This window comes from Paenibacillus beijingensis, from assembly GCF_000961095.1.
GTDB classification, from domain to species: domain Bacteria; phylum Bacillota; class Bacilli; order Paenibacillales; family Paenibacillaceae; genus Paenibacillus_O; species Paenibacillus_O beijingensis.
On sequence record NZ_CP011058.1, the window covers coordinates 2,375,001 to 2,432,671 of the forward strand.

General features: G+C 54.8%; 49 protein-coding genes, 3 tRNA genes, 2 rRNA genes, 1 pseudogene and 1 riboswitch (2 of these 56 cut by a window edge). Of the genes and pseudogenes, 38 read left to right on the top strand and 17 right to left on the bottom strand.

The annotated features are described in order from the left end of the window. From VN24_RS10685 to VN24_RS10735, 12 genes are all read left to right on the top strand, one after another. Window positions 1-2,092, top strand: a 23S ribosomal RNA gene (locus VN24_RS10685); it begins 840 nt to the left of the window's first position. Window positions 2,093-2,208: 116 nt separating this feature from the next. Further along, a 5S ribosomal RNA gene (gene rrf / locus VN24_RS10690) occupies window positions 2,209-2,325 on the top strand. A 151-nt stretch (window positions 2,326-2,476) separates the two neighbouring features. Beyond that, the gene (locus tag VN24_RS10695) at window positions 2,477-3,745 is read left to right on the top strand and encodes a putative glycoside hydrolase (protein ID WP_052702891.1); all 1,269 of its coding nucleotides are present in this window, start codon (window positions 2,477-2,479) and stop codon (window positions 3,743-3,745) included. Window positions 3,746-3,807: 62 nt separating this feature from the next. After that, window positions 3,808-5,265, top strand: coding sequence for an IMP dehydrogenase (gene guaB, locus VN24_RS10700; protein WP_045670403.1), 1,458 nt, complete (start codon window positions 3,808-3,810; stop codon window positions 5,263-5,265). Window positions 5,266-5,405: 140 nt separating this feature from the next. Next, a complete protein-coding gene (locus tag VN24_RS10705; protein ID WP_420798613.1) occupies window positions 5,406-6,698 on the top strand; it encodes a D-alanyl-D-alanine carboxypeptidase family protein in 1,293 nt (430 codons plus the stop codon). Between the two features lie 109 nt (window positions 6,699-6,807). Then, a complete protein-coding gene (pdxS, locus tag VN24_RS10710) occupies window positions 6,808-7,689 on the top strand; it encodes a pyridoxal 5'-phosphate synthase lyase subunit PdxS (RefSeq protein WP_045670404.1) in 882 nt (293 codons plus the stop codon). Window positions 7,690-7,752: 63 nt separating this feature from the next. Then, the gene (gene pdxT, locus VN24_RS10715) at window positions 7,753-8,340 is read left to right on the top strand and encodes a pyridoxal 5'-phosphate synthase glutaminase subunit PdxT (RefSeq protein WP_045670405.1); all 588 of its coding nucleotides are present in this window, start codon (window positions 7,753-7,755) and stop codon (window positions 8,338-8,340) included. Between the two features lie 88 nt (window positions 8,341-8,428). After that, window positions 8,429-9,709 carry a serine--tRNA ligase gene (serS, locus tag VN24_RS10720; RefSeq protein WP_045670406.1) on the top strand — a complete coding sequence of 427 codons (1,281 nt, stop codon included), beginning with the start codon at window positions 8,429-8,431 and terminating at the stop codon, window positions 9,707-9,709. 175 nt (window positions 9,710-9,884) lie between these two features. Next, a tRNA-Ser gene (locus VN24_RS10725) sits at window positions 9,885-9,973 on the top strand. Between the two features lie 100 nt (window positions 9,974-10,073). Beyond that, entirely contained in the window at window positions 10,074-10,421 is a 348-nt protein-coding gene (locus tag VN24_RS10730) for a hypothetical protein (protein WP_045670407.1), read from the top strand. An 87-nt stretch (window positions 10,422-10,508) separates the two neighbouring features. Then, the gene (locus tag VN24_RS27825; protein WP_169751045.1) at window positions 10,509-10,685 is read left to right on the top strand and encodes a hypothetical protein; all 177 of its coding nucleotides are present in this window, start codon (window positions 10,509-10,511) and stop codon (window positions 10,683-10,685) included. 88 nt (window positions 10,686-10,773) lie between these two features. Beyond that, entirely contained in the window at window positions 10,774-10,929 is a 156-nt protein-coding gene (locus tag VN24_RS10735) for a small acid-soluble spore protein P (RefSeq protein WP_045670408.1), read from the top strand. Between the two features lie 139 nt (window positions 10,930-11,068). On the opposite strand, the gene VN24_RS10740 is transcribed toward VN24_RS10735, so the two are convergent. After that, a tRNA-Pro gene (locus tag VN24_RS10740) sits at window positions 11,069-11,145 on the bottom strand. Between the two features lie 544 nt (window positions 11,146-11,689). Beyond that, window positions 11,690-11,766, bottom strand: a tRNA-Arg gene (locus tag VN24_RS10745). A gap of 436 nt (window positions 11,767-12,202) precedes the next feature. Between VN24_RS10745 and VN24_RS10750 the strand changes: the two genes are divergently transcribed. Further along, window positions 12,203-12,439 (top strand): aspartyl-phosphate phosphatase Spo0E family protein, encoded by a 237-nt coding sequence (locus VN24_RS10750; protein WP_238590883.1) that lies wholly within the window; start codon window positions 12,203-12,205, stop codon window positions 12,437-12,439. On the opposite strand, the gene tadA is transcribed toward VN24_RS10750, so the two are convergent. Continuing rightward, a complete protein-coding gene (tadA, locus tag VN24_RS10755; RefSeq protein ID WP_082083714.1) occupies window positions 12,404-12,874 on the bottom strand; it encodes a tRNA adenosine(34) deaminase TadA in 471 nt (156 codons plus the stop codon). The genes VN24_RS10750 and tadA overlap by 36 nt on opposite strands. A gap of 453 nt (window positions 12,875-13,327) precedes the next feature. Between tadA and rluF the strand changes: the two genes are divergently transcribed. Continuing rightward, a complete protein-coding gene (gene rluF / locus VN24_RS10760; protein WP_045670409.1) occupies window positions 13,328-14,032 on the top strand; it encodes a 23S rRNA pseudouridine(2604) synthase RluF in 705 nt (234 codons plus the stop codon). Window positions 14,033-14,268: 236 nt separating this feature from the next. Here the strand turns inward: rluF and motB are convergent, their stop codons facing one another. Continuing rightward, on the bottom strand, window positions 14,269-15,099 hold the full coding sequence (motB, locus tag VN24_RS10765) for a flagellar motor protein MotB (protein ID WP_045670410.1): 831 nt from the start codon (window positions 15,097-15,099) through the stop codon (window positions 14,269-14,271). After that, the gene (gene motA, locus VN24_RS10770; protein WP_045673185.1) at window positions 15,083-15,883 is read right to left on the bottom strand and encodes a flagellar motor stator protein MotA; all 801 of its coding nucleotides are present in this window, start codon (window positions 15,881-15,883) and stop codon (window positions 15,083-15,085) included. The genes motB and motA overlap by 17 nt, the downstream gene beginning before the upstream one ends. 216 nt (window positions 15,884-16,099) lie before the next feature. Between motA and VN24_RS10775 the strand changes: the two genes are divergently transcribed. Continuing rightward, entirely contained in the window at window positions 16,100-16,393 is a 294-nt protein-coding gene (locus tag VN24_RS10775) for a hypothetical protein (protein WP_045670411.1), read from the top strand. 116 nt (window positions 16,394-16,509) lie between these two features. On the opposite strand, the gene VN24_RS10780 is transcribed toward VN24_RS10775, so the two are convergent. Continuing rightward, window positions 16,510-17,019, bottom strand: a complete 510-nt coding sequence (locus VN24_RS10780) for a GNAT family N-acetyltransferase (protein WP_045670412.1) — start codon at window positions 17,017-17,019, stop codon at window positions 16,510-16,512. Between the two features lie 161 nt (window positions 17,020-17,180). Here VN24_RS10780 and VN24_RS10785 point away from each other — a divergent pair, with 161 nt between their 5' ends. The 3 genes from VN24_RS10785 (at window position 17,181) to VN24_RS10795 (ending at window position 20,348) form a co-directional block, all read left to right on the top strand. Then, entirely contained in the window at window positions 17,181-18,425 is a 1,245-nt protein-coding gene (locus VN24_RS10785; protein ID WP_045670413.1) for an MFS transporter, read from the top strand. Between the two features lie 93 nt (window positions 18,426-18,518). Continuing rightward, a complete protein-coding gene (locus VN24_RS10790; protein WP_045673186.1) occupies window positions 18,519-19,265 on the top strand; it encodes a DMT family transporter in 747 nt (248 codons plus the stop codon). A gap of 246 nt (window positions 19,266-19,511) precedes the next feature. Next, window positions 19,512-20,348, top strand: a complete 837-nt coding sequence (locus tag VN24_RS10795) for a sulfurtransferase (protein ID WP_045670414.1) — start codon at window positions 19,512-19,514, stop codon at window positions 20,346-20,348. A gap of 338 nt (window positions 20,349-20,686) precedes the next feature. Here the strand turns inward: VN24_RS10795 and VN24_RS10800 are convergent, their stop codons facing one another. Continuing rightward, a complete protein-coding gene (locus VN24_RS10800) occupies window positions 20,687-21,547 on the bottom strand; it encodes an SDR family NAD(P)-dependent oxidoreductase (RefSeq protein ID WP_045670415.1) in 861 nt (286 codons plus the stop codon). A 178-nt stretch (window positions 21,548-21,725) separates the two neighbouring features. On the opposite strand from VN24_RS10800, the gene VN24_RS10805 reads away from it, so the two are divergent. From VN24_RS10805 to VN24_RS28705, 3 genes are all read left to right on the top strand, one after another. After that, the gene (locus VN24_RS10805; protein ID WP_045670416.1) at window positions 21,726-22,229 is read left to right on the top strand and encodes a MerR family transcriptional regulator; all 504 of its coding nucleotides are present in this window, start codon (window positions 21,726-21,728) and stop codon (window positions 22,227-22,229) included. Between the two features lie 1,321 nt (window positions 22,230-23,550). Further along, entirely contained in the window at window positions 23,551-23,859 is a 309-nt protein-coding gene (locus tag VN24_RS26880; RefSeq protein WP_082083715.1) for a helix-turn-helix domain-containing protein, read from the top strand. 26 nt (window positions 23,860-23,885) lie between these two features. Continuing rightward, window positions 23,886-24,245 (top strand): MmyB family transcriptional regulator, encoded by a 360-nt coding sequence (locus VN24_RS28705; RefSeq protein ID WP_420798629.1) that lies wholly within the window; start codon window positions 23,886-23,888, stop codon window positions 24,243-24,245. 82 nt (window positions 24,246-24,327) lie between these two features. On the opposite strand, the gene VN24_RS10815 is transcribed toward VN24_RS28705, so the two are convergent. The 5 genes from VN24_RS10815 to VN24_RS10835 all read right to left on the bottom strand — a co-directional run bounded on the left by VN24_RS10815 (window position 24,328) and on the right by VN24_RS10835 (window position 30,248). Further along, window positions 24,328-25,110, bottom strand: coding sequence for an exodeoxyribonuclease III (locus VN24_RS10815; protein ID WP_045670417.1), 783 nt, complete (start codon window positions 25,108-25,110; stop codon window positions 24,328-24,330). A 290-nt stretch (window positions 25,111-25,400) separates the two neighbouring features. After that, window positions 25,401-25,901, bottom strand: coding sequence for a C40 family peptidase (locus VN24_RS10820; protein ID WP_045670418.1), 501 nt, complete (start codon window positions 25,899-25,901; stop codon window positions 25,401-25,403). A gap of 5 nt (window positions 25,902-25,906) precedes the next feature. Beyond that, window positions 25,907-26,153, bottom strand: a riboswitch (cyclic di-AMP (ydaO/yuaA leader). Between the two features lie 624 nt (window positions 26,154-26,777). After that, window positions 26,778-27,035, bottom strand: a complete 258-nt coding sequence (locus VN24_RS10825; protein ID WP_045670419.1) for a hypothetical protein — start codon at window positions 27,033-27,035, stop codon at window positions 26,778-26,780. A 143-nt stretch (window positions 27,036-27,178) separates the two neighbouring features. Then, complete coding sequence (locus VN24_RS10830) at window positions 27,179-28,009, bottom strand: hypothetical protein (protein WP_045670420.1); 831 nt, start codon at window positions 28,007-28,009, stop codon at window positions 27,179-27,181. Between the two features lie 37 nt (window positions 28,010-28,046). Then, window positions 28,047-30,248: a M1 family metallopeptidase gene (locus tag VN24_RS10835; RefSeq protein WP_045670421.1), complete on the bottom strand. Its 2,202-nt coding sequence runs from the start codon at window positions 30,246-30,248 to the stop codon at window positions 28,047-28,049. Between the two features lie 238 nt (window positions 30,249-30,486). On the opposite strand from VN24_RS10835, the gene VN24_RS10840 reads away from it, so the two are divergent. Then, window positions 30,487-31,008, top strand: coding sequence for a YwhD family protein (locus VN24_RS10840; protein WP_045670422.1), 522 nt, complete (start codon window positions 30,487-30,489; stop codon window positions 31,006-31,008). Between the two features lie 174 nt (window positions 31,009-31,182). Here the strand turns inward: VN24_RS10840 and VN24_RS10845 are convergent, their stop codons facing one another. From VN24_RS10845 to VN24_RS10860, 4 genes are all read right to left on the bottom strand, one after another. Then, complete coding sequence (locus VN24_RS10845; protein ID WP_045673187.1) at window positions 31,183-31,734, bottom strand: GNAT family N-acetyltransferase; 552 nt, start codon at window positions 31,732-31,734, stop codon at window positions 31,183-31,185. Window positions 31,735-32,703: 969 nt separating this feature from the next. After that, the gene (locus VN24_RS10850) at window positions 32,704-34,443 is read right to left on the bottom strand and encodes an ABC1 kinase family protein (RefSeq protein WP_045670423.1); all 1,740 of its coding nucleotides are present in this window, start codon (window positions 34,441-34,443) and stop codon (window positions 32,704-32,706) included. Beyond that, window positions 34,440-34,943: a phasin family protein gene (locus VN24_RS26280; protein ID WP_052702894.1), complete on the bottom strand. Its 504-nt coding sequence runs from the start codon at window positions 34,941-34,943 to the stop codon at window positions 34,440-34,442. Before VN24_RS26280 ends, VN24_RS10850 begins: the two co-directional genes overlap by 4 nt. Window positions 34,944-35,167: 224 nt before the next feature. After that, window positions 35,168-37,288 carry a transglycosylase domain-containing protein gene (locus VN24_RS10860; RefSeq protein ID WP_045670424.1) on the bottom strand — a complete coding sequence of 707 codons (2,121 nt, stop codon included), beginning with the start codon at window positions 37,286-37,288 and terminating at the stop codon, window positions 35,168-35,170. Between the two features lie 373 nt (window positions 37,289-37,661). On the opposite strand from VN24_RS10860, the gene speE reads away from it, so the two are divergent. The 6 genes from speE to argS all read left to right on the top strand — a co-directional run bounded on the left by speE (window position 37,662) and on the right by argS (window position 43,721). After that, window positions 37,662-38,489 carry a polyamine aminopropyltransferase gene (speE, locus tag VN24_RS10865; protein ID WP_045670425.1) on the top strand — a complete coding sequence of 276 codons (828 nt, stop codon included), beginning with the start codon at window positions 37,662-37,664 and terminating at the stop codon, window positions 38,487-38,489. A gap of 31 nt (window positions 38,490-38,520) precedes the next feature. Next, window positions 38,521-39,393, top strand: a complete 873-nt coding sequence (gene speB / locus VN24_RS10870) for an agmatinase (protein ID WP_045670426.1) — start codon at window positions 38,521-38,523, stop codon at window positions 39,391-39,393. Window positions 39,394-40,485: 1,092 nt separating this feature from the next. Continuing rightward, complete coding sequence (locus tag VN24_RS10875) at window positions 40,486-40,737, top strand: DUF7667 family protein (RefSeq protein WP_193790110.1); 252 nt, start codon at window positions 40,486-40,488, stop codon at window positions 40,735-40,737. A gap of 56 nt (window positions 40,738-40,793) precedes the next feature. Beyond that, window positions 40,794-41,315, top strand: coding sequence for a DNA-deoxyinosine glycosylase (locus VN24_RS10880; RefSeq protein WP_045670427.1), 522 nt, complete (start codon window positions 40,794-40,796; stop codon window positions 41,313-41,315). Between the two features lie 301 nt (window positions 41,316-41,616). Continuing rightward, entirely contained in the window at window positions 41,617-42,042 is a 426-nt protein-coding gene (locus VN24_RS10890; RefSeq protein ID WP_045670429.1) for a YwiB family protein, read from the top strand. Next, the gene (gene argS, locus VN24_RS10895; RefSeq protein ID WP_045670430.1) at window positions 42,042-43,721 is read left to right on the top strand and encodes an arginine--tRNA ligase; all 1,680 of its coding nucleotides are present in this window, start codon (window positions 42,042-42,044) and stop codon (window positions 43,719-43,721) included. The genes VN24_RS10890 and argS overlap by 1 nt, the downstream gene beginning before the upstream one ends. A 405-nt stretch (window positions 43,722-44,126) precedes the next feature. On the opposite strand, the gene VN24_RS10900 is transcribed toward argS, so the two are convergent. Continuing rightward, a complete protein-coding gene (locus VN24_RS10900) occupies window positions 44,127-45,035 on the bottom strand; it encodes a S8 family peptidase (RefSeq protein WP_420798630.1) in 909 nt (302 codons plus the stop codon). 523 nt (window positions 45,036-45,558) lie between these two features. On the opposite strand from VN24_RS10900, the gene rpoE reads away from it, so the two are divergent. From rpoE to VN24_RS10955, 10 genes and pseudogenes are all read left to right on the top strand, one after another. Then, a complete protein-coding gene (gene rpoE, locus VN24_RS10905) occupies window positions 45,559-46,119 on the top strand; it encodes a DNA-directed RNA polymerase subunit delta (RefSeq protein WP_045670431.1) in 561 nt (186 codons plus the stop codon). A gap of 327 nt (window positions 46,120-46,446) precedes the next feature. Beyond that, window positions 46,447-48,048, top strand: a complete 1,602-nt coding sequence (locus VN24_RS10910; protein ID WP_045670432.1) for a CTP synthase — start codon at window positions 46,447-46,449, stop codon at window positions 48,046-48,048. Between the two features lie 220 nt (window positions 48,049-48,268). Continuing rightward, complete coding sequence (locus VN24_RS10915) at window positions 48,269-48,667, top strand: response regulator (protein ID WP_045670433.1); 399 nt, start codon at window positions 48,269-48,271, stop codon at window positions 48,665-48,667. 134 nt (window positions 48,668-48,801) lie between these two features. Then, the gene (gene fba / locus VN24_RS10920) at window positions 48,802-49,656 is read left to right on the top strand and encodes a class II fructose-1,6-bisphosphate aldolase (RefSeq protein WP_045670434.1); all 855 of its coding nucleotides are present in this window, start codon (window positions 48,802-48,804) and stop codon (window positions 49,654-49,656) included. Between the two features lie 219 nt (window positions 49,657-49,875). Then, entirely contained in the window at window positions 49,876-51,129 is a 1,254-nt protein-coding gene (locus VN24_RS10925) for a UDP-N-acetylglucosamine 1-carboxyvinyltransferase (protein WP_045670435.1), read from the top strand. A 253-nt stretch (window positions 51,130-51,382) separates the two neighbouring features. Further along, window positions 51,383-52,613, top strand: a pseudogene (gene rho / locus VN24_RS10930) (transcription termination factor Rho); the annotation flags it as partial. A 1,092-nt stretch (window positions 52,614-53,705) separates the two neighbouring features. Further along, complete coding sequence (locus VN24_RS10940) at window positions 53,706-54,971, top strand: radical SAM family protein (protein ID WP_045670436.1); 1,266 nt, start codon at window positions 53,706-53,708, stop codon at window positions 54,969-54,971. A 358-nt stretch (window positions 54,972-55,329) separates the two neighbouring features. Then, window positions 55,330-56,019, top strand: a complete 690-nt coding sequence (locus VN24_RS10945) for a response regulator transcription factor (RefSeq protein ID WP_045670437.1) — start codon at window positions 55,330-55,332, stop codon at window positions 56,017-56,019. After that, window positions 56,012-57,055, top strand: a complete 1,044-nt coding sequence (locus tag VN24_RS10950; RefSeq protein ID WP_045670438.1) for a sensor histidine kinase — start codon at window positions 56,012-56,014, stop codon at window positions 57,053-57,055. The genes VN24_RS10945 and VN24_RS10950 overlap by 8 nt, the downstream gene beginning before the upstream one ends. A 97-nt stretch (window positions 57,056-57,152) precedes the next feature. Beyond that, window positions 57,153-57,671, top strand: the 5' portion of a protein-coding gene (locus VN24_RS10955; RefSeq protein WP_045670439.1) for an ABC transporter ATP-binding protein. Its footprint extends 168 nt past the window's final position; only the first 519 of its 687 coding nucleotides appear in the window; the start codon lies at window positions 57,153-57,155; the stop codon falls past the right edge of the window.

A 57,671-nucleotide genomic window follows, 5' to 3' on the forward strand; every position in this document is an offset into this window, starting at 1 on the left:
AACCCGGAGATAGCTGGTTCTCCCCGAAATAGCTTTAGGGCTAGCCTCGGTTGTATGCGTCGTGGAGGTAGAGCACTGATTGGGTGCGGGGCCCGCCAAGGGTTACCAAGTCCAGTCAAACTCCGAATGCCATAGACGTAAGACCGGGAGTCAGACGGTGAGTGCTAAGATCCATCGTCAAGAGGGAAACAGCCCAGATCATCAGCTAAGGTCCCCAAGTGTGTGTTAAGTGGGAAAGGATGTGGAGTTGCCCAGACAACCAGGATGTTGGCTTAGAAGCAGCCACCATTGAAAGAGTGCGTAATAGCTCACTGGTCGAGTGACTCTGCGCCGAAAATGTAACGGGGCTAAACACACCACCGAAGCTATGGCATGTACCTTTTAGGTACTTGGGTAGGGGAGCGTTGAATGCGGGTTGAAGTCAGACCGGAAGGACTGGTGGACTGCATTCAAGTGAGAATGCCGGTATGAGTAACGAAAAGATGGGTGAGAATCCCATCCGCCGAAAGCCTAAGGGTTCCTGAGGAAGGCTCGTCCTCTCAGGGTAAGTCGGGACCTAAGGCGAGGCCGAAAGGCGTAGTCGAAGGACAACAGGTTGATATTCCTGTACCACCGTAATCCGCTATGAGCGATGGGGTGACGCAGAAGGGTAGTGACGCGAGCTGATGGAATAGCTCGTCCAAGCAGTGAGGCTGGTTGATAGGTAAATCCGTCAACCGTTAAGGCTGGGCTGTGATGGGGAGGGAAAATTACAGTACCGAAGGTCATGTGCTCCGGCTGCCGAGAAAAGCCTCTAGCCAGGAGAAGGTGCCCGTACCGCAAACCGACACAGGTAGGCGAGCAGAGCATGCTAAGGCGCGCGGAGTAACTCTCGTTAAGGAACTCGGCAAAATGACCCCGTAACTTCGGGAGAAGGGGTGCCTCGGTAGGGTGAATAGCCCGAGGGGGCCGCAGTGAAAAGGCCCAAGCGACTGTTTAGCAAAAACACAGGTCTGTGCGAAGCCGTAAGGCGAAGTATACGGGCTGACGCCTGCCCGGTGCTGGAAGGTTAAGGGGAGCGGTTAGGAGCAATCCGAAGCTGTGAACCGAAGCCCCAGTAAACGGCGGCCGTAACTATAACGGTCCTAAGGTAGCGAAATTCCTTGTCAGGTAAATTCTGACCCGCACGAATGGCGTAACGACTTGGGCGCTGTCTCAACGAGAGATCCGGTGAAATTTTAATACCTGTGAAGATGCAGGTTACCCGCGACAAGACGGAAAGACCCCATGGAGCTTTACTGCAGCTTGATATTGGACTTGGGTACGATCTGTACAGGATAGGTGGGAGCCTTAGAAGCCGGAGCGCCAGCTTCGGTGGAGGCGCCGTTGGGATACCACCCTGATCGTACTTGAGTTCTAACCCGCTACCGTGAAACCGGTAGGGGGACCGTGTCAGGCGGGCAGTTTGACTGGGGCGGTCGCCTCCTAAAATGTAACGGAGGCGCCCCAAGGTTCCCTCAGAATGGTTGGAAATCATTCGCAGAGTGCAAAGGCATAAGGGAGCTTGACTGCGAGACCTACAAGTCGAGCAGGGACGAAAGTCGGGCTTAGTGATCCGGTGGTACCGAATGGAAGGGCCATCGCTCAACGGATAAAAGCTACCCTGGGGATAACAGGCTTATCTCCCCCAAGAGTCCACATCGACGGGGAGGTTTGGCACCTCGATGTCGGCTCATCGCATCCTGGGGCTGAAGTAGGTCCCAAGGGTTGGGCTGTTCGCCCATTAAAGCGGTACGCGAGCTGGGTTCAGAACGTCGTGAGACAGTTCGGTCCCTATCTGTCGTGGGCGTAGGAAATTTGAGAGGAGCTGTCCTTAGTACGAGAGGACCGGGATGGACGTACCGCTGGTGTACCAGTTGTTCCGCCAGGAGCACCGCTGGGTAGCCAAGTACGGACGGGATAAGCGCTGAAAGCATCTAAGCGTGAAGCCCCCCTCAAGATGAGATTTCCCAGTATGTAAGACCCCTGGAAGACGACCAGGTTGATAGGTTCGAGGTGGAAGCGCGGCAACGTGTGCAGCTGACGAATACTAATCGGTCGAGGGCTTATCCTAATGGGTTTTCCGAGTGAGGAAAACCGCAAGGCGTATGATTCAGCTAAGGAAACACAAGCAATCTTTCGCATCTAGTTTTCAGGGTGTAAAACCTTAACGTTCCGAAGAGGAACCCGTTTGGTGGCGATGGCGGAAGGGAACCACGCGTACCCATCCCGAACACGACCGTTAAGCCTTCCAGCGCCGATGGTACTTGGACCGCAGGGTCCTGGGAGAGTAGGACGTCGCCAAGCACGAGGAACCCGCTGCATTCGCAGCGGGTTTTTTGTTGTTTTTTATTGCCCGACAACGGTACAATTCGGTAATTTTGGTCGTATATGCTTTACAAACCGGGCCCTTTTTTCGCTCATACTACCTCCATCAAGAAGTAATGGGGTGGAAAGGATGCGGAAAGCGGGAGGACGTTATTGGACCCTGAAAAGTACGATCAGCACCGTGTTGGTTCTAGGAATGGCTTACAGTTATACGGGACCGGCAAGCTTAGACGACAAGCCTTCCGCATCGGCGCTTAATAAGCGCCAGCCCGAAAAGGCGGCCGCAGCTGCCAACACGTCCGGGCCCAACTCTTCGGCTCGGCAATCGGGAACAAAAGCACCTGCAGCCGTAAAAGGGATCTATGTATCCGGATGGACAGCAGGGAGCGGCAGAGCGATGGAAAGATTAATCCGCTTAACGGAGCAAACCGAATTGAACGCGATGGTGATCGACGTCAAGAACGAGTATGGCGAACTGACCTACCCGTCCCGTCTAAATAAGGTTAATCAACTCGGAGCAGATCGGCGGCCGCCGATCCGATACCTAAAGCCGCTGCTTGCGCGATTGCACCGCAATCATATCTATACAATCGGCAGGGTGGTTGTGTTCAAGGACCCGCTGCTCGCCCAGCGGCAGCCGCAATGGGCGCTGCATCGCAAGTCGGGCGGCATATGGAGGGACAATAAAGGGAAAGCGTGGGTCAACCCTTTTCGCAAGGAAGTATTGGATTACAACATTGCGGTAGCTGCGGAAGCGGCAAAGCACGGTTTTGATGAGATTCAATTCGATTATGTCCGGTTTCCGGCGAACACTCCCGAGGCCGAGGCAAGTATCGACTACGGATATTCAGGCTTTAGTTCCAAAGCCGGTGCGATCCGAAATTTTCTTCATCTTGCAAAGTCGCGTCTGCATCAGCAAGGCACAAAGCTGTCGGTCGACGTATTTGGGCTCGTCACGTCCGCGGAGAACGATATGGGTATCGGTCAAACGTGGAAAGAAGTCGCTTGCCAGGCCGATTACATATCTCCGATGACGTATCCGTCGCATTATTCGCAAGGGGTATACGGCATCCCAAACCCGGACCTGTCGCCGTATGCCACGATACGCAGCGCCATGACGGATGCAGTGGGGCGCAACCGGCAATTAGGCTGCAACCGGGGACAACCGGCCGGAATCCGGCCTTGGCTGCAAAGCTTCACGGCGACATGGATACACCCTCATTTAGTCTATGGCAGGAGGGAAGTGCTGCTGCAAATCAAGGCGGCTCATGATGCCGGCGTCGAGGAGTACTTGCTTTGGAATCCGAGGTGCGTATATCCGCTGATGGAAGATAAGCGATGGGAAAATGGTCCAAACGGCGCGCTTTCGGCCCGTCCGCCTAATCTTGACAGCCCCTAACCCCTCTGCTAATATGGCAATAATATATTCGGATAGCTAACATTTTGAGGAGGAACTAACTCGTGTGGGAAACCAAATTCGCTAAAGAAGGACTAACGTTTGATGACGTGCTACTGGTCCCCCGCCGCTCTGAAGTGCTTCCGCGTGAAGTGCATATCGGTACCCAATTAAGCGCCAATGTCAAATTGAACATTCCTTTAATTAGCGCCGGAATGGATACCGTTACGGAAGCCGCCTTGGCCATTGCGCTGGCCCGTGAAGGCGGAATCGGTATTGTTCATAAAAATATGTCAATCGCGCAACAGGCGGAAGAAGTGGACCGCGTGAAACGTTCGGAAAGCGGTGTTATTACGAATCCTTTTTCGCTGACGCCTAACCATCACGTCTATGATGCGGAAGAGCTGATGGGCAAATACCGGATCTCCGGTGTGCCGATTGTGGATGACCAGCAGAAGCTTGTCGGCATCATTACGAACCGGGATCTGCGTTTCGTGCATGATTACTCCATTAAAATCAGCGAAGTGATGACCCATGAGGAGCTGGTGACGGCGCCGGTCGGAACGACGCTTGAAGAAGCCGAAGTGCTGCTGCAAAAGCACAAGATCGAGAAGCTTCCTCTGGTGGACGAGAACAAGACGCTCAAAGGCCTGATCACCATTAAAGATATTGAAAAAGCGATCCAGTTCCCGAACGCCGCGAAGGACAAGCATGGACGTCTACTGTGCGGCGCAGCGGTCGGCGTGGCGAAAGACACGATGGAGCGCGCGGCTGCGCTCGTCGAAGCGGGTGTGGACGTCATCGTGGTCGATTCGGCTCACGGTCATCATATTAATATTCTCGAGACGGTGCGTAAGCTGCGTGCCGCCTATCCGGACCTTACGATTGTGGCGGGCAACGTGGCAACGGCGGAAGCGACGCGCGACTTGATTGAGGCCGGAGCTTCGGTTGTCAAGGTCGGCATCGGTCCCGGATCGATTTGTACGACCCGCGTCATTGCCGGTATCGGCGTGCCGCAGATCACGGCCATTTACGATTGCGCAACGGAAGCCCGCAAGCACAACGTTCCCGTCATCGCCGACGGAGGAATCAAGTATTCCGGCGACATTACGAAAGCGATCGCGGCAGGTGCAAGCGCCATTATGATCGGCAGCCTGTTTGCGGGAACGGAAGAAAGTCCCGGCGAATCTGAAATTTATCAGGGACGCCGCTTTAAAGTATACCGCGGGATGGGCTCTCTCGGTGCGATGAAGGAAGGAAGCAAAGACCGTTACTTCCAGGAAAACGAGAATAAGCTCGTTCCCGAAGGCATCGAAGGCCGCCTGCCTTACAAAGGGCCGCTGGCGGATACCGTTCATCAGCTGATCGGCGGGCTGCGTGCCGGCATGGGATATTGCGGAACGGCGAACATTGAGGAATTGAAAAACGATACATCGTTTATCCGGATCACGGGCGCCGGCTTGCGCGAAAGCCATCCGCACGATGTGCAAATTACGAAAGAAGCTCCGAACTACTCGCTGTAATTTTAACTGCTGCGGGCGCAGCGGAATCAGACAAGCAGGGAGAAGCGATCCAAGCGCTGTTCTCTTCTGCTTGTCTTTTTTTATGCGGCCCCGCTGTGTTACAATATACAACGGACAAACCATGGGGAAAAGGGGAGAATGTGTTGGAGTTGAAGTTGGGCCCGGTCAAGTTGAAGCCGGTTGTCGCAGCATTTCTTGTTGTTTGGTTGACCGTTCTGTCTTTAGGATCTACCGCCGTTATGGCTGCAGATAGCACTTATCCTTCCAATACGCTAGGCCTAAATGTAAAGGCTGCCATTCTGATCGATGCCGATACCGGACAGGTGTTGTATGCCGTAAATGCCGATGAACCGCGGCCGCCGGCAAGCATGACGAAGATGATGACGGAATATATGGTGCTTGAGGCGATTAGTAAGAAAGAAATTACTTGGGATACGCAGGTAACGGTAAGCGAGGAAGCGGCAAGCACGCCGGCGGACGGTTCCCAAGTCTACTTGGCCCAAGGAGACGTTCATACCGTTAAAGAGCTGTATACGGCGATGGCGGTCGCTTCGGCGAATGACGCAACCATAGCGCTGGCTTCGTTTCTTGGAGGCAGCGAGCAGGGCTTTGTGGCCAAAATGAATGAAAAAGCAAAAGAAATGGGACTGAAGACGGCGGTATTTACGAGCGCGACGGGGCTGCTCGACACCACATTGATGTCGGCATCGGACGTTGCCAAGATGGCGAGAATGATTCTTCAACAGCATCCGGAGTTTCTGGACTACTCGAGCATTCCTTCCCAAAAATTCCGCGCGCGCGACACCCATCCGATGATTAATAACGATTGGATGCTGGCGAACAATAAAGGCATTCCGGCATTCAAGCCTTATGTTTACGACGGCGTGGACGGCATGAAGACAGGCTATCTCGGCGCGGCCGGTTACTGTTTTACGGGGACGGTCAAGCAGGGCGATACCCGTCTGATCAGCGTCGTGATGGGAACCCGTTCCAAAGGGGCCCGGTTTACGGAAACGGCGAAACTGTATAATTACGCTTTTCAAAGCCTCGAGAAAAAAACGGCCGTTCAGGCCAAATCTGTCGTAAAGACAGTGGAATCGGTTAAACTATCCAAAGGTGTCTCGACTTCCGTTCCGGTGGTTACCGAGTCCGATATGAGCCTGATGGTCAAGAAGGGCGCTACGCCGGATGTGACGCTTGTCGCAAGCAAGGTTCCGGCAAGCGGAGAATTGGTTGCTCCCGTTAAACAGGGGCAGAAACTTGGCACGGTCACGTACCGGTATAAAGATGCGGAAACCGGAGCGACGATGGATAAAACCGTCAACCTGATCGCGGCCGAAGATGTCGACAAGGCAAGCTGGTGGCGACTGATGTTCCGGGGGATTAAAGATTTTATCGTCAGCTTGTTCAACGGGATTGTCAACCTGTTCTGAAATTGACATTGTTTGGCGTATTTCCTTGTCCTAAAGCATCATCTCATGCTAAAATTTAGCGACAGGTTAATCACGGATAACCACATAGATATTAGGAGGATTTCAACGGATGGAAACTGGAACATCGCGCGTAAAACGAGGTATGGCAGAAATGCAAAAAGGCGGCGTCATCATGGACGTTATGAACGCCGAGCAGGCTAAAATTGCGGAAGCGGCCGGTGCTACGGCTGTTATGGCGCTGGAGCGGGTTCCTTCGGATATTCGTGCAGCGGGCGGCGTAGCCCGTATGGCCGATCCGACGATTGTGGAAGAGGTTATGAAAGTCGTTTCCATTCCGGTCATGGCCAAAGCCCGGATCGGACATTACGTTGAAGCGAAAGTTCTCGAATCTATGGGCGTCGACTACATCGATGAGAGTGAAGTGCTCACCCCTGCGGATGAAGTGTTCCATATTAACAAATTGGAATTCACGGTACCGTTCGTCTGCGGTGCGAAAGATCTCGGCGAGGCGCTTCGCCGCATTCAAGAAGGCGCTTCGATGCTTCGCACGAAGGGCGAGCCGGGTACGGGCAATATCGTGGAAGCCGTTCGTCATATTCGCCTCATTACAGGCCAAATCCGCAAAGTGCAAAACTTGTCCAAGGACGAGCTGTTTGCCGAAGCGAAAAACTTGGGCGTACCGTACGACCTGCTGCTGGGCGTACACGAGAGCGGCAAGCTTCCGGTCGTTAACTTCGCTGCTGGCGGCGTAGCGACGCCTGCTGACGCGGCGCTGATGATGCACCTCGGAGCGGACGGCGTATTTGTCGGCTCGGGTATTTTCAAGTCGGACAGCCCGGAGAAATTTGCCCGTGCCATCGTGGAAGCGACGACCCACTACCAAGACTATAAGCTTATCGCTGAAGTTTCCAAAAATATCGGCACGCCGATGAAAGGCATTGAAATCTCCAAGCTGGCGACGCATGAACGGATGCAGGACCGCGGCTGGTAAGACGGTAACAGGATCGAAAACAACCCAATTGATAATCTGGGTCAGGAAAGAGGCATCATGGTTATGAAAATTGGTGTATTGGCGCTGCAGGGCGCCGTATCCGAGCATATCCGCAGTCTGGAAGCGGCAGGGGCGCAGGCTTCGCCGGTCAAAAGAGTCGAGGAGCTCGAAGAACTCGACGGGCTTGTCATTCCCGGCGGCGAGAGCACGACGATCGGCAAGCTGATGCGCAAGTACGGGTTTATTGACGCGGTGCGCAGCTTCTCCGGGGAGGGCAAGCCGATCTTCGGCACCTGCGCGGGACTGATCGTGCTGGCCGAGCGGATCGAAGGCGAAGAAGAAGCCCATCTGGGCCTGATGGATATGACCGTTTCCCGCAATGCATTCGGACGCCAGCGGGAAAGCTTTGAAACGGATCTGGACATCAAAGGAATTGACGAACCGGTGCGCGCAGTATTTATCCGCGCCCCGCTTATCAACGAAGTCGGACCGGAAGTGGATGTGCTGTCCACTTACAGAGATGAGATTGTAACGGCACGGCAGGGCAACCTGCTGGCCTCGTCGTTCCATCCGGAGCTGACCGACGATTACCGGCTGCACGCTTATTTTCTGGAGATGGCGAAGGAAGCGGCAGTCGCACGGCAGAAGTAAATCTGTTATTTCAAGATGGATGCGTGGGCGAAGCCGCCTACGCTCCATCATTTTTTTAATTTTTCCCTGCAGAGAGGGGCATAACGTTGTGTTGGATTTGAAAGTATTACGTAACGATTACGATAAAGTGGAGCAAGCGCTCGTCAAGCGCAACAAACCGCTTGAACTGATCAGCGAATTTCCCGCGCTTGACCAAAAGCGGCGCGATCTACTGCAGGAGAGCGAACAGCTCAAGAACCGCCGCAACAGCGTGTCGCTGGAAGTGGCCCGCTTGAAAAAGAGCGGAGGCGATGCCGAAGCGCTTATCGTTGAGATGCGGGAGGTAGGCGACCGCATTAAAGAGCTCGACGAGGTAGGACGCGAGGTCGAGGCCGCTATTGATGAGCTGCTGCTGTCGATCCCGAACATTCCGCATGATAGCGTGCCGGTGGGCGCATCGGAAGAAGAGAACGTTGAAATCCGGCGCGCAGGCGAGCCGGCATCCTTCGATTTTGAGCCGAAGCCGCACTGGGATATCGCTTCGGAGCTCGGCATTCTCGACTTCGAACGGGCGGCTAAAGTAACGGGATCGCGCTTCGTATTTTACCAAGGGCTCGGTGCGAGACTGGAGCGGGCGCTCATCAACTTTATGATGGATCTGCACAGCGACAAGCACGGCTATCAGGAAGTGCTGCCGCCGCAAATCGTGAACCGCAGCAGTCTGATCGGAACGGGACAGCTGCCGAAGTTCGAAGAGGATTTGTTCAAGCTCGCGAACTCCGACTATTATCTCATTCCGACTGCGGAAGTTTCGGTTACGAATATTCACCGCGAAGAGATTTTGTCGATCGAGGAGCTGCCGAAGCATTTTGTGGCGTTCAGCGCTTGTTTCCGCTCCGAAGCGGGTGCGGCCGGACGCGATACGCGCGGCCTGATCCGTCAGCACCAATTTAATAAGGTTGAGCTGGTGAAACTCGCGAAGCCGGAAGAATCGTATGACGAGCTGGAAGCGATGACGCAGAACGCCGAGAAAGTTCTCCAGCTGCTTGGATTGCCTTATCGCGTTCTGGCGCTCTGTACGGGCGATATGGGCTTTACGTCGGCGAAAACGTACGATCTGGAAGTGTGGCTGCCAAGCGCCGGTACATACCGGGAAATTTCGTCTTGCTCGAACTGTGAAGACTTCCAAGCCCGCCGTGCAGGCATCCGTTTCCGCCGCGATCCGAAGAGCAAGCCGGAATTCGTGCACACGCTGAACGGCTCGGGACTCGCGGTAGGCCGGACGGTTGCCGCCGTGCTCGAAAACTACCAGCAGGCGGACGGAACGGTTGTCGTTCCGGAAGTGCTTCGTCCGTATATGGGCGGCCTCGAAGTGATCGGACGGCGCTAGAGCGCATCTTTTTCATCCACCGGTGACATGGACGGCCTTTTTCGACAGCGGAAAGGGACCGTTCATGCTACAGGGGGACTTTCATCCCAAAAAAAACCGGTTTTTGTATGTATTTGCGGTTGCTTCTTATTTTATGCCTGTGGTACAATTCAATTTGTTATCAGTTTTCCTCGATGGAGAGATACCGAAGCGGTCATAACGGGGCGGTCTTGAAAACCGTTAGGGTGCAAGCCCACGTGGGTTCGAATCCCACTCTCTCCGCCATAAACGACAACGACAGCGTCTGCGGCTAATGCCGCGGGCGTTTTTTTGATACATAAAACCATGCCTCCTGCCGCATCTTAAAGAATGGAGGTGGTAAGGGATGAGCAAAACGGATGAACTGACTTTGGATCAGCAACAGCTCGAGGAGGCTTGGCGGCAAACGCTGCCGGAAACGATGAATTCCCCGGACCGCTCAGAGGTCAAATCCGATGAATCGGACCCGAAATCGCTGCGGATTACGATTCACAGCGCCGGGCATCAAATGTACTCGTTCGATTTTAAAATTACGTATGTGGACAGCCGCGAGGTTAAGGTGGTACTGATCGATGTGGAAAAGGAAAATCAGACCGTCGATGAACGTAACGATATGATCCAGCAGCTGATTGCAGACTATACCCGACATCTCCATGAATGCGCGCAGGCGCTTCACCGTTTGACGAAAGTATAGCTTAGGTTGAGCGAAGCTGAACCAATTTCACAAGCATATGCGAACGATATCGTTTTGCCCTTGGCAAAACGTTTGGAGGAGAGCGTTATGACGAAAGCTAAAGGAACGGCCGACAAAAATCTGAGCAACGTCGTAAAGGATCTGGAGCGCAGCCCTGTCAACAGCCATCACGCACAGCAGCTGCAGCAGGACACCAATGATGCCCGGCATCAAGATGCGCTGAATCATGACGAGCCGACGGATTTGCAGCATCAGCGGAGCTAAACCGCCAATACCGGCGCGACTTCCGAAGTAAGGTCAAACATCTTCCCGCCTATGAAAGGCCGGGCAGCGCATACAGGAGGATAACGACATGAACAAGCCCAACAACGTACCGGTGCCTAACCCCGATTCCGACCGTAAAGCAGCGGCTCGCAACGCAATCACCAATCCGCCGCAAGAGCCAATGTCCGGTTCCAAAAAGACCAAGCAGCGCAATCACGTCAGCCACCTCAATCCGGAAGGATAGACGGATATGCAAAGAGCCCGTGCTCTCTATTCGAGAGACGGGTTCTTGGTTTGTTTGGAGGTAACTCTCCCCTCCCCGGCAGGCGGCCGTTCGCCAAATAAAAAAATCGCGGCCAAAAGACCGCGATGTTGATTTCGTATGGTCGAGACGACAGGATTTGAACCTGCGACCTCTTGCTCCCGAAGCAAGCGCTCTACCAAGCTGAGCCACGTCTCGATGTGCGATTATACTGCGTGAAATAAGATATGTTTCGGCAAGCATTAGTTATATTACCATACCCGTGGGACAATGTAAAGATGAAAATGAAACGAAAAGGAGAGCCCCAGAGGGCTCTCCTTGACGGTGGTTGATGGTTGAGTCGCTTCAATATTCACTGCGCTTAGAAATCTTGGAGCACCGCTTGCTTACCCCGATTATTTATCGTTGTTCGAATGCTCGAACGAAGGTAATGGGCGTGTGTGTTTAAGAGGTACTCTGCAGCACAACCCCTCGCTTCCTTGCTGAGTGTTTAGATCAGTTCCTCCTGCAGTCCTTGCACCAATTGGCCCAATGGAACCACACCTCTCTTCGCACCGTCGTAAATTATGATGCTCCCGATGCTTCGGGTTTATTCACATTATGTGATTCATATCGTGAGGAATTTCCATTAATGGCGCGAATTCGTTCCCAATCCGCTTCCGGATTGGATATCCTGCGAAAATAATCATTTGACAACAATAATAAAAACCCTTGCTGGGCAAGGGTTTCAGGGCACTATGTATGGCGCGCCCGATACGATTCGAACGTACGACCTGCAGTTTAGGAAACTGTCGCTCTATCCTGCTGAGCTACGGGCGCGCATCAAATCATATTATAACATGGGAGCTTTTGCGGGCGCAACCACAGCGGTTGGCATACGCAGCCTGGCAGGCATCGCAAGCGTCGATATCCGCGTTTCCAACAACGAAGCACTTCCTCAAAATACTCGCCCGCTCTCTTGCAGAAACAATCACAGGGACAATAGTTGAATACTTCTCAACTCCGTTCAGGATTTTTTATCCAGAATACCAATGGAAAAAATGAGCGTTTTATTACTTCTCAGAAGCACAAGTAGTTCCGAATACCCTAAATATCCTGTGTTTTGTCGAATTATGACAAAACTTTATCTGGTTTTGTCGACAGTTTCTAACAAAATATATCCTGTCTTAAAGGTATAATATAGTTAACCTTCAAGAAAAATACTCTAAGCGATAGGAGTGAAGCCTTAAGCGCAAAAGCCATGGATAAAACAACGATGCTGGAGCAACTGCAGATGCTGCGCCATAAGCTTCACGCCTGCGCGGAAGCTCGCGGAAGTCTGACCGATCCCGATGTAATCGCGATTAGCGAAGAGGCGGACCGTCTCATTTTGAAGCTGCAGTTGATGCAGCGGTACGAACTGTCGGCAGCGGAAAAGCCGAAACGCAAAGATCATAGCAGCGGTTCGCCCTCCGGCTCAAACCGTCTTTCCCCGAAGCTTGCGAAAAAATGAAGTGAGCAGCGATGCGCACTCTTCCTGCAGAACGCCGCTGGTCAGTTCCGTTTCGTGGTTGAAACGGGGCTCCTGAAGCAGGTTCATCAGCGTGCCGGCACATCCGGCCTTCGGATCGACCGTTCCGTACACCACTCGTTTCAATCGCGACTGGACAATGGCTCCGGCACACATGGGACATGGCTCCAGTGTGACATACAGCGTACAGTCAAGCAGTCTCCACGCCCCTAACGCTTCGCTGGCTTCGCGGATCGCGATCATTTCAGCGTGGGCGGTAGGGTCGTGGCTGGTTTCCCGCAAGTTATACCCTCTTCCGATAATTTGCCCGTCCTTGACGATTACCGCGCCGATAGGTACTTCCCTTAGCGCTTCCGCTTTATCCGCCTCGCCGATCGCTTCGGCCATCCATCTTTTATCTTCTTCTTCCCGAATCACTTGACGTTTAGCCCCCTCTTTCGTTCAAAATAACAGCCTTTGTCCCTTTTATTTTTTCATATCCCGCTACCCGGTTGCAAATGCTAATCTTGTAGGATGAATGATAGATTATCGACTTTATTCGCTGTCGAAAAAAGGCGTTTTGTGCCGCGAACAAGCATTCGTTGTTAACATGATGTGCACAAATATGTGGATAACCAACTTTTTATACACATATTTATCCCCAAAATTATCGAATTAATTGTGGACAATGTGGGTAAGTTGTGTGTAAAACCGCTGACAACCCTCTTTTATGTGGATAAATAGCGATTATTGTCGTTATAGTCCTCTCTTCAATACCCGCATCTGTTCATAACCGGAGCCGCCGCCCGGCTTTCCGCTAAGCTGCCAACAATGTTAAAATAGGACAAAGCAGGTATGGCGAACAGATCGATGACGGGGTGAGAAAGCAAGTTGCGGATAAATAAATGGATTAGCGAGACGGGCCATTGTTCCCGGCGCGAGGCGGATAAGCTTGTTGAAGGCGGTCAAGTGACCATCAACGGACAACCCGCACAGCTGGGCAGCCAGGTAGCGGACGGCGATGATGTGCGGGTGAACGGCCGCCGGATCGGCGTACACAAGCGGCATGTTTATATTGCGCTCAACAAACCGGTCGGCATTACGAGTACGACGGAGTCGCACGTGGAAGGAAACATCGTCGATTTCGTCGGCCACAGCGAGCGGATATTTCCAATAGGACGGCTGGATAAAGATTCCGAAGGACTCATTTTGTTGACCAATGACGGCGATATCGTCAACCGGATATTGCGGGCGGAAGGCAAGCATGAAAAAGAATACGTCGTCACGATCGACCGGCCGGTTACCGACGCCTTCGTAAAGGGGATGAGCACAGGCGTACGCGTGCTCGGCAGCATGACGCTCCCCTGCAAGGTGACCCGCGTCGCGGAACGCACATTCCGGATTGTGCTTACCGAAGGAAAAAACCGGCAAATACGGCGCATGTGCAGCGCATTCGGATACCGGGTACGGCGGCTGCGCCGCGTCCGGATCATGAACATTCATCTGGGCGACCTGCCGCCCGGCAAATGGCGGGACCTGTCCGACGACGAGCGCGGCGAGCTGTTTCGGCTGCTCGATTATAACGGAGGAGAATAACTCGAACGAACAAGGCAAAAAAACCGCCGTGTACGCTTCCGCAGTGGAGAGCGTTAGGCGGTTTTTCCGTTTATTGCATGGCAAACGCAGTCCAGACCGGCATGCAATGAATCGGCGTCACATGCGGCCAAGCCGATTCTGCCTGACGGGCAGCATTACCAAGTGGCACCGATGAAGGAACGTCAGCGTCGTCCACAATCAACTTACGTATACGCCCTGACGAAGCCCGCCCCGCTTTACGGCCGGCTTATGCCGGCCGAAACGTTTTGCTTTCGGGATGGGTCGGTATACTTGCGAATAATGGATACTTCGACGCGGCGGTTTTGGGAGCGGCCGATCGCCGATTCGTTGGAGGCGACGGGGCGGTACTCCCCGTAGCCGACTGCGCTGAACAGCTTCGGATCCAGCTTTTTGTTCGCCAGCATAATATCCATGAAACGAATGGCGCGGGTAGAGCTCAAATCCCAATTGGATTTGAACTCGGGAGTTGAGATCGGTTCGTTGTCCGTATGCCCCGATACGATAATCTCATAGCCCGGATACTGCTGCAGCATATTGGCGATCGATACCGCGAGCGAGCGCGAATTCGGCTTGACGACGGCACTGCCTGACGAGAAGAGCGCATTGTCGCTGATTGTGATCAGCAGCTGCGATTGGTTCAGCTTCGTCTGCAGCTGGGATGTAAGTCCGTTCTTCTTAATATATTGATCGAGCTGCTTTTTGAGTTTCTCCAGATTTTCCTGCTCTTTCTGAATCAGCTGCTGCAGGGTAAGATCCTGTGACCGTGCATCGGATTGAGCTTCACTGCTGTCTGTCTTATTGTCACGATTGGCGGAATTCGGCGTTTGACTGTCAAGCGATTTGTAGCTTTCGAGAACGCCGTTGCCCCCCGTTAAAGCGATGTTGAACGCTTGGCTCATCTCTTGAAACTTTTTGACGTCGGTTGTACTTGCCGCATAAAGTACAATAAACAGTGCCAACAGCAGCGTTAACAGATCGGCGTACGGAATGAGCCACGATTCGTCGGTATGTTCTTCATGGGCTTCGTGTCTATGCTTCTTGGCCAACGAGCGTCCCTTCTTTCTGCTGCATCTGCTCCCGTTCCGTAGGCGTCAGGAAGACGGCGAGCTTCTGGCTGATCGCGATGGTAGAGACGCCGGACTGAATCGAGAGCAGCCCTTCCACCATCATCAGTTTCAGATCCATTTCGCGCTTGGAGATCCGCTTCAGCTTGTTGGCGATCGGATGCCACAGCACATAGCCGGTAAAAATACCGAACAGCGTCGCCATAAATGCGCCGGCGATGGCGTGCGCCAGCTTTTCCATATCGCTCATATCAGAGAGTGCGGCAATGAGCCCGACTACAGCGCCAAGCACCCCGAGCGTAGGGGCGTACGTGCCGGCCTGCGAGAAAATAAGCGCCCCGGCGCGGTGCCGCTCTTCGGTTGCGGCGATATCTTCAAGCAGCACATCCCGCACAAATTCCTGGTCGTTGCCGTCAATAATCATCCGCATGCCGTTGCGAAGAAACGAATCTTCGATATCCTCAACCTTCGCTTCCAATGCCAGCAGTCCTTCGCGGCGTGTAATGCTCGCCCATTCCATGAACAGTTCGATCAGATTTTGGCGCGAGATCAGCTGCGGCTGGGTAAAGATCAGCTTGACCAGTTTGGGGAATTTGGCAAGTTCCGATAAAGGGAAGCCGACACACAGCGCGGCTGCGGTACCGACAATAATAATGACGAAAGCGGCAGGATTCATAAAGCTGCTTAAAGGAGCTCCTTTCAAAATCATGCCTCCGACTACGGCTGTCAAACCGAGTACAACACCGATCACAGTGGATTTTTCCATCATACACCCCGTCCAAAATTGTTGGTAATAAATCGCGGCCGTTAGTGGCACAGGGAGCCTTCGCTTGTGCTCCATTTCTCTTTTTATATCGACAAGAGAGAGCCATCCGTTTAGAGAAATTTGGGTGAAAATTAGTCGGGGCGGCATTAAAAGCAGCTGAAGTCGTGTAAAATAGAAGTATAAGCTGGCGGAACAAGAAAGGGTGGGACAATCGATATGGGAGTTAAGCATGCGCGTGAATATGCTGAGATTTTGCAAGATTTGACTGAAGCGGTCAGCGCCATCGACGGAAGCTACTCTTTCTTTGAGATGAGCGAAGAGGAGTGGAGAGCGCTGGAGGAAAGCGACCGCCGTCAAGTGATGGAGGCGCTGGCTGACGACGTGTTTTACGGACTGGGGCAGGATCCGGTCATTAAAGTGGGGGAAGGGGCCGTTGCCTATAACTCCAAGTTTCATGTGATCGAAGTTTCGGTCGACGGGAAAGAAGTGCGCATCGTCCGATTGATTTAAGCGGCGTTCACTAAGGTGAGCTCAAACCCGATACGTTTGAATGAAAATAAAAAGGCTTTCCGCATACGGGAAGCCTTTGTTATGACGGATTGGGACGTGTATCGTTCCTGTAAGCTTCAAAGCGGCGTATCCGGCTCGAACACCATGCAGTGGAATTGTGCGGGTCCGCTCGGGGTACGTTTGGAATACGTATCGGTTAGACGGAAGCCGGCCTTTTCATAAGCGCGGACCGCTCTCCGGTTCCAGCTGAGCACTTCCAGGTCAATCTCGGCATCGGGTGCTCTGCGCGCCGCTTCTTGTACGATGATGGAAACGAAATACGGGCCAAAGCCGCGGCCGCACAGGTCCGGGCGCATGCCGAGACCAAGACGAATGACCCCCTCCATTGGAAAAAACTGCGCAAACCCCTTTAATTCTCCCCGGTCATCGGTGACGGACGCATACTGCCGGCTCCGCAGTTCGGGATCTCCGAATTCGATTTCGAGCCTGCATATCGTTTTCCAAGAATCCCAGCCGTACAAATCGTAGGGCGGTTCATAGCGCCATCCGCATATTTCTTCGCCGTGGCGCTCCGTCATCGGGACGACTTTCCAGTCATTTTGCGGGCGGGCAGTGAATTGCGGCATCAGATCTCCTCCGTTGTGTTCGCGAAATGGTCACGATGGGGCCCCCGTAATTATACCACTTCAACCTTCGGCATGATATGATGGTTGAAGGCAAGGCGCTCTGGGAAACTTTGTTACGCGCTTGAACCAAAAGAATCCTTTTAGCCGGTGAAGGAGTTACGATGCGCAAATTGATAAGGCTCGGTTGTCTGTCGTATTTCGTGATCGGACTCGCCCATATCGTGGCGGGCGCGGTGTTGGAACCCTTAATCAGTATGTATGAAATCGATTATAAAGCGGGCGGCCAGTGGATCATGAACCAGTTCTTCGGCTTTCTGATCGGCGTGCTGCTGGCGCCCTGGATTACCGGATGGCTCGGCCGCCGCGGCGGTATGGTGCTTGCCATGGGCTGCCTGACGGCGACGGAAGCGGTATACAGCATGCTACTTCCATGGCACTTTATTCTGATCTTCGCCCCGCTGGCCGGGTTCGGCTTCGGGCTCACGGAAGCGGTCGTGGGCGCGCTTGTCTTGGACGTCTTCGCGAACAAGAGAGCCACTTATATTGGCTGGCTGGAAACGTTCTTTGGCCTCGGCGCGCTTACGATGCCGGTTATTGCCGCCTGGCTGATCGGGCAGGGCATTTGGCAAATGTCGTTCCCGGTTTTGACAGCGCTGTCCGGAATCACCCTGCTGCTCTGGCTGACGCTTTCGTTCGGCAGGGCCGACGAGCAGATCGGATACCATTTCTACCGGAGCCGGGAGCCGGCAGAGAGAGCCGGCGCTGTGCCCGCAGGACCGTCCTCCTCGGCCGGCCGCATGCGGGAGAAGCCCCGTTACCGGGCTGCGGACTTCGTATTGCTGCTGCTCGGCATGACCTTTTTTCTTGTATATATCGGATTGGAAATCAGCTTCTCCAATTATTTACCCTCCATTTTGAAGCTTGAGGCAGATTTTGGAGAATCGCAGGCATCGTCCGTGCTTGGCTTATACTGGTGCGCGATGGTAATCGGGCGTCTGCTGATCGGACGGATGACCCGGCTCAGCGGGTACAAGCGGTATCTGCTTCTTACAACCGGCGGATCGCTTTTCCTGTTTGCGCTGCTCGTATTGCCGCTGTCAGCCGGGTGGCTGCTGGCGGTCATCGTCGCGATCGGTCTGTTGATGGCAGGCGTGTTTGCGGTGGCGCTTATTTACGTCAACGAACGATTACCCGGCATGACCGGCCGCACGACCAGCCTTCTGGTCGCCAGCGGCGGCCTGGGCGGTGCCGTTTTTCCCAAAATAACCGGCTGGCTGCTCGATGGTTACGACGGTGCTTCGGCGCTTCGTTTTTTTGCGCTGCTGTCCGGCTTGGTGCTCGTGCTGCTCCTTCTGCTGCTGGGACTGGAAGGATGGCACCGGACAAGGGGACATCACGGCGCCTGAAGGAAGAGCTCACCTTCATGCAGCTGAAATGAGCGGAAGAGACAAGCTTTTCGATCAAAATTGAAAACAAAATTTCGGAGAACTGTTCGTATGATGAAACGTGCTGGAAAGCTTTCGGGATCGATCGAGTTCCTTTATATCGTCGGCATCATCGCCATTTCTTTTTCGTCGATTTTTGTGCGCTGGTCGGATGCGGAAGTATCCGTTATTGCCATGTACCGTCTTTATTTGACGAATTTGATTTTGCTTCCGCTCGCATGGAAGTACCGCAAGGAGCTGTTCCGCCTCAAGGGCAGGGATTGGATGTGGCTCGCTCTGTCCGGCGTGGCGCTCGGCTTTCATTTTTTGTTCTGGATGGGGTCGCTCCGGCTGACGACGGTCGCCAGCTCGACGGTTATTTTGACGCTGGAGCCGATTCTCGTCATGATTGGTTCATATATGCTGTACCGCACCCGTACGAACCGGGTTATGATCGCCGGTATGATGCTGGCGGCCATCGGCTCGGCCGCGATCGGCGCGGGAGATTTCGGCATGTCGGATGCGGCGCTGCTCGGCGATGCGTTGTCCCTGCTGGGGACGGTGGCAGTGGCTGTTCATATGCTGATCGGCAAACAATTGCGGGAGCGGCTGGAGGCGTTTGTCTACAATTTCTGGGTGTTTGGCATGGCGGCAACGACGCTCGGCATTTATAATGTTGCTGAGGGGATACCGCTCGGGGAGCGGCTTTCGGCGATCCAGCTGTACGCGGGCCTGCTCATATTGCTTGGCGTCTGGCTGTTTATCCGGTTCGGCAAAGAGCCGCCGCGCATTCCGCTGGCCGCTGCGGACAAAAAGGGCTGAACACACACGCAGGGCTCAACTGCACGGATACTTTCCGTTTTGCGGCGTTTGGAGCGGCGGCTGACGACGAAACGGACATGCGTAACCGATACGGGCATCCGTGCCCGATTGGTGGAAAAGCCGTAGTCGAGCTCCTCACCAAGCAGGTCATCAAGCAGGTCAACATGCAAACTACACGCGTAATGGCGGGGGCTGAACTGCCTGGCGGTGAACGGCTGTAATCTCGATAAAAGGATGGTGGACCGCATGAATGAAACGGTATCGCTAAAATGGCTTCTGGCCCGGTTATATGAACCGGACCTCGTTATTGTAGACTGCAGGTCCGCGCTCGGCAAGCCCGGTGCGGGACGGGAGGCGTTCGAGGAAGCGCACATTCCCGGCGCCGTCCATCTGGACCTGGAGCAGGACTTGTCGGGGCCGCTTGCGGAGCATGGAGGGCGCCATCCGCTTCCCGAGCCCGCGCGTCTTGCGGAGGTGTTCGGCAAGGCCGGCATCAGCGCGGACAAGCGCGTCGTCGCTTATGACGATCAGGGCGGCATGATGGCCGCGCGTCTGTGGTGGCTGCTCCGCTATACGGGGCATGAGGCCGTCTATGTGACGGATCAAGGCTTCACCGCTTGGCGCGAAGCCGGGTATCCGGTGACGAAGGACGAGCCGGTGCGCATTCCGGCGCGGTATATCCCTGCGCTCAAGCCGGAAATGCTGGCAAGCGTGGAAGATGTGCGTCAGGCGAGCGAAAGTGGTGACATCGTGCTGATCGATTCGCGGGAGCCGCGGCGCTACCTCGGTGAAGAGGAGCCGATCGACGCCAAGGCGGGTCATATTCCGGGAGCGGTCAACAAGTTCTGGAAGCATGTACTGGACGAGAACGGCCGCTGGCGCAGCGGCGAAGAAGCGCGGGAGTTGTTTCAAGATATTCCCGCCGATAAGGAAATTATCGTGTATTGCGGCTCCGGCGTCAGCGCCTGCCCGAATGTGCTCGCGCTGCGCGCAGCAGGGTACGGGAATGTGAAGCTGTATGCCGGAAGCTGGAGCGATTGGATTAGTTATGGGGACAAACCAATTGCCACTGGTGACGAGTAAGGACGGGAAGATGGATAGCAGTACTTTCGAAATGAATACATCGCCGTGTAGCCCAATGGCTCCGGCGATGTATTTTTTATGCCCCGAAGTCAACACGGAGTCAACGCACGGTTACTGAAAATACTTACAGAACGGGTCAAACCGAATGCTCACTCGTATCGCTCGTTATGCCCTATACAGACAATAAAGGCCCGAAACGCTCCACCATAGCGGTGAAACAAACCCCGACCCCGATAAACAAGTCAACAACTTTACGTAACAAGAACGTTATTCAATGCAGAATCAACGAGCGTGTTGTTCCTGTCGGCGGTGAATTCTTCTAGCCGTGCAGCGTATCGTCAGACCTTAGCAGCGCCAAGAAATTCGTGTTCGTAAATCGCATTAATCCTTTCCAAAACGTCCCGGGATTGATCATTAAATTTTAATTCCGCAGTCTGACCTTTTAGCAAAAACACGCCGGTCTCATTACGGTGTTCCCCGAGAGCACCTTCATACAGCTGGCTGGCTCCATGGGTAGGTGGAGAGAAAAACAGCTTCATAAGCAATGTAACCACTATGGGTAGTCCGGATTTTTTTCCTTTTCTTAGCGTATTATTGCCACCCGGGTCAACGCTGCGGATCTTAATGCCTTCCTTGGCAAGCTGCGGTGCGATAGCCTGAGTCCACAGCGAAAGCGCCAGCTTTGAAGTGGCATACGGACCAAGCAGTTTGCGGAAGGTTTTGGGGCGTTCCAGGATTTCGATATTAAACTCTTTCACATAGTTTAGTGCTGAAGATGAGGTATTGACTACCGTTTTTAAGCCGCCGTTTTTTAAGAGTTCCTTCAATTCCATCAGAATGATATACGGAACAACCGTCAATAGCTCATAATGCTTCTCGCGCCCTTGTTTCGAATAGCTTAGTTCTGAAAAAGACCCACCGGCGTTGTTGAACAAAATATCGATCCGCTGCTCTTTGTCTTTGATCTCTTCCAATGTCCTTCTCAAGCTGGCATAATCGGTGAGATCCGCTGTTTTATAAATACGAAGCCATCCGTTCATGACGGCTTTTTGGATTCTCATATCATCCGCCGGAAAATCGGAACGGTTCAATGCAACCACCTGCCAGTCCTCCGACAGCAACTTCCGGGTTAATTCCAACCCAATCCCGGCGCTTGCGCCCGTAACCAGTGCGATATTGTCGCGTTGGTTCGTATTCATTGTACGTCTCCTCCTAATGTCGGGATATTTTCCCTTGATAGCGTACATTCTATAAGTTGGAGTCGACTCCAAGTCAAGGAGCGAAATCAAAGTTTTTGTCCCAAGGATAAGAGACTTGACTTGGAGCCAACTTCAAGATGTATAATGCACGAAAAAGCAATCTCTGGGAGGGAGCAGGATGAAGGCAGAGCAAACTTTTACGATAAAGCAAACCGCCGATAAAACCGGAATTTCCGAGGATACGATCCGTTATTACGAAAAGATCGCGCTGCTTCCCCGAGCGGACCGGAAGGACAACGGGCATCGTGTCTACCGTCAAGAGGACATCAATACGATCCGGCTGATATCATGCCTGAAAAAAACGGGGATGCCGCTGGAGGAAATGCGGCCGTTTTTGGCGGTCTCCGCCGACGCCGATCCCGCGGAATATCCCGAGTTGGTGGAGCAATTAAGGAGCCACCGGGAAAATATCGTCAGCCAAATCGCCTCGCTGCAACAGGTTGTCGATTTTATCGACATGAAGCTGGAGGAGGGGAGATACCGCCGGGACTGCTCAGATGAAAGCCAGGACGGCGTTTCAGAAAAAATAATGGGAGAACCGAAATCAAAGCCCGTCTCACCCGTTGAGATGAGTTATTTTTCCGTATCTGCCAAATCGGGCAAGTCGGCTTCCGTTAGATAAGCATATCAAGGCTGCCGTTGCTCTGTATTTTTATGTGCTTCGTGCGTATTTGAAGCAGTTTCAAGAGTTCATTGATTTTCACTCACAAAAAGAAAGGTGCAGTCTACTCATTATTCTTGAGTAGCTGTACCTTTCCTAAATCAAAGGGACTTTTTCAGTGGCCTGGCATCGCTATGACTTTATATTATACTGAAAATTTCTCAATGCTTTCTTGAAGCTTCAGGGCCAGATTGTTCACTCCCCCCGGAACAAAGTGCCGGTCGGTACTGATCCCGCGTTGATACAATGGACCTGACGTAACAACGATGACCAACGTACCGATCGGCATTCCCATTGTCTCGATGTACTTCTTGAAGGCATTTCCACAGGGAATCCGACAGCTGGAGCGATTGGATTTCCTGGCCTGAAAATCCAATAGCAAAAGGGGACGAGTAAGTAGCCACGAGGGCGCGTCAGACGTGGGTTTTGAGCTTGTTTCGGGTTGCTGGTGTATAGGCTTTTTCAGTCCTTTTTTGTTTTACGGTACCTATTTTATGTTTATCGGATTTCCAAGGAGATTCTCACGTCTTATAAAGAGAAGTCTCCAGCTATAGTACTCAAATAAGTCTATTGAAGAGTATAAACAAGGAAATCTTAGCTTTAATAAGTTGATTTTTCTGATTTGCAAGCTACTTTTGAAGATGTTAAGCGATGCCCGAAATAGAGCTGAAAAATAAACGATATTACACCTGACTGGTTGAAGCAACCCTTAGTTACAAACAACCGCCAATAGGCTGCACACTACAACTCTCAGTCCACCTTTTCGTGCTTTGCGTTTCTTACCTTTTGTTGGAGTGCATACACTGTTACGCTAGGCTCACACGTTTACGGATTTCGCGCTCCCTAAGTCCTCCCAAACGTAGCCAAGGAAGGGCATTTAAACAGAGCTCTGGAGTATACTGGGAGTCATTCCCGCCACGCCACTTCGAAACTTACCTTTAGCATTGGAATAGTCTTAACATAGCAGTCCGTGTGGGATAAGAAGCTGGAACGATGGATTACCTACCCCGACAACTCGATTGCGAAGGATGAGGAAAAAAACTAAACTAATGGTACGAGAATTGAGTGAAGAACCGGACACGTACCACCCACTCTGAAGCATGTCCCAAACAGGCCCATAAGCAGCACTCCTAAGGCTCCGAACATGAAAGCCCACAGAGGATGTCGGTCTGCATTCGGCCCAGTATCCTAGCATTGCCGCGAGTACAAGCATGCCCCATCCCGCAATGAAATTGACGACCGGTGAAGGCCCAAATGGGATGGGAACGGGGATGAGCAGGCCGTGAATGCGAACTCGCATCGACGAAAAGCGCTGGGCAATTATTTAAAATCACGCCGTACCAAGCTTGCCCCTGGAAAAGTCGGACTGCCATCAGGCCACACTCGGCGGCGAACACCGGGGCTTAGGCGCGAGGAATTGGCCGATATGGCGGGAGTGAGCTTGTCATGGTACACGTGGCTTGAGCAAGGATGCGACATTCACGTGTCCAAAGAGGTACTTGCCAGCGTCGGCCGGGCGTTGAAGTTGAATGGAGGCAAATATCGTCAGGTCATGAATCTGGCTCAGTTTCCGGTAAGCTCCGACCGTTAGAGCAAGAAAAGGTCATTACGCCGGCGCTGAAAAAAATGATAGGCGATCTCCCTTACCCGGCAATGGCAGAAAGCCATCATGCGGATGTGCTTGCGTGGAACGATGCGTCGTGCCGCTATTTTTTCGATTTTTCCAAAGCGGCTGCGAGAGATCGGAACCTGATCTGGCTGTGGTCTACGGACAAATCGCTTATGTCCCGAATCGCCAACTGGGAAGAGAAATCGGGGTATGCAGTTTCCTTATTCCGAAGTTTTAGCGACCGATGTGCCGGTGATCCTTGTTTTCCCCGGTTTATCGCCGATTTAACACAGATCAGCCCATTTTTCCAAAAATTGTGGTCGCTCCTTGAGCTCAGACAAAAATCGGACAGCAATTTTGGTGATTAACAAACCGGGTTCCGATCATGAAATGTTTGATGTGACATCCTTTGCGAACATCATGGCAATGAAAAACTGCATTTCTTTGTGTTTACGCCTCGCTCCGCCCCGAGCCGTTCATATCCGCCATTTCCAGAATGACCGGGCAGTGGTCGCTGCCGAATATATGGGAGTCGATTTTTGCATCGACCAGGAAAGGCGCAAGTCTCGAGGATGCGAGAAAATAATCGATTCGCCAGCCTACGTTGCGTTCTCTCACTTTCGGCATATTCGACCACCAGCTGTAGGCGTCGGTCCGGTCCGGGTAAAAATAGCGGAACGTATCGATAAATCCGGCATCCAGCAGCCGCGTCATTTTGTCCCGCTCTTCGGGCGTGAATCCGGAGTTGCCGTGATTGGACTTCGCATTCTTGATATCAATCTCCTGATGGGCCACATTCAAATCGCCGCAAATAATAACCGGCTTGTCGGCGTCCAATTGCCCGACGTAGGCGCGAAAACGCTCTTCCCATTCGAGTCTGTACGCAAGCCTGGACAGATCGCGTTTCGCGTTCGGAGTATAAACGTTCACGAGATAAAAGGAATCGAATTCCATCGTAATGATGCGCCCTTCCGGTTCGTGATCCTCTTCGATGCCGTAACGCACCGAAAGCGGTTTGATTTTCGTAAAAACGGCGGTTCCCGAATACCCCTTCTTCAGCGCGTAATTCCAATACGAGGCATATTCCTCCCCGTGCTCCATACCTATTTGCCCTTCCTGCAGCTTGATCTCCTGAACGCAAAAAATGTCCGCATCCGTTTCGTTAAAGTAATCGTAAAAGCCTTTTTTGACGCATGCCCTTAAACCATTGACGTTCCACGACACCAATTTCATCCTCGTCTGTCTCCTTGCAATTCGTATTTAGTTGATGGAATCCGCGTTTGCCCGACTAAAGTCCAGTTCGTTTTCCTCCTCCGGATGGTCATCTTATTCTGGAAAGTAGTTTATACTTTTGTACAGAGAGACCGATGAACACGCTCAAGCGTTCATGACGCGCAAAGAAAGGGTTCACGAAGTTGTGGCGAAAAAGGCCGGCCAAAAAAGCATTCAAGCCGCAAGCGCTTGTCCCAAAGGACAAACTCATGCGGCTTGAATGCTCACGAACCGTTGCAGCTAGCGGTAAGTTAATCGACGTCCGGTCCTCCGTCCACTTCGTCGGAAGGATCGTCCGCATATTTTTCGTACGTATCCGTACTCATAATGCGGCGCGCCGTTACATAACGTTTCGTGTAATACGAATCGCTGATCGAGCTGATCGTAACGCCTTTGCTGGAGGAAGCATGGGCCATTTTGCCGTCGCCGACATAGATGCCGACATGGGAAATGCCCCTGCCGCTCGTATTAAAAAATACGAGATCGCCTGCAATCAGATCGTCCTTCGCGACTTTCTTCCCCATCCGGGCTTGCGCGATCGAGGAGTGCGGAAGGGAAACTTTGAATTGATTAAATACGTAAGATGTGAAGCCCGAGCAGTCAAATCCTCTAGTGCTGGTACCAGCCATTTTGTAGGGTGTGCCGATTACATCGCTGATGACGCCGTCCATCTTGGAGTCTGCAAACACGCTGCCGACCTGGAAGGTGAGCAGAAGGGCAAATCCGATCAATAGCGCTGATACTTTCTTCAAAGCGTAAAGCTCCTTCCAAAAGCCTACGAGGTTAGCTGTGGGGTTCGGTTGAAGGCACCCTATGACTTCTCAGGCGTCATGCTGCAGCTGGCGTGGTCGTCCTTGTGGTTGTAAGGACCCGGGCCGCGGTACCAGAGATGGCTGGCAAGCGGTGCGAGGACGATTACTTCTTGCTTGGCGGGACGTCGAAATCAATTCACCCAAAGTGGTTCCCCCGTTTCCATGTACACGGGAATTCGGCAGTTTGTTTTATGTACTCGCTACCTATTCTTTTTTTTTCAATAATCTCCTTCCTTCGACGTTAAATTCTAATAATTCTAATGATTCGCATGGGTGAGGTAAGCGCTATCAGCATGATGAATACTCACTTCCAGCCGTTTTTACCGGTTTTTGAGCATCGTTAAAGATGTTGAAGATTGTCAGATTACGGACGCTGCAACGCTGAATACTTGTAGGTCTTTGCTCACGAAAAAAAGCGCCACCAGCGGCGCTTCCATCAGACGGTATAGAGGACATTTTCCATCATGGTCAGCAGTCTTACGCGCATTCTCTCCAGCATCCGGAGCGTTCCTCGCAGCGGCCCGGCTGGGCCTGCGCCTTTGCCGCATTTAACCCGAAACGTCCCGTCGTAAACAGATCGAACTGGACACGCTAGCGATATTCAGGCGAAAAGGACGGCTCCCGCGAGGCTGCGTTTGGTACGATGCTTTGCAAGGCGACGTCATGCGACGCCACACCGCGCGATGGGAGCTCGCGCGGGCGCTGTCCGGCGCCCAGCTCTGTATAATGCGGGGCGAGCGGGACTGCGGGCGGGCGGGCCGGATAAACAAAATAAAGCGCCCGCTTGGGGCGCTTTATTTAACGTCCGCCTCTTTCTCAGGCGGTAAACAGCATATTTTCCATCATGGTGAGCAGCCGTGTGCGCATCCGTTCCAGAACGCGCATCGTTTCGTCCAGGCAAGCGAGCGATGCCTGACCTGCGGCGGATCCGATGCGCAGCTCCGCATGTTCGCGGTTGAGGGCGGCAAGCTCTTCTTCCGTTTTGGCGTTAGGCTTGTAGTTCTTCATCCGGAACAGCATGTCTCCTGTTGCCTTGTACAATTCTTCACAGTACAGTTGGGTTTTCTTCAACATGGTTATCCACTCCTAGTGAATATTTCTTTTCTATAGGGATAGCGGTCCGGGCAACGTTTGACGAATGAGGTTACTCTATTATACACGAAAAACGTTTGAAATGTCAGAAAATTTGTAAATTTACCAAAATTAGATTTTACATGTCAGCGGGAACCGGGCTGGTTCGACTGCCAGCAGTCAAATTGCGAAGCGACGCTCCATATGCCAAGCAATGTGCGGCCAAAATGATACAATTGCTGGATCATGATGGCCAGCAGGCCCGCCCATAGCAGCGAGGCGCCGCTGACGGCCAGTCCGGACGCCGCCGCGATCAGCCAAAGCACAAGCGACAGCGCGGCAAGAGGGAGGAGGAGGCGAGGCGCGCGCAGCAGCGAGTCCGTGAGGCTCTGGCCGGAAGCGGCCCCGAACTGCAGAGCGAGAAACAGCAGATGCAGCAGGACGCCCCATAGCAGCCAGCCTGCGCCCCAAGGGAGCGCCGTTTGCGCCAGTTCCAGCATGGAGGGGCTCGAGAGGAGGGCGTCCAAGCCGCGCGGCAGCAGCCACCATGCCGGGGCAAGCGTCAGCAGCGTCTCGCACCAGTAGAGCGGCAGCACCCGTTTCCAGCAGCGGCGGATGCCTTGCATGAACCGGCTGCCTCCGTCGCCGCCGGCAGAGACGTGATGGAGCGAGTAGAACAGTCCCGCATTGAGCAGCGGCGTCACGATCATGCGCAGCGCCAGCATTCCTAGCAGCGTCCAGGCGTAGGGCTGGACGAGGGACGTTTTGAGCAGCCGGAACTGGGCTTCCGCCCAGAACAGTCCCGAGGCCGACTCCGAGGGCAGGGTGCCGGGATAACGCTCAAGCAGCGGCGTCACGACCGAATCGACATAGCGGTACAGAAAGAATCCCCACAGCAGCTGATAAAGAAACAGCACAATGAGAATGTGCATATGTTTAACGGTCAGCCGCCAGCCTTGCTTCATGTGGTGCTTCATCGTGTTCACTCCCTGTTAACAGTAATGCCCGGGCCCTCTACCAGGCGAATGCTCCCATGATGCTCTCGAGCAGTTTAACGATGCCGAGATTGAAGCGGGTGCGCGTTTTGCCGTCGGCTTCGGACCGCATAAAATTGTTGATATGCTTGTTGTCCAGCACATTGCGGTTTACCGGGTCGACCGCGGCCCATACGAGCGGGGAGGAGGAGGAGAGCTTATACTGCATCTCGGACGCCGCGCCGTCCCATTCCTTCTCCGCGGAGGAACCGTCCGCGAACCGGAATTCGACCGTCACCGGCCCGTTCGCGCCGCCGCTGCGACGGATCAGCACCTCCGCTCCATACTTCCCGCTGTCGCCAGGACCCGGAGGCAGGACGCGCACGGAAGCTACGGAATAATCGGCCATAGCGCTGCCGTACACGAATTGACTGAAGTAGTCGGTCCAATTCTGCTTTGTCACCCTCTCCACCACGTTCTGGAAATCGGCCGTCGTCGGGTGCTTGAATTTGTAGGTTTGAAAATAAGTGCGCAAAATGGCGCGCATCGTATTGGCTCCGACTCGGTTCTCGATTCCTTCCAGCACCAGCTTGGCGCGCGTATACACGTTGTCGGCGTAGCGGTCATTGCTGCCGTACGACCAGGAAAGCAGCTTCAACGGGGCCGGATCGGTCATATAGCTCGCTTCCAGCGGCGAATTCGGTTCGATGCCGTACTCGCTCTGCATCACTTTATCTTCCGAATAAGAGGTAAAGCCTTCGTCGAGCCATGCTTCCTCGAACTCGTTGGTCGCCACCATGCCGTACCAGTATTGGTGGCCGATCTCATGCACGACCGTCCGCTCCAGCCCGTACCCGGGCGTCTTCGATTCCGCCGCAAATGCGGTAATGAGCGTCGGATATTCCATGCCGCCGGCGCCGTTGCCGCCTGCCGGTGGGACGACGATGGACAGCGTGGAGTACGGATATTCGCCATACCATTTCGCGTATTTGGCGAGGGCCGACTTGGCCGCATGCATATACCGGTCCTTCAGATCGGCATGCAGCGGGTCGAGATAGAGCTTGATGCGGACGCCGGGAACGCCGCTTGTGGAGTAGGCTTCCTCTTCGTAGACGAAATCGGGCGAGGCGGCCCAGCCGAAATCGTGCACATCCTCGGCGTAAAACTGGTAAATCTTGTTTTCACCGGCCATTTTTGGAACCTTCGTCTGAATGCCGGTCGCCGCCACCTTATAGGAGGCCGGCACTTGAATGTTGACCGTATACAGTCCGAAATCGCTGTAAAATTCCGAGTTTCCGTGATACTGATGCGCGTTCCAGCCTTCCTTATGGCCGCCGCTGTCCGCCGTCTCATAAGCGGCCAGCTTCGGGAACCATTGACCGGCCATCACGAAATTGCCGGCGTAGCCCATCCGGGCGAACACTTCCGGAAGCTTCACCTTAAAGCCGATCTTCAGCGCCACTTCGGCTCCCGGGTAGACCGGCTCCGGCAGGCGCAGCTTGGCCAGCGTAAAATCGTCCTTGTTGCCGTCGTCAGGCTGCACATAATGGAGGCGCGGCAGCAGGCTGTCGCCGTCCATCGTTTTGAACGACTCCAGCTTCATATAGCCGCGGCTGTTCTCGGTTGCCTTATCTTTCCGCAGCTTCCCGCCCGATTCTTTCATAAACGTCGTATTCTCAGACAGAAATGCGTTCGGGTAAAGGTGAAAATAGAGCTCGGACACCGGCTTTTTGCCCGGGTTCTTCCAGGTGACCGTTTCGGTACCGGTCAATATTTTGCCGGAAGCGTCCAGCTTGACGTCAATCTGGTAGTCCGTTACGCGTTTGCTGAGCGCGACCGCTTTGGGCGCGTCGTCGGCCGCGGGCTCGGTCGTGCGGCCTGAGTCGGCGGAGCGGACCTGCCCCTCGGGGCCGGAGGCGGAACGCCCGGCATCGCCGGCGGGCCCGGACGCTTTGCCGGCAATGGCTGGGCGTAGCGACAGAGCGGTTTCCGCCGCATCCGGGCGGACGGTTTCCACGACCGCCGCCGGCCCGGAGATTGCGGGAGCGGAACCGGCTGCGGCAGCGTCCGGTGAAGGCACGGTCATCGATGTGGTATTGGGCGCGATATCGCTGCGACTGCTGGCGGCCGCATAGGTATACTGCGATAACCAGGCATCCCCGTAGCCCTGCCGAACCGACAGGCCGATCAGGATAGCGACGAATAGAGCCAGCAATAATGAAGCGGCGCGGCGTGGAGTCATTGAATGTTTCCCTCCCGTTGACAAGCATCTACAGCATGTATATGTTGGCTTTTTCAAGATTATTAGCTAAAATGGAATTAATGTGCGGCAGCGGGGACAATCCCGGACGCGGCGCGGATTTCGGCCGTTACGGACCATAACGGACCTGTAACGGGCCAGTGTGCGAATGAGTGCGCTCCTTATTGCGGGAGGCAATCGAATAGAACGAAGATGAATTCGGGAAGGTGTGCATCGAGGTATGGAAGAGCAGGGAACAGGCAAGGAACCGGAAAAGAAAGGCAAGCGTTCGCTGTCGCTGAACGTGGTGAGCAGCAAGGAGCATAAAGGGTTCGGAGCGGGCACGATCGACTTAAGCCAAGTGTCGTCGGTCATCATCGACGGGGACAGCGCCTATATCGATGTCGGCGCCATGCATGCGAAGAGCAAGGTGGAGCGGGGGATCAAGTTCAGCCCGAACAAGGAAGACGTTCCAAACGGTCGTCCTTGCTGGATCGTATGGGTCGCCGTGGACCGCAATGAGGAAGGCTCGTATTATGCGGGCGCTACCGCATGCGCCATGCTGATCGACACGGAAGCGAAGCGGGGATGGAAAATTCTCGCCGACCACGTGAACAAGCTCGACTACTCCATCAAGCGGCGCTACATGCTGGGCGAGCTGGGGCCGTCCGAGAAGGCCGCGCTGCGCAAGCTGCTTGTGGAACACAATGCGGAATGGTGGGATCACTCGCCTGACGCGCTGAAAACGGCGCTGGACGCCTAATAAGAGCCGGACCGGCAGTTCTGTCTTCGATGATAAGAAGGCGGGGCTGCTTTTTTTAATGTAGGGAAAGGATTCATTTTGCTTTATCTGATCTTATTTGGCGGAACGAATCTCTTTCACAGATGGAACGGCGAGAGCCTTTTCAGCTCGCGGATGCGGATGCGTGTGCGGGGTTCATTTTTTGCTGTAGGCGCGGCGGTGGAAGGACGTAATCAGACGGAAAAGCTCTTGGCCGTCCCCAGGAAAATCGTCATGACCGGCAAGGGGCAGCACCATCGCGTGGTACGGCTCCGGAACCCATATATAATGATGCACGTAGTCGGTAAGGATGAAGCCGTTTTGTTCCCAAAACCGGATGCGGCGCAAATTGGGAACCGTCCGGTCGGCTTCGACTTCGACGATGATCGCCTTCGCTTTCAGCTGCTCAGCCGCCCAATTCCGAATCGCGCCGAGCAGCTTTCCTCCGAGTCCATTGCCGCGAAGATCTTCGCGCACCGCCAAGTAATCGATCAGCAGCGCCTTGTCGTCCCGGGTGCGGCCGGTAATCGCCATGGCTGCCGCTTGCGAGCCGATTGTCAGCACATGCAGGAAGCTCATGCGGCGGGCGAACATGCCGCCGATAATGGCGTCGCTCTTTCGTCCGTGTTCGGGAAAAGCTTGCCGGTAAATGCTTCGCGCCTCCGGCCAAAGGCGGTCATCGAGCTGATCGAGCGTGATGAATTCCATCGCGGTCTCCTTCGTATAGAGAGGGTATTGCTTGTATCGTAACATATTTGGAAGCAAAACGAAGAGTCCCGGTTTCACCGGCCCGGCGGGCGGCAAGCGTGCCTCCCGCGCAGCCGCCGCATCTGCCCTTCCTCCGTGAAAAAGGAAAGCGGAGCGGGTCATTTGAAGCTGGAGAAGCGTTAGCGTTCGCGATTGACCCCGGTGCTTGAAACAAGCGGTGAAAGTCGAGCGGAGAGGCTGACTTGGGACTGGAGAAGCGCCAGCGTTCGCCTTTGTCCTTGAATTTCTTCCTCTAAATGGTTTATAGGATCAAGAAATTCAAAGGACAACAGCGATCGGAAGCACAAGTCAGCCGCGCAGTTTCACCACACTTTTAACGCATATCCGGGGACGGTTGCGATCGTAAGATCAAATGCACCCGCGCAGCGCTCCTTTTTCACTCTCACCACAAACATAAATAGGGGTTCTGCTTATCCGCTGATAACCAGAACCCCTATATTGGACGGTTTTGCTTATTCAATTGTTAATCGACACACTCCATTCAAAGCAGCCTGCGTAACCTAACGCTCGCTTTTTCCGATATTTCCTCTTGCTCCAAACGTTTAGAACCGATACGTCACCACAGACACGAGTTCCGGCATGTCCCCTGGGAAAGGCCTCATTCGTTTCCGGACTCCTCTCCTCACCAGTTTGGGCAAGACATGCTTCGCTTACCGTCTCCAATGGACTATCCCCTTTCCTTTTGGAGTGACTTCAGTATAGCACAAGCCCATTAAATTTTAAATATTCAGATAATTCTAAATAATACGGAAAACTGCTAAAAAAGTTGGAAAACCTCGTTTATCCGCTTTCATTCGTAAATTTTGGGTAAATTTCTTGTGTATTCGCAACCGAGCGCAAAAAATGCGGACAAGCCGGCAGACGCCTCCGCCTGCCAGCTTGTCTTTCTTCCGCATTGCCTGCCGGCTCTTATTTTCGTCCCGACCGAAAAATGGAGATGATCATATACAAAAACATCAGGCCGGCAATGCTGAAGCCGATTTCCAAAGCGGGAAAGCGCGTCAGCAGATCGGGCTGCCGCCCAAGAGACGAGCCGATGATAAGCCCGGCCATCAGGATGCTGAAGGAAAGCAGCACGATGCTGAAGGAGAGCCGGCCGCTGATCCGGTCAAGCCGTTTCATGATGCGGTCCACATCGGGCACGGTCAGCTCCAGCGGCAGCTTGCCGCGCTGCATCAGCGCGAATATGCCGCGCAGCCGGGAGGGCAGCTCACCGAGCAGCGCTGCATATTCGAGCGCATAGCCTGCCGCCGTTTCGGCAAGGCGCCGCGGCTGCATCCGTTCGAGCAGCAGGCGTTTGCCGAATGGCTCCGCCACGCTGACGACGGTAAATTCCGGATCGAGCGATGTGAGGACGCCTTCGAGCGTCAGCAGCGTTTTGCCGAGAAGCATAAAGTCTTTGGGCATCTTCACCCGGTGACGGTAAGCGACGCTGAACAGGTCGTTGACCGCTTCGCTCAAACTGATTTCGCTGAAAGGTACCTGGTAATATTTCTCCCTCAGCAGGTCGACCTCGCGCCGCAGCTTGAACCGGTCGGCCATTTCGGAGATGAGCCCCATCTCTTCAATCGCTTTGATCACACCGTCGGTGCTCTGCCGCCGCATGGCGATCACAAGTGAAGCGAAATGCCCTTTCATGCCCGGGGTTAATCGGCCGACCAAGCCGAAATCGAGCAGGCCGATGACCGGTCTAACATCCGGGCTCCTGCCGCGGTTTTCCCTCGTCTTGCCGCTTCCCGGCTTTTCCGGGCGCGGGGGCATTACGATGACATTGCCGGGATGAGGGTCCGCGTGGAAAAAACCGCCGATAAACAGCTGCTCGAACACCGCGCCCGCGACGCTTTCGGCGATGCTGCGCAGCTCGTAGCCGCTTGCGGCGAGAAGCTCGCGCTCTCCGATGCTGATACCGTTCAAATAATCCATCGCAAGTACTTTGCGGGTTGTAAGATCCCAATAAATCGCAGGAATAATGACGTGGGAATTATCGTGGAACTGTGCGGCGATCCGCTCGGCATTGCGGCCCTCCAGCGTATAATCGAGCTCGGCAAGCAGCGAAACCGACAGCTCGTCCACCAGATCGCGAATTCCGAAGCGGGAAGCCCACTCCAGACGGTGTTCGGCCGCACGGGCAAGATCCTGCAAAATCTCCAGATCGGTCTCTACGACCGCGCGGATGCCCGGACGCTGCACCTTAACGGCTATTTGCTCGCCGGAGTGCAGCCTCGCGGTGTGAACTTGACCGATCGAGGCTGCCGCGATCGGCGTTTCGTCGAAGCGGTCGAACAGTGACGAAAGCGGAGCTCCGAGCTCCGCTTCGAGCAGTTTCTTCACGTCCGCAAACGGGAACGGGGGCACCTTGTCCTGCAGCTTCGCCAGTTCCGCCAATATTTCTGCGGGAATCAAATCGGGCCGGGTGCTCGCAATTTGACCGAGCTTCACGAAGGTTGGCCCCAGCTCCTGCAAAAACAACCGGATGCGTTCTCCGGTTGTTCGGGTATGGCTATTGCTTTCCTCTGCCGGTATCCGCGGGAAAGGAATGTGCCGCAGCAGGCCGAGCTCTTTGACGATGACGCCGAATCCGTTGCGCGCGAACGCTGCGGCGATGTCACGGTAACGGTGCAGATGGCGGAATTTGCGTCCCGCTTTCATCGGCTTTCGTCAGCGCGTCCATCCCCTCCGCCGTCCGCACCGTCTCCTTCTGTTATTTCCGCACTCGTCCCTGCTTTCACGGTTGCGGGATGCCCAGACGCTGCGGCCACTGTGGACAAGCCGGGCGCTTCCGTCAGCGCGGACGATTTCGTCAAAGCGGCCGATTCGTCCTGTACACTCCCGTCCTCATCCGTACCGGAGACGGTGATGCCGAGCTTTTCCTCCAGCCGCGCAATCCGCTCCTCCAGCCGGCGAATTTCATCCCGGGTAGCCAAATTCAAATCCTCGGCCGTCTGTCTCATCCTCTCCTTGACGGAGTTCTCAATTCCAAGCCGTGCCTCCTGTCCGCGCTCGATCATTCCTTTAACAAAGGCCTGCGAATCGGACTTGCTCATCTCTCCCCGTGTGGACAATTCCTGCGCCAGCTTCTCCGCTTGATCCTTGGTCGAAGCTGCCAACCCGAGCCCGAGCGAGAACGCTTTGTTCAACAAATCTTTCATGACGGAGATCCCTGCCTTTCCAGTTTAGCATCCATAGGGGCCGCCCGCTGCGGCCTCTCTACTTCTATTTATACCCCAAGAAAGCTTTCTTGACTGTCGAATATTGCCGGGTCCAACGTTAATATTTCTAAAAGTTGTCGAGAAAGTGTCGAGAGGCTGTCGAAATGTGCGCATGCATCATGTGACTTCCTTCGACAACAAGCGCGAAAAAAGTCTGCGGCCGGCTAATGGTTCCACCACCGCTTCAGGTGGTCCAGCCACGAGCGCTTCGCGGCCTCGTCCGCGCTGCTTCCGCCGTCCGAAGTGCCGGGGCTGACATCCGTTTCCGCCGCTCCGCATATTTCGGTCGGCTCCGTTCCGCGCACGAACATCTCCAACCGGCTGCCGGAACAGCGGAGCGAGGCCAGTTTGCCGGAAGCGGGGTTGATGTAGACGCCGACGACGCCCTCGGGAATCGGGAACATCTTCGGGGGTACCGCCGCCAGCGCTTGCTCCGTATAACGGGCGAAAATCGGGGCCGCGCGGTGTTCCTCGGCTTTCGTCAGCGCGCGCCCTTTGTCGTAGCCGACCCAGACCGCCGTTGCCAGCTCCGGCGTATAGCCGACGAGCCAGGCGTCGGATGACGTTGTGCCGGTCTTGCCGGCGATCGGCCGCTTGATCATCGCCGCGACCCGGTTGCCCGTGCCTCCCGTTTCAAATACGCTCTCCATCATGCTCGTCAGCACGTACGCATGCGCCGCGTCGACAACCCGCTGCGCCTCAGGCTGCGCCTGATACAGCACCTCGCCTTTGCTGTCCTCGATCCGCAATATCGCGACCGGTTTCACATGCACGCCGCCTGCGGCGAGCGTGCCGAACGCCGACGCCATCTCCAGCGGGCTGACGGGAAACGTGCCGAGCGCGAGCGACGGCACCGGCCGCATCGGACTGTCGATGCCGAGCTTGCGCGCCATCTCGATCACCTTGTCGGCGCCGACGCTCATCACCGTGTTTACCGCGTAAATGTTGTCCGAACTGGCGATCGCTTCGCGCATATTAATAAAGCCGCCCGTATATTTGTTGTTGTAATTATGAGGCTGGTACGTTTTGCGTCCTCCGTCGTACGTAAAGACGGTCGGCGCGCTCCGGAACGGCGTGACGGGAGTCATCCCGTTTTCCAGCGCGGTCAAATAGAGGATCGGCTTGAACGACGAGCCGGGCTGGCGTGTGCCGGCGAGAGCGCGGTTGTACTGGTTCGTCTTGTAATTGCGTCCTCCGACCATCGCCTTGACGTATCCGGTGCGGGGGTCGATCGAGACGAGCGCCGCCTGCTGCTCCGAGCCCGGCGGCATGCCCTCCTTCACCGCTTGCTCCGCCGCCTTCTGGGCGTCCGGATCGAGCGTCGTGTAAATATGGACGCCGCCTTCGCTTAAGCGAGCCTCGTCGATGCCGAGCACGTCGACTGCAATCTGGCGCACGTAATCGCGGAAGTAAGGGGCGAAGCCGCCGGAGCCGTCGGCCGCAAGCGGCTTGAACGCAAGCACCTCACGGAACGCTTCATCCGCTTCCGCTTGCGAAATACGACCGCCTTCAACCATCGCCTGCAAAATCGTTTTTTGGCGGTCTTTCGCATTTTTCATATCCATATAAGGCGAGTAATATTTCGGTCCCTTCGGAATGCCGGCCAGCATCGCGCTTTCGGCCAGCGACAGCCGGGAAGCGTGTTTGCCGAAATACATTTGCGAAGCGGCTTCGATGCCGTAGGCGCCGTGCCCGTAGTAAATCTGGTTCAGATACAGTCCCAGAATCTCGTCCTTGGAATAGTTCATTTCCAGCTGGATCGTATAGACCGCTTCCTTCAGCTTGCGCTGCCACGTCCGCTCATGGGTCAAATAGAGATTGCGCGCGAGCTGCTGGGTCAGCGTACTGGCGCCCTGCTTCGTCGACATATGCTCCAGATTGACGAGCGCGGCGCGCGTCATCCCTTTGACGTCGAACCCCAAATGCTGATAGAAGCGCCGGTCCTCGATCGCCACCGTCGCCTCGATCAGATGAGGGGAGATATCGGCGAGCGCGACGGACTTCCGGTTCTGGCCGGTATGGAACGTGTCGATCAGGCTGCCGTGCAGATCGTATATTTGTGACGTCTGGCTGATCGAAGATGCAGGCAGAGACTGGATGCGCAGATAGAGCAGAAATCCGGCCGTAAGCGCCAATATGAGCGCCGCTGCGATGCCGAGTCTGCGCGCCAGGCGCGTTAGTGCCCGGCTTCGGGGCAGCAGCTGCTCCCGCAGCAAGGCGAAACGCGTGCGGCGCCTCTTGTTTTTCGAGCCCGGCTTGTGCGGTTTGGCGGTCGGCTTGTTCATGTTGCTTTTTGACTCCCTTCGCGTAAGCGATCCTAATCCTTTCCTTAGTATGGAAAAAGGAAGAGCGAGCTATTCACGGCCATGTACGAATGGAGGATGCAGGTACCGGATCCCGAAAGCGCGGCGCCCGAATCGGCGTCATTTTTCAGAGTGCCGGTTGGAGGATTGATTGGTGGATTAATATGAAGCAATTGTGTTTGTAATGGGGGGTAGATTTGACTATAATACAGGGTGAACCGCTACCAATCGAGATTGCAAACGTATTTTTGACCTATACATAGCTTATTTCGGGCGGCCACGCCGGTGCGCGGTTTCACGCCGAAAAGGACGGACAACCCGTCACCAGCCTGCTAAGAAAGAAGGGATTATTCACATGGAATTGTGGTACACGGAGAAACAAACGGAGAGCTACGGCATCACCGCGAAAATTAAGGAGACCTATGTGCACGAGCAAACGGACTTCCAGCAGCTCGATATGATCGAGACGGAAGAGTTCGGCACGATGCTGGTGCTGGACGGCATGGTCATGACGACCGACAAAGACGAGTTCGTCTATCATGAAATGGTCGCGCACCCGGCGCTTTATACGCACCCGAACCCGGAGAACGTGCTTGTCGTCGGCGGCGGCGACGGCGGCGTCATCCGTGAAATTTTGAAGCACCCGCAAGTGAAAAAAGCGGTTCTCGTCGAAATCGACGGCAAAGTGATCGAGTATTCGAAAAAATATTTGCCGAACATTGCCGGAGGCCTCGACGACCCGCGCGTGGAAGTCATCGTCAACGACGGCTTCATGCACATTCATGATCACAAAAACAGCTACGACGTCATCATGGTCGACTCCACGGAGCCGGTCGGCCCGGCGGTCAACCTGTTTACCCGCGGCTTCTATCAAGGCATCTACGAGGCGCTGAAAGAAGACGGCATCTTCGTCGCCCAGACGGACAATCCGTGGTTCAAGGCCGATCTGATCGAAAGCGTCAACCGCGATGTGAAGGAAGTATTCCCGATCGTGCGCGTTTACTGGGCGAACGTCCCGACCTATCCGAGCGGATTGTGGACGTTCACGATGGGCAGCAAGAAATACGACCCGCTGCAGGTGGACGAGTCGGCCATCCCGGAAATCGACACCAAGTATTACTCCCCGAGACTGCATAAAGCGGCGTTCGCGCTGCCGAAATTTGTGGAAGATTTGGTGAAGTAAGCGGAGGAAAGAAAGCGAGGACAACATCTTCATGAAACTTGATCAAAAATATTCCGGCAACGTCTTTATTTTAAGCTCGGAGGATTACGAAGCTTCCAAAGCGGTCATCTACGGCATGCCGATGGATTACACCGTATCGTTCCGTCCGGGCTCGCGCTTCGGCCCCGCGCGCGTCCGCGAGGTTTCGATCGGGCTGGAGGAATACAGCCCGTACCTGGACCGCAGCCTCGAAGATATTACGTACTTCGACGCCGGCGATCTGCTGCTGCCGTTCGGCAACGCCGCCCGCTCGCTCGACATTATCGGCGAGTTCGTGCGCGGCGTGCTGGCGGACGGCAAAATGCCGGTCGGCCTCGGCGGCGAGCATCTCGTATCGTGGCCGGTATTCCAGGCCGTCTACGAAAAATATCCCGATCTGGCGATCGTCCACTTTGACGCCCATGCCGACCTGCGGGAGCAGTACGAAGGCGAGCCGCTTTCGCACTCCACTCCGCTGCGAAAGGCGGCCGGCCTGATCGGCGGCAAAAACATTTACCAGTTCGGCATCCGTTCCGGCTCGCGCGAGGAATGGCAGTTTGCGCGCGAGAACATCAACTTCCACCCGTTCGAGGTGCTCGAGCCGCTGAAGAAGGTGCTGCCGGAGCTGGCGGGCCGTCCCGTCTATTTGACCATCGACATCGACGTACTTGATCCGTCCTGCGCGCCCGGCACGGGTACGGCGGAAGCGGGCGGCATTACGTCCAAGGAGCTGTTGGAAGCGGTGCATGCGATTGCGAAGGCGGGCATCAACGTCGTCGGCTGCGATTTGGTCGAAGTGGCGCCGGCTTATGATCCGACGGAGCAGACGCAAATCGTCGCCTCCAAAGTGATCCGCGAAATGCTGCTCGGCTTCATTCGGGACTAGCGCGCAGCATTCCAAATGCCTTTTTATAAAAAAGCATCCGAGCGTATGCCGCCTATCGGGGCTGCCCATCGGGCAACCGGCAAGGGAGCGCAGCCGTCTTGGGTGCTGTTTTTTTCTCTTCGCAGGGTCATTCAACGTGGCGAGGGCTCCGAACAGGAGCTTTTCGTGCCCATTATATAACGCTTTGGGGCGAAAAATGTGGTGGAATGTAGGGTAAAGGTCACTTTTCAGCATCTTTTGTCCATTCTCCCATCGGCTCAGGAAATCATCTCGAACACTTCACTGCGGACCATTTACCAAGACCATTCGCCAGGACGATTCGCCAGAGGGAGCATCTTGGGACCGTTCGTCAGGACGATTCGCCAGAGGGGGCCAACCTTAGGACAGTTCGCCTCAGGATTTTCCATAGTGAGTCATCTCAGGATCGTTCGTTTCAGGATTTGCCACAGTGAGTCATCTCAGGATCGTCCGCCTCAGGATTTGCCATAGTGAGTCATCTCAGAATCGTTCCCTTTGGGCGTTCGCTTTAGTACTATTCGCCATAGCGATCACTCTCGGACCGTTCGCCTAAGCAGGCTGAAGAACGTTCTGAAGAAAACGAAAGTCGTTTGTTGTGACCGCAACAGAAAGTTTACCTACAATAAAGTATTAAAGCGCAAGAACTTTCTGTTCGGCATGAAAGGCTACCTCTTACAGGGTCATTCCTCGTGGAGAGGGCTCCGAACAGTAGCTTTTCTTAAAAGATATGAAAGTATAAAGCTTCACGCCAATCCATTCTTAATCTTTCGACACGATACAGTTGTTCACCATTAAGGACGGCTAAGGACGGCGATAGCCGTTTCTGCTTGGTTCCTGAGTTAATGGGAGAGTGAACAAAAGAACTCGAATGACATACATGTTCGGGGGAAGCCGTCCAAGAGACGAGACGCGGAACAACAGGTTACGAAAACGATGCGGCTCGATGCGGCACGATGCGGCACGATGCGGCTCAAAGAACGGAGGCGCAGTTACGCGGATATTTTTGTTCCGGAGTCCCCGCAGGCTTGTTTCCCTCTCTTTTTGGCCATAATGGCTGATAGGAGGTGCATGACCATGGGGATTATGCCGATACATGAACGTTTGGCCGAGCTGTGGACCATTCGGGAGCGGCGCAGCTTGACCGAAGACGAGCAGTGCGACTTTGAGCACTGCTTGGCCGTGAACGCCGCGCACTGCCGGCGGCTGGCCAATCTGTACAATCTGTCGCTGCTCGCGTCGATGACGGGCGATCACGAGTGGCAGCATGACATTTGCAGCAAAATCGAAAAGCTGGACGGGCCGCCGCCCGCGTTCCGCAACCGGTAATCTTGCCGGGAAGGGGGCAGGCTGCCTATACGGCTTACAGGAGGAGCGTCACCCTTATGAGCGGAAGAATCCACTCGTTTGCGCCTGTCATCGACGGGGAAGCGGCCCTGCTCGTGCTCGGCAGCATGCCCGGAGCACAGTCGCTTCAGCTCGGGCAATATTACGGCAACCCGCGCAATTATTTTTGGCGGGTGCTGTACGGGCTGTCCGGCGACACGCCGGATGAGAGCTACGAAGCCAGGCTCGATTACGCCCGCCGCAAAGGCGTCGCGCTGTGGGACGTCATCGGCTCCTGCGAGCGCCCGGGCAGTCTGGACGCCAACATCCGCGAGGCGGTGCCGAACGATTTGCCGGAACTGGTGCGAAATTATCCGAATTTGCGCTGCTTCGCTTTCAACGGCGGCAAATCATTCGACACGTTCCGGCGGCATTACGGCCGCGATCCGGCTTTTTCAGCGGTAGAGCTGATCCAGCTTCCGTCGACCAGCCCGATTCCTACCGCCGCGATGCGGACGCTGGAGGACCGGCTTGCAGCATGGCGGGTCATTGCCCCTTATTTGAAGCAAACGGAATCGTAAACGTAAATATCATTTAACGCAGCCAACGCAGCGCTTTCGAAGAACCCTTCTCGAGCAGACAGTCTGAACTGCTCCCTTTGCTTAAGGCGTTCTCCCGCAGCCCGGAGCCGTTCGATTTGACGGAGTGTAAACGCCGGGGCTCCTTCTCCTCCTTTTTCTCCCCATCCGGCGCCTTGCCTGGTTGCGGCCGGGCTTGCCGCCGCAAGTGCCTCCCAAAGCCCCAATCGCCGCGCCAGCATTGAAAAGTACCGCTTTCCTGTATATAGTAGTAACATGAGTATGGAAGATGGAGATGCGGACCATGAACGAGAAACGACGCGTTCTCATCGCGCTGGAAAGCAAACAGGATGGGGGCGCAAAGACGGTTCAAACCTTTCGCGGACAGTTTTACCCCAAGGACAGATCGGTTTATGTCCGTTATGACGAGGATGACGAGCTGCATGGCACCGTGCGGACACTCCTGCGCTGGACGCCCGGAGAGCTTAGTCTCACCCGGCGCGGCGGGGTGGAGTCGGAGCAGACGTTCGCCGCAGGCAGCAGACGGCCGGGCAGGTACAGATCACCGCATCTTTCGTTTCCGCTCGAGACGGAGACGACGGAGCTTACGGCGGAGCAGGGCGGATGCGGACTGCCGCTGACGCTGCAGTGGTCGTACACGCTTCATATCGGACAGCAGGAAAGCAGCCGTTTTCAGTTGCGGCTTCATATACGGGAGGATAACAGTTAATGAAGACAAATGTGCTCAATCGCTTGTATGAACAAATTAAAGAGGCCATCGCCGATGCCGTCGTCAAGGCCGGTCTGGCGGAGCGCGAGCAGCTGCCTGCTTTTGTGCTGGAGGTGCCGAAGGAGAAAGCGCACGGCGATCTGGCGACGAATGCGGCGATGCAGCTGACGAAGATCGCGAAGAAAAACCCGCGCCAAATCGCCGAAGCGATTGTGCAAAACCTTGAAGCCGGAAAAGCTTCCATCGAATCGGCTGAAATTGCCGGACCGGGCTTTATCAACTTCCGGCTCGACAAAAGCTTCCTGTACGGCGTCATCGCCGACGTTGCGGAAGCGGGAGCCGATTACGGCCGCGCGGCGGCGCGCAAAGGCGAGCGGATTCAGGTGGAGTTCGTCAGCGCCAACCCGACCGGCAGCCTTCACCTCGGTCACGCCCGTGGAGCGGCCGTCGGCGACGCGCTTTGCAGCGTGCTGGACTTCGCCGGCTACGACGTGGACCGCGAATACTATATTAACGATGCCGGCGCCCAGGTGGGAAATCTGGCCAAGTCGATCGAAGCCCGCTACAAGCAGGCGCTCGGAATGGAAGCGGAGATGCCGGAGGACGGCTACTACGGAGAAGATATTTTCGGCTTCGCGCGCGAGCTGGCCGCAGAGAAGGGTGACTCGCTGCTGTCGCTGCCGGACGAAGAACGGTTCGCTTTTTTCCGCCAGTACGGACTGGAGAGGGAACTTGACAAAATCAAACGCGACCTCGCCCGCTTCCGCGTCTCGTTCAACGAGTGGTTCAGCGAGACGTCGCTTTATGAGAGCGGCCGCATCACGGAGGCGCTTGACGCGCTGAAGGCCAAGGGGCAAGTGTACGAGGAGGACGGCGCGACGTGGCTCTCGTCCATGACGTTCGGCGACGACAAAAACCGCGTTCTGGTGAAAAATGACGGATCCTATACGTATTTGACGCCTGATATCGCGTACCACCGCGACAAATACGCGCGCGGTTATGACCGGATCATCAACATTTGGGGCGCCGACCACCACGGTTACATTCCGCGCATGAAGGCGGCGATGGAGGCGCTCGGCAACGACCCGGACAAGCTGATCGTGCTCATTGCGCAAATGGTTAGTCTGTTCCAGAACGGCGAGAAAGTAAAAATGTCCAAGCGGACCGGCAAAGCGGTCACGATGGAAGACTTGATGGACGAGGTCGGCGTCGACGCGATCCGCTACTTCTTCACGATGCGCAGTATGGATTCGCATCTGGATTTCGATATGGACCTGGCGATTTCCACGTCCAACGAAAACCCGGTTTATTACGTGCAGTACGCGCACGCCCGCATTTGCAGCATTTTCCGCCAGGCCGAAGAGCAGGGCGTAACGGTGCCGTCGCTGGACGCGGTCCGGTTCAATAAGCTGACAGCCGAGCACGAGTTCGACCTGCTGCGCAAAATGGGCGAGCTGCCGCAGGAAATTGCCGAAGCGGCGGCACAATATGCGCCCCACCGCATCGTCCGTTATGTATATGAGCTGGCGTCGAACTTCCACAGCTACTATCGGGCGGAGCGTGTCATTACCGAGGACGGCGAGCAGACGCAGGCGCGTCTGGCGCTGCTCGGCGCGGTCCGCACCGTGCTTGCCAACGTGCTGCGCCTGATCGGCGTGTCCGCTCCGGAACGGATGTAACGCCTTTATAAACGAAACAAGGGGCTGTCCCAAGTCATCATCTCCGATGACTTATGGGATAGCCCTGTTTGCTTTTGAGCTCTTTCTGCTTCTTAAGCAGATTGTGGGCAAAGGAAAGCCGCCGGACTTCGAGGCTTTCTTTCCTCAAGACCGAAGCGGGGTAACGCGGGGCTCGAAAAAGGTAAGCGAAGCGGGGGCCGGGGGCCATTTGAATCTGTAGAAGCGCCAGCGTTCGCATTTGCAGACGGATTGTAGCCCTGCTAAGGCTTAAATATAATAAAAACAATCCGGCTGCAAGAGCGATCGGAAGATCTAATGGCCTCGCGCAGCGCTCCTTTTTCCACTCTGCTCAAGAGCGATCGGAAGATCAAATGGGTCAGTATAGCGCCCTTTTTCCTCCCGCCGCTATGGGTCCGTAGCTTTCAGCATGCGGAGAATGTCGATCTCGCCGGTCATTCGCAGCATTTTGACGCCTTTGATCGGCTGCACCGATTTCTTTAAGATCGCTTTCACTTCTGCCGGAGAGATTCCCGGATGTTTCGACAGCAGCAGGGCGACCGCTCCGCTTACATGAGAAGTTGCCATCGATGTGCCGCTCATTTCGTTATAGGCGCCGTTCAGCCAGGCGGAGTGAATTTTGTCGCCGGGGGCGTAAACGTCGATGAGGGAACCGCGGTTGCTGAAGGGGGCGATGCGCCGCTGGCGGGTTGTCGCTCCGACGGAGATCGTATGCGTGTAGCGGGCGGGGTAATCGACGGTACGGCGTTTGCCGTCATTGCCGGAGGAAGCAATGATAACAATGCCGGCATTATAAGCGTTGACTACGGCTGTGAGCAGCGACTTGCTGCGGCTTTTCATACCGAAGCTCATATTAATAATGTCCATCCGGTTGCGAATGCACCATTCGATCGCCAGCACGATATCGGCAACATAGGCGCTTCCGTTCTGATCGAAGGCTTTGACCGGATAAATAATGGCGCGCGGCGCAACACCAATCATGCCTTGGATCCGGTTGGCTGCGGCGATCGTTCCGGCGATATGGGTGCCGTGTCCGTTGTCGTCGTGCGGAGGTTGGGCCCGGTTAACCAGATTAATGCCGCCGGCAAGCGAGTTTTTCAAATCGGGATGGCTGAAGTCGACGCCGGTATCGATAACAGCGATTTTTACCCGGTAACCGGTTGTCTGGCTCCATGCCTGAGGGGCGCGGATATGCCTTACTCCCCATGGAATCCCCTTGGAATACTGGAAATTTTTCTGGACGGCTTCACGGATTTTGATCCGGTTTTTACGGGATGAACCCGTGAGGTTCAACATACCCTTCAGCGAACGGTACAATACGGTCGTGTCCAAGATGAGTTCCCTCCCGACGGACAATGCTGCAGTATTGTATGACCGAGCGTCCCCCGCCGCATGAGCAACTTGCCCTGTTTGAAACATTTAGGCTGCAAACCGTGTCATCCGACCGATCCCGACATAAGATGAAGTAAGAGTCCACAAGGCTCCTGCCAACCCGGAATGACGCTCTGACGCCGATAGCCGGGAGGATACAGTCAAAAACGAAGGGATGTCCCTTCGTTTTTTCTTTGCGTTTACGGCATGTAAGGACAAGCTGCAGCGGGCGCGCGGGCCGCTTAAGGGACTCGGGCGGGTGCGCCTGACGGGGCGGCGTCGTCTTCCGGATGAACGGATGAGCGGGTGGGGACGTGCTGTATCCTCGAGGCTTGCTTTTTTGAATAAAATAGGTTTTACTATAGTTTGATAAAAGGAAAGAACTCTAGATACGGATTTTGGGACCGCAGATAAAGTTGATTTGTTTCGAGAGGATGTGTCCATGTAGATGAGCAGCAATCTGTCTCAGAAATTCGATTCCGAGCGTCTGAAAGAGATGCCGATGGTCGATTTGGCATTCGAGGTGCTCAAAAGCGCCAATACGCCATACTACTACCGGGATTTGATGAAGGAAATTGCGAAATACCGCGGGTTGTCGGAGGCAGAGATCAACGATGTCATTGCCCAGGTGTACACGGAGATCAACATCGACGGCCGTTTCGCTTGCGTAGGCAGCAATATGTGGGGACTGAAGCGCTGGTATCCGGTCGAACGCTCCGAGGATCCGGTTGCGAATGCCAAGCGTCCGCGCATCATTAACGATGACGATGACGATGACGACGACAGCTACGTCGACGAGGAAGAAGAAACCTATTCCGCCGACGAAGAAGATTTCGATGCGTTCGACGAAGACCGCGAGTTCGAAGAAGGCGATGACGACGAAGGGGTCGACGAAGTCATCGACGATGAAGATTTGGATGATGAAGAAGCGGCCGAAGACGAGCTGCATGATGACGACGAAGACACCGACGATTCGGACGACGATGACGATCAGGACGACCTGAAATAGACAGCAGCGCTCCGGGACTCCCGGGGCGCTTTACATTTCCTTGACAGGGCCCTTGCGGTCGAGTAAACTATTGCATGGGCTTCAAGAACGACTCTATATAAGATGGATACAAGCACATGCTGCTGCCGCATTTACGGTGCGGTTATGCGCCTGTTCATCGGGACAATGGCAGACGCATGCGCGGCCGCTTTCCGATTCGATAACGAAAAGTGCCCCCTTAACACGGGTGTCACTTTTTTTGTTTTTTTTAGGCGTGCTCGCGCCATTAATATCGGGTAAATGGGTAACCATAAATTATAATTATAGGAGCATGGAGGGTACCATAAAGTGACTAAGTATATTTTTGTGACCGGAGGCGTTGTATCTTCCCTTGGCAAAGGGATTACGGCTGCATCTCTCGGCAGGCTGCTCAAGAACCGGGGCTTGAAAGTGACGATTCAGAAGTTCGACCCTTATATTAACGTCGATCCGGGCACGATGAGCCCGTATCAGCACGGCGAAGTATTCGTGACGGACGACGGCGCCGAAACCGACCTTGACCTTGGCCATTATGAGCGGTTCATCGACATTAATCTTTCCAAAAACAGCAACGTTACGACCGGAAAAATCTATTCCTCCGTCATCACAAAAGAACGTCGCGGCGAGTATCTCGGCGGCACAGTACAGGTAATACCGCACATTACGAACGAAATTAAGGACCGGGTGTTCCGCGCCGGCAAGGAAGCCGGCTCGGACGTCGTCATTACGGAAATCGGCGGTACCGTCGGCGATATCGAGAGCCTTCCGTTTCTGGAAGCGATCCGCCAAATCAAGAGCGACATCGGACGGGACAACGTCATGTATATCCACGTGACGCTCATTCCTTACATTAAAGCGGCCGGCGAAGTGAAAACGAAGCCGACCCAGCACAGCGTGAAGGAGCTGCGGAGCATCGGCATCCAGCCGAACGTCATCGTCTGTCGTACGGAGCGGGAGATTTCCGAGGACATGAAGCGCAAAATTGCGCTGTTCTGCGATATTGACGAAGGCGCGGTCGTTGAGTGCCGCGATGCATCCACACTGTATGAAGTGCCGCTTATGCTCCGCGAGCAGGGGCTGGACGACATCGTCGTCAACCACCTGAAGCTGAAGGCGGGCGAGCCGGATATGACCGAATGGCTTCGTCTGGTCGACCGGGTCAAAAATTTGAAACGGACGACCGAAATCGCCATTGTCGGCAAATATGTCGCTTTGCATGACGCCTACCTCAGCATTGTGGAATCGCTGAGCCACGCGGGATTCGACGCGGATGCGGAAGTGAAGCTGCGCTGGGTGGACGCTGAGGAGCTGACGGAGCAGAACGTTGCGGACAAGCTGCAGGGCGTCAGCGGCATTCTCGTTCCGGGCGGCTTCGGCGACCGTGGGATCGAAGGCAAAGTGGTCGCGATCCAATATGCGCGCGAGCAGCGCGTTCCGTTCTTCGGCATTTGTCTTGGCATGCAGGTTGCCGTTGTCGAGTATGCCCGCAATGTGGTCGGTCTGCACGGGGCCAACAGCTCGGAGATTAACCCTTCGACGGACTATCCTGTCATCGACCTGCTGCCGGAGCAGAAAGACATTGAAAATCTCGGCGGCACGATGCGTCTCGGACTGTATCCTTGCAAGCTGGCGGAAGGTTCGCTTGCGATGCGGGAATACGACGACGAGCTCGTGTACGAGCGCCATCGCCACCGCTACGAATTCAACAACGAATACAGGGAGCGGATCGAATCGGCCGGCCTGAAAATTTCGGGAACCTCGCCGGACGGGCGTCTGGTGGAAATCGTGGAGCTGCCGGATCATCCTTGGTTCCTTGCGGTTCAGTTCCACCCTGAATTTACGTCGCGTCCGAACCGTCCGCAGGCGCTGTTCCGCGGTTTTGTGCGGGCTGCGCTCAACAGGAACGAGTAGAACGGCCTTTATTTTCCAAGGTTCCTTATTTAAGGGACAACTCTGAATGTCGGCGGTCATCATTTTTTTCCTAACTTGGGAAGGAATCCTGCCTGTTAAACGCGAATAAGTTTATCCGAGAATGAATCGGGTGTCTGCCCCGGACTCTGTACAAGATGCCGGCAGCGACACCTTCTTCAATACGGCGGATGCGCGGGTAACTTTAATAGGAGGTTTTGAAGTGGAAAAGAAGAAAGTGTTGATCGTTGACGATCAGAATGGAATTCGCGTTCTTCTCATGGAAGTGTTCAGCAGCGAAGGATATTTGACTTTTCAGGCTTCAAACGGCAGGCTGGCGCTGGAGATCGTAAAGAGGGACAACCCCGATCTGGTGCTGCTTGATATGAAGATACCGGGCATGGACGGGCTGGAAATTTTGAAACATATCAAAACGATAAACCGCGACATTAAAGTGATCATGATGACCGCCTACGGCGAGCTCGATATGATCAAGGAAGCGACCGACCTGGGGGCGCTTATGCATTTCACGAAGCCGTTCGACATTGATGAGATGCGGCTTGCGGTCAATATGCAGCTTCGGGGCGGAGAATCGAATAGCCGTTACGCGATCGGGTCCTGATTCATCAGGGCCTTTATTTTTTTAGCAATACAAGACATTTACACATCGTTGTCCCAGTGTGATATAATAACTCAGGATGACAAGTCGGAAGCGGGCTTGAATAACGAATAGTCGGTTATAGGAGGACGAGACATATGCCACTCGTATCAATGAACGAATTTTTGCCGAAGGCAAAAGAAAACAAGTTTGCGGTCGGTCAATTTAACCTGAACAACCTGGAATTCGCGAAAGCGATCACCCAAGCTGCAATGGCTGAGAAATCGCCGTTCATTTTCGGAGTCAGCGAAGGCGCTCTGAAATATATGGGGATTGAATATACCGTTGCAATCGCGGAAGCGGCTGCGAAAGAATCGGGACTTCCGATCGCTTTGCACCTTGACCACGGCAGCAGCTTTGAAGTTGCAATGAAATGTATCCGCGCAGGTTTTTCGTCGGTTATGTTCGACGGCTCGCACTACGGTCTGGAAGAAAATATCGAGCTGACGAAGCAAGTCGTTAAAGCGGCTCGCGCAATGGGTGTTTCGGTCGAAGGCGAGCTCGGAACGATCGGCGGCGTCGAGGACGATCTGAGCGTTGCGGATGAAGACGCAACGCTTGCCAAACCTGAAGAAGCGATCCGCTACTACGAAGAAACGGGCGTTGACTGTCTGGCTATCGCTGTCGGCACGGCGCACGGCATGTACAAAGGCGAGCCGAAAATCCACTACGATATCATTCAAAAAGTAGCGGATGCCATTCCGGTTCCGATCGTTCTTCACGGCGGCTCCGGGGTGCCGGACGAAGCGATTCGCCAGTCCATCCAAGCCGGCGTTGGCAAAATCAACGTGAACACCGAGAACCAAGTTGCTTGTACGAAAGCCGTTCGCGAAGCGCTTGCCTCGAACGCAGACATCATCGACCCTCGTAAATATTTGAACCCTGCCATCAAAGCGATGCAAGCAGTCGTTCAAGAAAAAATCCGTTTGTTCGGAAGCAGCAACCAAGCATAACTTCCGGAACAATGGATGATTAACCGCCCGATCGGCCGGCAATGCTGCCGGAAAGTGGCCCGCCCTCCAGCTTAAGCTGCGCGGCGCAACCTCTGCGGCGCCGCCGCTGACCTCTTGCGAGGCAGCGGCAGCGCTGCAGGGGGAAGCCCTTATCCGGCTGCCAGCGCATGGCCGGGGCGGTTTTTCTTTGTTCTTTCTTCCCGGGGAGGATCTATCTTCATGGACAAATTAATGATTCGCGGCGGACGCCCGCTGCGGGGGACGGTAAGCATCAGCGGCGCCAAGAACAGCGCGGTTGCGCTGCTTCCGGCGGCTATTTTGGCCGAATCGGAAGTCGTTCTGGACAACCTGCCGCACTTAAGCGACGTTGCCGTATACGCAGACCTGCTGGAGCAGCTGGGGGCCGGTATTTCATGGAACGGGGAAACGATGCGAATCGACTCTTCCTCGCTCAATTCGATCCCGATGCCGAACGGCAAAGTAAAGCTGCTGCGCGCATCTTATTATTTGATGGGAGCCCTGCTCGGGCGTTTCGGTGAAGCAACGATCGGTCTGCCGGGCGGATGCAACTTTGAACCCCGACCGATTGACCAGCATATTAAAGGATTTGAAGCTTTAGGAGCGCAAGTATCCAACGATCAAGGCTCCATCCGCATCGTTGCGAAGGAGCTGCGCGGAGCCAAAATTTATTTAGACGTTTCCAGTGTTGGAGCGACGATTAATATTATGCTTGCAGCCTCTCGTGCTAAAGGCTTAACGACAATTGAAAACGCGGCTAAAGAGCCTGAAATAATAGATGTCGCAACATTACTTAATGCAATGGGCGCCAAGATCAAAGGCGCGGGCACCGAAACGATCCGCATCGAAGGTGTCGACGGTCTTCACGGCTGCCGCCATTCCATTATTCCGGACCGCATTCAGGCGGGCACATACATGATTGCAGCCGCAGCGACGCGCGGCGACGTGCTCATTGACGGCGTCATTCCGAAACATATGGAAGCGATAACGGCGAAGCTGCTCGAATTGGGCGTTCATGTGGAGGAAATGGATGAAGCGATCCGCATCGTAGGCGCACCCCGGTATGAGGCGGTCGATGTGAAGGCGCTTGTTTATCCGGGCTTTGCCACCGATCTGCAGTCGCCGATGACCAGTCTGCTTACGCAGGCGAGCGGTGTCAGCATTTTGACCGATTATGTTTACAGCAATCGCTTTAAACATGTGCCCGAGCTGGTGCGCATGGGTGCCAATATCCGTGTTGAAGGCCGTTCCGCCATCATCGAAGGCAACCAGCTAAACAGCGCAAAGGTGAAAGCGGCCGATCTGCGTGCGGGAGCGGCGCTTGTCGTGGCCGCCTTGACGGTAGCGGATGGAATTACCGAAATTACCGGGGTTGATTATATCGACCGCGGATATGATAACTTGGTCGAAAAACTCCGTGCGCTGGGTGCCGATGTCTGGCGCGAAAAAGATTAGATCCCCTGCTCTCAGGCCGCATTTCATTCTCGGAACCGATTCCGCCCGGGACGCAATACGTATCAAGTATCTACCGGGCGGAATAGAGTCTGCCTAAAGCGGATAAGATGAAAGAGTAGATTAAGAACAGTGCAAATGTGTTTAATGAAGAAAGTGCGGATAAGAACAGACTGATCGTACAGCCCAAAAAAGTCGCCGACGTTTTGTGACCGTTTTACAATTCCAATTGAAAACTGAATAAAGTGGTGAGAATATGAGTGATCTTCAGATCGCGGATCTGGAAGAAATGAAGCTAAACGACTTGTATAAGCTGGCCAAGCAGCACCAGATTCCCTCGTATGGCCAGATGAAGAAGAAAGAACTGATTTTTGCAATCCTGCGTGCGCAGGCTGAGCAGGGCGGACTGATGTTCATGCAGGGTGTGCTTGATATTTTGCCGGAAGGATTCGGTTTCCTAAGGCCGATCAATTACTTGCCCAGCTCGGAGGACATCTATATTTCAGCCTCCCAAATACGCAGATTTGATTTAAGAAGCGGTGATCTGGTATCCGGCAAATGCCGGCCGCCCAAAGAAAACGAACGTTATTTCGGACTGCTTCAAGTTAACGCCGTAAACGGCGAAAATCCCGAAACGGCGTCAGAGCGCCTTCATTTTCCCGCTTTAACCCCTCTTTTTCCACAACAGAAGCTGGTACTTGAGACTTCTCCGACGAAATTATCTACCCGAATTATGGACCTGCTTGCTCCGGTTGGACTTGGTCAACGCGGTTTGATCGTAGCGCCGCCCAAAGCCGGTAAGACGCTCCTCTTGAAGGAAATCGCCAACAGCATCTCTGAAAACCGACCCGAAATCGAGCTCTTCGTCCTGCTGATCGACGAACGGCCCGAAGAAGTAACCGACATGTCGCGTTCGGTTCGGGGAGAAGTGGTGGCATCCACCTTCGACGAGCTTCCGGAAAACCATATTAAGGTGGCAGAGCTTGTTCTGGAGAGGGCGCTTCGCCTTGTGGAACATAAGAAGGACGTAGTCATTTTGCTCGACAGCATCACGCGGCTTGCGCGGGCGTACAACCTGGTCATTCCTCCTTCGGGAAGAACGCTCAGCGGCGGTATCGATCCGGCGGCTTTCCATCGTCCGAAGCGGTTTTTCGGATCGGCGCGCAACATTGAGGAAGGCGGCAGTCTGACGATTCTTGCAACCGCTCTGATTGATACGGGCTCCCGGATGGACGACATCATTTATGAGGAGTTTAAAGGTACGGGCAACATGGAGCTGCATCTGGACCGCAAGCTGGCGGAAAGACGCATCTTTCCGGCGCTCGATATCCGTCGTTCGGGCACGCGGCGCGAAGATTTGCTGCTGACGAAAGAAGAGCTGGATAAAGTATGGGTGATCCGCAAAAATATGAACGATTCGCCGGATTTTGTAGATGGTTTCCTGCGGAAGCTGGGCGAAACGAAGACGAATGCCGAGTTTTTGTCCACGCTGGAATCGAAAAATGCCGCCCGCAGCGGGGCGGGACCGCAGGCGCAGCAGCCGCCGCAGTCTCAGCCGCAGGCGCAGCGCTCCTATCCGTCTTCGGCTTCCACCTCGTCCGGACGCATGACTTCATCACCCCGACCGGGGGGAATGAATCCCCAGGTTTCCGGCTCGTCATCCAGACCGGGCATGACGTCGACATCGTCTTCGCCGGGAATGTCATCCAGACCGGGCTCTGCATCGCCGTCAGCGCCGGGATCGCGCACAGGCGGAGCATCGTTCACCGGCACGCCCGGTTCTTACTCCAGACCGAGCTCGAACCCGCCGTCTGCATCCCGTCCAAGCTCGGCGACGACCGGCTCGTCGTCTCAAGCCGGCAGACCGTCGTCGTCCTCCGGCACGCCTTACAAGCCGAACTCGGCGCCTGCCGTGTCATCGTCGGCGCAGACGTCCAGGCCGAGCGCGGCATCTGCGGTATCGCCGGCGGGGCAGACGTCCAGGCCGGTCGCGGCATCTGCGGCGGCGCCGGCAGAGGAGACGTCCAGGCCGAGCGCGGCATCAGCGGCAGCGTCGGCAGAGGGGACGTCCAAGCCGAGCGCGGCATCTGCGGCAGCGCCGGCAGAGGAGACGTCCAAGCCGAGCGCGCCGGCAGCGGAATTGGCGCCGAGAGATCAGGCGCCGAATACGGCAGCGGCCGAATCGGCTGCAGCTTCCGCTGCGGCTTCCGCTGCGGCTTCCGCTGCGGCTTCCGTGCCGCCGGGTGCACCCGCGAAACCGGAAGCTCAGGCGCTTGCAGAGCCGGCTTCCGAACCTGCGGCAAAGCCGGACGAAGCAGCGGCGGTAGCCGAAGTGCCGGCTGAACCGAAGAAGACGCGCACCCGCGCCGCTTCGACCAAACCGCGCGCTACAAAGGCGGCTGCGAAGCCGAGAACGAAATCCAAAGCAGCGGAGGCGGAAACCGCCAGTTTGGCCGAATCTACGAATCCGGGTGCGAGCGACGGCGCCGAAGAACCGAAGCCGGCTCCTGTGCGGCGGACGAGACGTTCGGCCGCGAAGGAATAACGCATACAAGAGGGAAGAAGTATAGGAGGACGACATGAATCTCGTTTATGCCGATGAACAGGGGAACGTATTCGACCACCCCGATTGGATCGGACTCGGACGCAGCGGCGATATGGTTGTGGAACTGATGGAGGACGAGCTCATTCCGCTGCCGGAAGGGGCTACCCTCGTCGGTTTGCCCGACACGCGCCCAGTCGGAATCGATAACGAAACCGGCGAAATGCGTATGCTGCCCGGCAATTACCAGGCGGTCGGCGCGCTGCTGCCGCAAGGCTTCACCCGTCTGTGCCTGCCGGGCTATGTGAAAGCGGACCGGAAAGCGGTGCTGCCGCTGTTCGGATATACCGCTGTCGTCTGGAAAGACGGCGGCTTCCATGTGGCCGCCCATGCGACGGACGATCCGCAGCGGTGGAATCCGGAGAACTGCGACCGCAAGGAGCTCGGTCTCAGCGTCGAGCGGCTGCTGGCCAAATATCCGGACAACCGGTTGTATAAGCACTTGTCCAACTGTGCGCTCGGATACGAATGCCTGACCGCATCCAACACCTTTTTGCAGCGCTGGGAAGGGGCCGTTCCGGTTTCCTACTCCTGCAACGCCGGCTGCTTCGGCTGCATTTCCGAACAGCCGGACGACAGCGGCTTCCCTGCGCCTCAGACCCGGATGAATTTCAAGCCGACCGTAGACGAAGTGGTTGATATTATGCTGGAGCACCTGAAGCATTCCGACTCGATCATCAGCTTCGGACAAGGGTGCGAAGGAGAGCCTTCGACACAGGTCAAAATTATCGTCGAAGCGATGCGGCGCGTCCGCGAGCAAACGTCGCTCGGGTATATTAACATCAACACGAACGCCGGTCTAACCGATCATATCCGCGCCATCGTCGATGCCGGTTTGGACCTGATGCGGGTGAGCACCATCAGCGCGCTGGACGACCATTACGACGCCTACTACAAGCCACGCGCGTATACGCTCGCCAATGTGGAAAAATCGCTGAAATATGCAACCGATAAAGGTGTCTACACGTCAATTAACTATTTGATTTTCCCGGGCGTCACCGACCGCGAGGAAGAGATTGAAGCGATGATCGGGTTTGCGAAGCGGACCGGGCTTAAACTTATCCAGATGCGCAACCTGAACATCGACCCGGAAAGTTATTTGCAGCTCATTCCAAAAGCCCGGGGCGAAATTTACGGCATGAAGCAAATGATTGAAATTTTCCAGCAGGAGCTGCCGGATGTTGTGATCGGATCGTATACGCATGTTCCTCCCGCACCGGTCGCCTTGCGAAACAACCCGTAATTGGCAAGCGGGGGCATCCCCTCCGGGAGCCTGGCCAATGCGGAGATAGATTGATGCTTGAATCCCCGGTGATCCATTAGAGGCGATTCCGGCTTCGATGGAATTTTCAACCGTGCTCGTTCGGGCACGGTTTTTCAGCTTACCCAGATACTAACAGGAGCCGCTGGCCTTGGCTTTGGCTAATGCCATTGTCAAACGTAGTCGTCTACGTTCTGGAGGCGGCTTGATCATAACTCGTCATACCAGCTGAATCCACGTCTTATTTCGTCGTCTGGCAGAACGTGATATGGAAATTGATCCCTGCGGGATGTAAGATGATAGAAAACAACAAACGCTATTAGAGAAAAGAGGGTTGGCCATGACCACATTGCTCGTCGTCGAGGATGACGTCAGCCTGAACAAAGGGATCGCCCTTACCCTTGCCAAAGACGGTGTCACGATAAAACAAGCTTACGATCTCGCGGCAGCGGAGCGGTTGTTTGCTGCGGGCGGCATCGATCTGATCGTGCTCGACGTGAACCTCCCGGACGGAAGCGGTTTTGATTTCTGCGAGAAAATAAGGCGGCATTCCCGATTGCCAATCATCTTCTTGACGGCGAACGACCTCGAGACGGACATTGTGACGGGCTTTGAGCTCGGAGGGGACGACTATATAACGAAGCCGTTCAGCCTGATGGTGCTGCGGGCGAGAGTGATGGCGGTGCTTCGAAGAAGCGTCTCGCACGTTGAGGACAAGATCGCGATCGACGGCATGACGCTTGACTTCGGGAAGATGGAATTCGAGAAGGAAGGCGGCAAAATCGCGCTGAGCAAAACCGAGCAGAAGCTGTTAAAAGCGCTTGTCATGAATAAAGGAACGATATTGACGAGAGAGCAGCTGATAAACCAGATTTGGACCGTCGATGCCGAGTTTGTCGATGAGAACGCGCTGACCGTTACGATTAAACGGCTGCGCGCCAAGATCGAAGACGAGCCTTCCTCGCCTACCTACATCAAAACCGTCTACGGCCTGGGCTATAGGTGGTCGGAAAGGAACGGCCATGAATAAGAGCGAAGAGCATCGCTTTGGCGGCACGTATTTCGTTTTCTCGTTCATCCTATTCATTCTCGTACTCGGCTATACGGCCTCCGTACTGTACATAAACGCCTTCGATGATACCATTATATGGATTTCCCTCCTGTTCGCGGCATTCGTATTCACCGTCGGAGCGGCATGGATTTGGACGCTGAAAACAAAAATCGCCTCTATTGTCAAAGCGGTTGACGATATGGTGGACCGGGCGATCCACGGTCAAGCGACGGCATCGGATTATGTGGAGACGAATCTGTCGTCACTGGAAAACAAGCTGATTCGCTACATCGACCTGTCGACAACCCATGAAAGAAAGCTCGAAGCTGAAAAAAACAAAATCAAAGCGCTCATATCCGACATCTCCCATCAAACGAAAACCCCCTTGTCCAACATCATGCTCTACAGCCAGCTGCTTCGGGAAAATCCCAAGCTCGACGAGGAAGCGGGGCAGTTAGCGGACAGCGTCAACGCACAGTCGGAGAAGCTGAACTGGCTCATCCAATCCCTGATAAAAATGTCGCGCCTGGAAACGGGCATCATATCGATTCATCAAACCCCAAAGCCCGTTATCCGTACGATTTCGGAAGCGGTATCGCAAATTTACGACCTTTCGAAGCAACAGGGAATCGGGATTACGATCGATTGCAACCGGAAAATCGCGGCCGTCCACGATCTGAAATGGACAAGTGAAGCGCTGTTCAACATTCTGGAGAACGCGGTTAAATACAGCGGACCAGGAGGCAAAATCCATATTTCGGCCGAAGCCTATGAAATGTTTGCCCGAGTGGACATTTCGGATACGGGCATCGGAATAGAAGAAGGCGAGCTGAACCTCATTTTCAAACGGTTCTACAGGTGCAAAAGGACGGCGGAATACGAAGGTGTGGGCATTGGATTGTTTCTGGCCAGAGAAATCGTTGCGCTTCAGGGAGGGTACATTAAAGTTTCGTCCAAGGTTGGAGAGGGGAGCGTGTTTTCGGTTTACTTGCCGGCGGCATCGGGGCAAATGTGACATCTCCGTTATTTTTCAGATACGGGAATGTCAGATTGTTTTGCTACATTAAGTTTGTACGCGAAAGGTACAGACTATTTGTTTAGGGGATGGAACGATGCCGATCTTGCAAATCGAAGCGTTGAAGAAATATTACGGGAAAGGGGAACATGTCGTCAAGGCACTCGACGGCATTACCCTGTCGGTCGAGAAAGGCGAATTTGTCGTCATTGTCGGCACGAGCGGAAGCGGGAAAAGCACCTTACTGCATATGCTCGGCGGCCTGGACCGGCCCACGGAGGGCAAGGTTTATTTGGACGGAAACGATATTTTCAGCATGAACGACGAGAAGCTGACGATTTTCAGACGGAGATCAGTCGGCTTCGTGTTTCAAAGCTTCAACTTGATCCCGATTCTTAACGTTTATGAAAATATCGTGCTGCCGATCGAGCTTGACGGCGCGAGAGTGGATAAAGGATATGTGAATAAAGTGATTGGAGCGCTCGGGCTGAAAGAGAAGGTGAACAACCTGCCGCTCAATCTTTCCGGCGGGCAGCAGCAGCGGGTGGCCATCGCGCGGGCACTGGCGACCAAGCCTTCCATCGTGTTGGCCGATGAGCCTACCGGCAATCTAGAC

Excerpts from the sequence above, each read along its gene's own strand:
- VN24_RS27825 (WP_169751045.1), top strand. The coding sequence starts at position 10,509 with ATGACGAAAGCTAAAGGAACGGCCGACAAAAATCTGAGCAACGTCGTA.
- VN24_RS10780 (WP_045670412.1), bottom strand. The coding sequence starts at position 17,019 with ATGCCGCAATTCACTGCCCGCCCGCAAAATGACTGGAAAGTCGTCCCG.
- speB (WP_045670426.1), top strand. The coding sequence starts at position 38,521 with ATGAAACTTGATCAAAAATATTCCGGCAACGTCTTTATTTTAAGCTCG.
- VN24_RS10860 (WP_045670424.1), bottom strand. The coding sequence starts at position 37,288 with ATGAACAAGCCGACCGCCAAACCGCACAAGCCGGGCTCGAAAAACAAG.
- VN24_RS10840 (WP_045670422.1), top strand. The coding sequence starts at position 30,487 with ATGGAAGAGCAGGGAACAGGCAAGGAACCGGAAAAGAAAGGCAAGCGT.
- rpoE (WP_045670431.1), top strand. The coding sequence starts at position 45,559 with ATGAGCAGCAATCTGTCTCAGAAATTCGATTCCGAGCGTCTGAAAGAG.
- VN24_RS10695 (WP_052702891.1), top strand. The coding sequence starts at position 2,477 with ATGCGGAAAGCGGGAGGACGTTATTGGACCCTGAAAAGTACGATCAGC.
- VN24_RS10775 (WP_045670411.1), top strand. The coding sequence starts at position 16,100 with ATGGGAGTTAAGCATGCGCGTGAATATGCTGAGATTTTGCAAGATTTG.
- VN24_RS26280 (WP_052702894.1), bottom strand. The coding sequence starts at position 34,943 with ATGAAAGATTTGTTGAACAAAGCGTTCTCGCTCGGGCTCGGGTTGGCA.
- VN24_RS10830 (WP_045670420.1), bottom strand. The coding sequence starts at position 28,009 with ATGAAGCACCACATGAAGCAAGGCTGGCGGCTGACCGTTAAACATATG.
- VN24_RS10800 (WP_045670415.1), bottom strand. The coding sequence starts at position 21,547 with ATGAATACGAACCAACGCGACAATATCGCACTGGTTACGGGCGCAAGC.
- VN24_RS10880 (WP_045670427.1), top strand. The coding sequence starts at position 40,794 with ATGAGCGGAAGAATCCACTCGTTTGCGCCTGTCATCGACGGGGAAGCG.
- VN24_RS10730 (WP_045670407.1), top strand. The coding sequence starts at position 10,074 with ATGAGCAAAACGGATGAACTGACTTTGGATCAGCAACAGCTCGAGGAG.
- argS (WP_045670430.1), top strand. The coding sequence starts at position 42,042 with ATGAAGACAAATGTGCTCAATCGCTTGTATGAACAAATTAAAGAGGCC.
- VN24_RS10805 (WP_045670416.1), top strand. The coding sequence starts at position 21,726 with ATGAAGGCAGAGCAAACTTTTACGATAAAGCAAACCGCCGATAAAACC.
- VN24_RS10835 (WP_045670421.1), bottom strand. The coding sequence starts at position 30,248 with ATGACTCCACGCCGCGCCGCTTCATTATTGCTGGCTCTATTCGTCGCT.
- VN24_RS10850 (WP_045670423.1), bottom strand. The coding sequence starts at position 34,443 with ATGAAAGCGGGACGCAAATTCCGCCATCTGCACCGTTACCGTGACATC.
- VN24_RS10795 (WP_045670414.1), top strand. The coding sequence starts at position 19,512 with ATGAATGAAACGGTATCGCTAAAATGGCTTCTGGCCCGGTTATATGAA.
- VN24_RS10790 (WP_045673186.1), top strand. The coding sequence starts at position 18,519 with ATGAAACGTGCTGGAAAGCTTTCGGGATCGATCGAGTTCCTTTATATC.
- VN24_RS10950 (WP_045670438.1), top strand. The coding sequence starts at position 56,012 with ATGAATAAGAGCGAAGAGCATCGCTTTGGCGGCACGTATTTCGTTTTC.
- VN24_RS10845 (WP_045673187.1), bottom strand. The coding sequence starts at position 31,734 with ATGGAATTCATCACGCTCGATCAGCTCGATGACCGCCTTTGGCCGGAG.
- VN24_RS10875 (WP_193790110.1), top strand. The coding sequence starts at position 40,486 with ATGGGGATTATGCCGATACATGAACGTTTGGCCGAGCTGTGGACCATT.
- motA (WP_045673185.1), bottom strand. The coding sequence starts at position 15,883 with ATGGAAAAATCCACTGTGATCGGTGTTGTACTCGGTTTGACAGCCGTA.
- pdxS (WP_045670404.1), top strand. The coding sequence starts at position 6,808 with ATGGAAACTGGAACATCGCGCGTAAAACGAGGTATGGCAGAAATGCAA.
- VN24_RS10825 (WP_045670419.1), bottom strand. The coding sequence starts at position 27,035 with ATGTTGAAGAAAACCCAACTGTACTGTGAAGAATTGTACAAGGCAACA.
- VN24_RS10945 (WP_045670437.1), top strand. The coding sequence starts at position 55,330 with ATGACCACATTGCTCGTCGTCGAGGATGACGTCAGCCTGAACAAAGGG.
- VN24_RS10940 (WP_045670436.1), top strand. The coding sequence starts at position 53,706 with ATGAATCTCGTTTATGCCGATGAACAGGGGAACGTATTCGACCACCCC.
- VN24_RS10735 (WP_045670408.1), top strand. The coding sequence starts at position 10,774 with ATGAACAAGCCCAACAACGTACCGGTGCCTAACCCCGATTCCGACCGT.
- VN24_RS10815 (WP_045670417.1), bottom strand. The coding sequence starts at position 25,110 with ATGAAATTGGTGTCGTGGAACGTCAATGGTTTAAGGGCATGCGTCAAA.
- VN24_RS10785 (WP_045670413.1), top strand. The coding sequence starts at position 17,181 with ATGCGCAAATTGATAAGGCTCGGTTGTCTGTCGTATTTCGTGATCGGA.
- speE (WP_045670425.1), top strand. The coding sequence starts at position 37,662 with ATGGAATTGTGGTACACGGAGAAACAAACGGAGAGCTACGGCATCACC.
- VN24_RS10890 (WP_045670429.1), top strand. The coding sequence starts at position 41,617 with ATGAACGAGAAACGACGCGTTCTCATCGCGCTGGAAAGCAAACAGGAT.
- pdxT (WP_045670405.1), top strand. The coding sequence starts at position 7,753 with ATGAAAATTGGTGTATTGGCGCTGCAGGGCGCCGTATCCGAGCATATC.
- VN24_RS10900 (WP_420798630.1), bottom strand. The coding sequence starts at position 45,035 with ATGTTGAACCTCACGGGTTCATCCCGTAAAAACCGGATCAAAATCCGT.
- VN24_RS10750 (WP_238590883.1), top strand. The coding sequence starts at position 12,203 with ATGCTGGAGCAACTGCAGATGCTGCGCCATAAGCTTCACGCCTGCGCG.
- VN24_RS10925 (WP_045670435.1), top strand. The coding sequence starts at position 49,876 with ATGGACAAATTAATGATTCGCGGCGGACGCCCGCTGCGGGGGACGGTA.
- fba (WP_045670434.1), top strand. The coding sequence starts at position 48,802 with ATGCCACTCGTATCAATGAACGAATTTTTGCCGAAGGCAAAAGAAAAC.